The 57,671-nt window shown below is 43.2% G+C and carries 48 protein-coding genes and 2 riboswitches (1 of these 50 running past the window's edge); of the genes, 12 read left to right on the top strand and 36 right to left on the bottom strand.

Annotated features, from left to right (window positions below; all coding sequences use genetic code 11):
• On the top strand, positions 1 to 81 hold the final stretch of the coding sequence (locus tag HMPREF9625_RS00580) for an ECF transporter S component (protein WP_009535225.1). Its footprint begins 510 nt before the window's first position; only the last 81 of its 591 coding nucleotides appear in the window; the start codon falls outside the window, past its left edge; the stop codon is at positions 79 to 81.
• 9 nt (positions 82 to 90) lie between these two features.
• The gene (locus HMPREF9625_RS00575; RefSeq protein ID WP_009535226.1) at positions 91 to 861 is read left to right on the top strand and encodes a type III pantothenate kinase; all 771 of its coding nucleotides are present in this window, start codon (positions 91 to 93) and stop codon (positions 859 to 861) included.
• 77 nt (positions 862 to 938) lie between these two features.
• On the opposite strand, the gene HMPREF9625_RS00570 is transcribed toward HMPREF9625_RS00575, so the two are convergent.
• From HMPREF9625_RS00570 to HMPREF9625_RS00540, 7 genes are all read right to left on the bottom strand, one after another.
• On the bottom strand, positions 939 to 3,239 hold the full coding sequence (locus HMPREF9625_RS00570; protein ID WP_009535227.1) for an ABC transporter permease: 2,301 nt from the start codon (positions 3,237 to 3,239) through the stop codon (positions 939 to 941).
• Complete coding sequence (locus HMPREF9625_RS00565; RefSeq protein ID WP_009535228.1) at positions 3,240 to 3,869, bottom strand: ABC transporter ATP-binding protein; 630 nt, start codon at positions 3,867 to 3,869, stop codon at positions 3,240 to 3,242.
• Positions 3,870 to 5,678 (bottom strand): zinc ribbon domain-containing protein, encoded by a 1,809-nt coding sequence (locus HMPREF9625_RS00560; protein WP_009535229.1) that lies wholly within the window; start codon positions 5,676 to 5,678, stop codon positions 3,870 to 3,872. It lies immediately after the preceding gene.
• 157 nt (positions 5,679 to 5,835) lie between these two features.
• On the bottom strand, positions 5,836 to 7,392 hold the full coding sequence (cls, locus tag HMPREF9625_RS00555) for a cardiolipin synthase (RefSeq protein ID WP_009538344.1): 1,557 nt from the start codon (positions 7,390 to 7,392) through the stop codon (positions 5,836 to 5,838).
• Positions 7,393 to 7,474: 82 nt separating this feature from the next.
• Positions 7,475 to 8,860, bottom strand: coding sequence for a 6-phosphofructokinase (locus HMPREF9625_RS00550; RefSeq protein WP_009535231.1), 1,386 nt, complete (start codon positions 8,858 to 8,860; stop codon positions 7,475 to 7,477).
• Between the two features lie 55 nt (positions 8,861 to 8,915).
• On the bottom strand, positions 8,916 to 9,473 hold the full coding sequence (locus HMPREF9625_RS00545) for an RNHCP domain-containing protein (protein ID WP_009535232.1): 558 nt from the start codon (positions 9,471 to 9,473) through the stop codon (positions 8,916 to 8,918).
• A 90-nt stretch (positions 9,474 to 9,563) separates the two neighbouring features.
• Positions 9,564 to 10,742 carry a M20 metallopeptidase family protein gene (locus tag HMPREF9625_RS00540; RefSeq protein WP_009538320.1) on the bottom strand — a complete coding sequence of 393 codons (1,179 nt, stop codon included), beginning with the start codon at positions 10,740 to 10,742 and terminating at the stop codon, positions 9,564 to 9,566.
• Positions 10,743 to 11,192: 450 nt separating this feature from the next.
• On the opposite strand from HMPREF9625_RS00540, the gene HMPREF9625_RS00535 reads away from it, so the two are divergent.
• The 4 genes from HMPREF9625_RS00535 to HMPREF9625_RS00520 all read left to right on the top strand — a co-directional run bounded on the left by HMPREF9625_RS00535 (position 11,193) and on the right by HMPREF9625_RS00520 (position 15,317).
• Positions 11,193 to 12,041, top strand: a complete 849-nt coding sequence (locus HMPREF9625_RS00535; protein ID WP_009535234.1) for a TylF/MycF/NovP-related O-methyltransferase — start codon at positions 11,193 to 11,195, stop codon at positions 12,039 to 12,041.
• Positions 12,042 to 12,180: 139 nt separating this feature from the next.
• On the top strand, positions 12,181 to 12,879 hold the full coding sequence (locus HMPREF9625_RS00530) for an RluA family pseudouridine synthase (RefSeq protein ID WP_009535235.1): 699 nt from the start codon (positions 12,181 to 12,183) through the stop codon (positions 12,877 to 12,879).
• Between the two features lie 102 nt (positions 12,880 to 12,981).
• Entirely contained in the window at positions 12,982 to 13,899 is a 918-nt protein-coding gene (locus tag HMPREF9625_RS00525; protein ID WP_009535236.1) for a class I SAM-dependent methyltransferase, read from the top strand.
• A gap of 200 nt (positions 13,900 to 14,099) precedes the next feature.
• Complete coding sequence (locus HMPREF9625_RS00520) at positions 14,100 to 15,317, top strand: ribonuclease H2 subunit C (protein WP_009535237.1); 1,218 nt, start codon at positions 14,100 to 14,102, stop codon at positions 15,315 to 15,317.
• 326 nt (positions 15,318 to 15,643) lie between these two features.
• Here HMPREF9625_RS00520 and HMPREF9625_RS00515 read toward each other — a convergent pair whose 3' ends face one another.
• Positions 15,644 to 18,592 carry a leucine-rich repeat domain-containing protein gene (locus tag HMPREF9625_RS00515; protein ID WP_009535238.1) on the bottom strand — a complete coding sequence of 983 codons (2,949 nt, stop codon included), beginning with the start codon at positions 18,590 to 18,592 and terminating at the stop codon, positions 15,644 to 15,646.
• A gap of 206 nt (positions 18,593 to 18,798) precedes the next feature.
• A riboswitch (TPP riboswitch) is annotated at positions 18,799 to 18,893 on the top strand.
• A gap of 34 nt (positions 18,894 to 18,927) precedes the next feature.
• Between HMPREF9625_RS00515 and HMPREF9625_RS00510 the strand changes: the two genes are divergently transcribed.
• Positions 18,928 to 19,488 (top strand): energy-coupled thiamine transporter ThiT, encoded by a 561-nt coding sequence (locus HMPREF9625_RS00510; RefSeq protein ID WP_009535239.1) that lies wholly within the window; start codon positions 18,928 to 18,930, stop codon positions 19,486 to 19,488.
• A gap of 105 nt (positions 19,489 to 19,593) precedes the next feature.
• Here the strand turns inward: HMPREF9625_RS00510 and HMPREF9625_RS00505 are convergent, their stop codons facing one another.
• The 9 genes from HMPREF9625_RS00505 to HMPREF9625_RS00465 form a co-directional block, all read right to left on the bottom strand.
• A complete protein-coding gene (locus HMPREF9625_RS00505; RefSeq protein WP_009535240.1) occupies positions 19,594 to 20,748 on the bottom strand; it encodes an acyltransferase family protein in 1,155 nt (384 codons plus the stop codon).
• A gap of 1 nt (position 20,749) precedes the next feature.
• Complete coding sequence (locus tag HMPREF9625_RS00500; protein WP_009535241.1) at positions 20,750 to 21,973, bottom strand: ribose-phosphate pyrophosphokinase; 1,224 nt, start codon at positions 21,971 to 21,973, stop codon at positions 20,750 to 20,752.
• 163 nt (positions 21,974 to 22,136) lie between these two features.
• Positions 22,137 to 23,093 carry an ATP-binding protein gene (locus HMPREF9625_RS00495; protein WP_009535242.1) on the bottom strand — a complete coding sequence of 319 codons (957 nt, stop codon included), beginning with the start codon at positions 23,091 to 23,093 and terminating at the stop codon, positions 22,137 to 22,139.
• Positions 23,084 to 23,914: a DnaD domain-containing protein gene (locus HMPREF9625_RS00490; RefSeq protein WP_009535243.1), complete on the bottom strand. Its 831-nt coding sequence runs from the start codon at positions 23,912 to 23,914 to the stop codon at positions 23,084 to 23,086. Before HMPREF9625_RS00490 ends, HMPREF9625_RS00495 begins: the two co-directional genes overlap by 10 nt.
• Positions 23,915 to 24,442: 528 nt before the next feature.
• Positions 24,443 to 25,840, bottom strand: coding sequence for a UDP-N-acetylmuramate--L-alanine ligase (murC, locus tag HMPREF9625_RS00485; protein WP_009535244.1), 1,398 nt, complete (start codon positions 25,838 to 25,840; stop codon positions 24,443 to 24,445).
• An 80-nt stretch (positions 25,841 to 25,920) separates the two neighbouring features.
• Entirely contained in the window at positions 25,921 to 26,421 is a 501-nt protein-coding gene (locus tag HMPREF9625_RS00480) for a QueT transporter family protein (protein WP_009535245.1), read from the bottom strand.
• Between the two features lie 478 nt (positions 26,422 to 26,899).
• On the bottom strand, positions 26,900 to 28,123 hold the full coding sequence (locus HMPREF9625_RS00475; RefSeq protein WP_009535246.1) for a dicarboxylate/amino acid:cation symporter: 1,224 nt from the start codon (positions 28,121 to 28,123) through the stop codon (positions 26,900 to 26,902).
• Between the two features lie 144 nt (positions 28,124 to 28,267).
• Positions 28,268 to 29,566 carry an L-cysteine desulfidase family protein gene (locus HMPREF9625_RS00470; protein ID WP_009535247.1) on the bottom strand — a complete coding sequence of 433 codons (1,299 nt, stop codon included), beginning with the start codon at positions 29,564 to 29,566 and terminating at the stop codon, positions 28,268 to 28,270.
• 191 nt (positions 29,567 to 29,757) lie between these two features.
• Positions 29,758 to 30,516 carry a GntR family transcriptional regulator gene (locus HMPREF9625_RS00465; protein ID WP_009535248.1) on the bottom strand — a complete coding sequence of 253 codons (759 nt, stop codon included), beginning with the start codon at positions 30,514 to 30,516 and terminating at the stop codon, positions 29,758 to 29,760.
• 95 nt (positions 30,517 to 30,611) lie between these two features.
• On the opposite strand from HMPREF9625_RS00465, the gene HMPREF9625_RS00460 reads away from it, so the two are divergent.
• Complete coding sequence (locus tag HMPREF9625_RS00460; protein ID WP_009535249.1) at positions 30,612 to 31,118, top strand: GNAT family N-acetyltransferase; 507 nt, start codon at positions 30,612 to 30,614, stop codon at positions 31,116 to 31,118.
• A gap of 33 nt (positions 31,119 to 31,151) precedes the next feature.
• On the opposite strand, the gene HMPREF9625_RS00455 is transcribed toward HMPREF9625_RS00460, so the two are convergent.
• On the bottom strand, positions 31,152 to 31,796 hold the full coding sequence (locus tag HMPREF9625_RS00455; protein WP_009535250.1) for a DUF1836 domain-containing protein: 645 nt from the start codon (positions 31,794 to 31,796) through the stop codon (positions 31,152 to 31,154).
• A 212-nt stretch (positions 31,797 to 32,008) separates the two neighbouring features.
• On the opposite strand from HMPREF9625_RS00455, the gene HMPREF9625_RS00450 reads away from it, so the two are divergent.
• From HMPREF9625_RS00450 to dtd, 3 genes are all read left to right on the top strand, one after another.
• The gene (locus HMPREF9625_RS00450; RefSeq protein ID WP_009535251.1) at positions 32,009 to 34,360 is read left to right on the top strand and encodes an ATP-dependent helicase; all 2,352 of its coding nucleotides are present in this window, start codon (positions 32,009 to 32,011) and stop codon (positions 34,358 to 34,360) included.
• A 144-nt stretch (positions 34,361 to 34,504) separates the two neighbouring features.
• Positions 34,505 to 34,681, top strand: a complete 177-nt coding sequence (locus HMPREF9625_RS11025; RefSeq protein ID WP_009535252.1) for a DUF4250 domain-containing protein — start codon at positions 34,505 to 34,507, stop codon at positions 34,679 to 34,681.
• A gap of 166 nt (positions 34,682 to 34,847) precedes the next feature.
• Complete coding sequence (gene dtd / locus HMPREF9625_RS00445; RefSeq protein WP_009535253.1) at positions 34,848 to 35,294, top strand: D-aminoacyl-tRNA deacylase; 447 nt, start codon at positions 34,848 to 34,850, stop codon at positions 35,292 to 35,294.
• 184 nt (positions 35,295 to 35,478) lie between these two features.
• Here dtd and HMPREF9625_RS00440 read toward each other — a convergent pair whose 3' ends face one another.
• The 18 genes from HMPREF9625_RS00440 to HMPREF9625_RS00355 all read right to left on the bottom strand — a co-directional run bounded on the left by HMPREF9625_RS00440 (position 35,479) and on the right by HMPREF9625_RS00355 (position 56,127).
• On the bottom strand, positions 35,479 to 36,336 hold the full coding sequence (locus HMPREF9625_RS00440) for a hypothetical protein (protein ID WP_009535254.1): 858 nt from the start codon (positions 36,334 to 36,336) through the stop codon (positions 35,479 to 35,481).
• A gap of 219 nt (positions 36,337 to 36,555) precedes the next feature.
• On the bottom strand, positions 36,556 to 37,818 hold the full coding sequence (locus tag HMPREF9625_RS00435) for a replication-associated recombination protein A (RefSeq protein WP_009535256.1): 1,263 nt from the start codon (positions 37,816 to 37,818) through the stop codon (positions 36,556 to 36,558).
• 114 nt (positions 37,819 to 37,932) lie between these two features.
• Positions 37,933 to 38,319, bottom strand: a complete 387-nt coding sequence (locus HMPREF9625_RS00430) for a VOC family protein (RefSeq protein WP_009535257.1) — start codon at positions 38,317 to 38,319, stop codon at positions 37,933 to 37,935.
• Between the two features lie 355 nt (positions 38,320 to 38,674).
• Positions 38,675 to 39,586: a TDT family transporter gene (locus HMPREF9625_RS00425; protein WP_009535258.1), complete on the bottom strand. Its 912-nt coding sequence runs from the start codon at positions 39,584 to 39,586 to the stop codon at positions 38,675 to 38,677.
• A 15-nt stretch (positions 39,587 to 39,601) separates the two neighbouring features.
• The gene (locus tag HMPREF9625_RS00420; RefSeq protein ID WP_195891282.1) at positions 39,602 to 40,159 is read right to left on the bottom strand and encodes a C-GCAxxG-C-C family protein; all 558 of its coding nucleotides are present in this window, start codon (positions 40,157 to 40,159) and stop codon (positions 39,602 to 39,604) included.
• A 531-nt stretch (positions 40,160 to 40,690) separates the two neighbouring features.
• Positions 40,691 to 43,246: a Cna B-type domain-containing protein gene (locus HMPREF9625_RS00415; RefSeq protein WP_009535260.1), complete on the bottom strand. Its 2,556-nt coding sequence runs from the start codon at positions 43,244 to 43,246 to the stop codon at positions 40,691 to 40,693.
• Between the two features lie 259 nt (positions 43,247 to 43,505).
• On the bottom strand, positions 43,506 to 46,097 hold the full coding sequence (gene clpB / locus HMPREF9625_RS00410) for an ATP-dependent chaperone ClpB (RefSeq protein ID WP_009535261.1): 2,592 nt from the start codon (positions 46,095 to 46,097) through the stop codon (positions 43,506 to 43,508).
• Between the two features lie 131 nt (positions 46,098 to 46,228).
• Complete coding sequence (locus HMPREF9625_RS00405) at positions 46,229 to 46,636, bottom strand: putative toxin-antitoxin system toxin component, PIN family (RefSeq protein WP_009535262.1); 408 nt, start codon at positions 46,634 to 46,636, stop codon at positions 46,229 to 46,231.
• Position 46,637: 1 nt separating this feature from the next.
• Positions 46,638 to 46,943: an AbrB/MazE/SpoVT family DNA-binding domain-containing protein gene (locus HMPREF9625_RS00400; protein WP_330361188.1), complete on the bottom strand. Its 306-nt coding sequence runs from the start codon at positions 46,941 to 46,943 to the stop codon at positions 46,638 to 46,640.
• A 151-nt stretch (positions 46,944 to 47,094) separates the two neighbouring features.
• Positions 47,095 to 48,366, bottom strand: a complete 1,272-nt coding sequence (locus HMPREF9625_RS00395; protein WP_009535264.1) for a cysteine desulfurase family protein — start codon at positions 48,364 to 48,366, stop codon at positions 47,095 to 47,097.
• A gap of 73 nt (positions 48,367 to 48,439) precedes the next feature.
• A complete protein-coding gene (moaC, locus tag HMPREF9625_RS00390) occupies positions 48,440 to 48,946 on the bottom strand; it encodes a cyclic pyranopterin monophosphate synthase MoaC (protein WP_009535265.1) in 507 nt (168 codons plus the stop codon).
• Positions 48,947 to 48,986: 40 nt separating this feature from the next.
• Positions 48,987 to 50,042: a sulfate/molybdate ABC transporter ATP-binding protein gene (locus HMPREF9625_RS00385; RefSeq protein ID WP_009535266.1), complete on the bottom strand. Its 1,056-nt coding sequence runs from the start codon at positions 50,040 to 50,042 to the stop codon at positions 48,987 to 48,989.
• 176 nt (positions 50,043 to 50,218) lie between these two features.
• On the bottom strand, positions 50,219 to 50,905 hold the full coding sequence (gene modB, locus HMPREF9625_RS00380) for a molybdate ABC transporter permease subunit (protein WP_009538322.1): 687 nt from the start codon (positions 50,903 to 50,905) through the stop codon (positions 50,219 to 50,221).
• A gap of 146 nt (positions 50,906 to 51,051) precedes the next feature.
• Positions 51,052 to 51,975, bottom strand: coding sequence for a molybdate ABC transporter substrate-binding protein (gene modA / locus HMPREF9625_RS00375; protein WP_009535268.1), 924 nt, complete (start codon positions 51,973 to 51,975; stop codon positions 51,052 to 51,054).
• 10 nt (positions 51,976 to 51,985) lie between these two features.
• Positions 51,986 to 52,912, bottom strand: coding sequence for a molybdopterin adenylyltransferase (mog, locus tag HMPREF9625_RS00370; protein WP_009535269.1), 927 nt, complete (start codon positions 52,910 to 52,912; stop codon positions 51,986 to 51,988).
• 105 nt (positions 52,913 to 53,017) lie between these two features.
• Positions 53,018 to 54,004 (bottom strand): GTP 3',8-cyclase MoaA, encoded by a 987-nt coding sequence (gene moaA, locus HMPREF9625_RS00365; protein WP_009535270.1) that lies wholly within the window; start codon positions 54,002 to 54,004, stop codon positions 53,018 to 53,020.
• Positions 54,005 to 54,046: 42 nt separating this feature from the next.
• Entirely contained in the window at positions 54,047 to 55,051 is a 1,005-nt protein-coding gene (locus HMPREF9625_RS00360; protein WP_009535271.1) for an XdhC family protein, read from the bottom strand.
• A gap of 101 nt (positions 55,052 to 55,152) precedes the next feature.
• Positions 55,153 to 56,127, bottom strand: coding sequence for a molybdopterin-binding protein (locus HMPREF9625_RS00355; RefSeq protein WP_009535272.1), 975 nt, complete (start codon positions 56,125 to 56,127; stop codon positions 55,153 to 55,155).
• Positions 56,128 to 56,633: 506 nt separating this feature from the next.
• Positions 56,634 to 56,751: riboswitch (FMN riboswitch) on the top strand.
• Between the two features lie 211 nt (positions 56,752 to 56,962).
• On the opposite strand from HMPREF9625_RS00355, the gene HMPREF9625_RS00350 reads away from it, so the two are divergent.
• Complete coding sequence (locus HMPREF9625_RS00350) at positions 56,963 to 57,607, top strand: ECF transporter S component (RefSeq protein WP_009535273.1); 645 nt, start codon at positions 56,963 to 56,965, stop codon at positions 57,605 to 57,607.
• Positions 57,608 to 57,671: the final 64 nt, after the last annotated feature.

Here is a 57,671-nt window from a genome sequence, read left to right as displayed (position 1 = left end):
CTTAATCTCTTGCTTGTCCCTGTTATTCTACGCATTCTTGCAGGAGTTCGATTCACAAAGGATGAAATTGAAAATATATAGGAGGGAAGAATGATTCTAGCCATTGATTGCGGAAATACCCATACAGACTTCGGCTGTATACAGGAAGATGGAGAGATTGTGCAAATTTTCTGTATGGAAAGTAATCGAAAGAAAACGAGTCATGAATATGCGGCAGATATCGACGAAATATGCACTCTTTTAGGAATACATGTTACTGACTTCAAGGGTGCAATCATCTCTTCCGTTGTTCCCGAGCTCACCGGTTCCTTTCGAGAGGCGGCAAAGATTCTGCATATTGAAGACTGCCTTATCGTCAATAAAGAAAATGTTTCTTCCCTTTCTTTTTCCTCATCCTCCTCAGAGGAAGTCGGACCGGACCTGATTGTTTCCGCTGTAGGTGCCAAGAAGCTCTATCCGCTTCCGGCAATCATCATCGATATGGGAACTGCGACAACGCTTACCGTAGTGGATAAAGAAGGAGTCTTTACGGGAGGTGTCATTCTCCCCGGTGTAGGAATCTCTATGAACGCTCTGGCAAAAGAGACCTCCCTACTTCCTTCCATTGATGTAGCACCGGCAAGAAAGCTCATTTCCTTAAATACCGTGGATGCGATGCGTTCAGGCATCATTTACGGTACTGCAGGATCCTTGGACGGCATCATAGAACATTTCCTGCAGGAATTAAAGGAAGACGCGAGTCTCATCGCCACGGGCGGACTCTCGCACCTCATCTGTCCCTACTGCAAGCACAAAATCATCGTGGATGAGAATCTCCTCTTAAAGGGCTTATGGGAAATCTGGAAGGATTCCAGAGACTAAAAAAGAGGCGAAGAAACTAAAGTAAACAGTTTTACAAAGTTAAATTAAGTAGTTTCATGGAGCTTAATCAAGCAGTTTCATGGAAGCACACAAAGTATTCCAAGAACGAGTAAGATTCCCGGTGCAAAAATATCTCCTTCCGTCCCCTTTAAAAAAAGTCCTATAGGAGAGAACCAAGGAAGGTACTGTAGCCATCCGCTTAGGGCGGAAAAATCCATAAATGCCCCGCCAATCAGGCTGAAAAAGAGTCCAAGGTTTAAGCTGAGACCCGTTTCCGCCCCTTCTCCAAGGAATCTTGTCGATAGAAGACGAGAAAAACCGAAGAGAAAAAGTGTGTAGGAAAAGACGGACAGCATTGCATATAGACTAAAAGAGAGCTTAAGGGCAATATAAAAGCAAAGACTGATAAAGAGGAAGAACAGGAAATATCCCCCAAGATAGCGTAGTTTTCCGCGCCTTATACTGTTTATCCTGCTACTCACCCTCTTCTCTTCACTCTCCCCCATTACTGCAGCAAGGGAAAAGAGGAAGAAATATAAAAGAAACGCATAGATTGCCTCTCTTTTGGGAGAAAACAGCTCTTCTTTTGAGCGTCCATTTTTCTGCTCTACGATATAGAGAGGTGTTTTTCTTTTGTAGTTGACTTCATTTTCTTTGAGAATTCGTTCTTCTTCCGGACTAAGCTCTTTTCCTAAAAGAGAGGAGAGGTAAGTCCCGGCAGTTCTTTCTATCTTTTCCCCGGCAACAAGGGCTGCCACAATCTCTCGAACAGCCATTTCCGAAAGAGAAGAGCTGCTGCTCTCATAAAGCAAGAGTCCCTTTCCCTCCCTATCATCACTGTATCCCTCAAGGATACTGAGAACCCCTTCTTTATCCCCATACAAAAGCTTCTCCGCTTTTTCCTCTCCGGAAATCACCGTGATTTGAATACTCTTTTCCTCTTCCAGATCTCGGAGCAGCTCCTTACTCCATTCTCCCTGATCTTGATTCACAAGATAAATTTGTAAGCGTTCTTCCTGCTTATCCTCCGCATATTTTCCAAGAAGGAGGCAAAAGGCAAGAAAAAGCACGAATCCGGCCGTTCTCCCTATCAGAGTAAAGCCTCTCCATAGCGGAAAGGGAAGATATCGCATAATAAGGCTCTCGCTACGACTTTGCAAATATGCACTCCCAGCCAAGGAAGTCTTTTTCTCTTTTTGTCCGAGGGAATTCTTCTTATCGAAGAGTTTTTCGAGTAATAGAAGCATAACTCCGATACATGCCGGAACAGATAGCGGGTACGCAAAAGAAAGCAAAGCCTTTCCTCGATATCCCCTCCTTAGGCCTTCCAAGATTAGTGCCGTAATACTGACAGGAGAAAATTGTGCAATAGAAAATGGAATTTTCCCTGCGCTAAACAGTCTTCCGCTGAACAAGAGGATTAAGAAAATCACGCAAATACTTAAATTTTTTCCGAGTCTCTCATCCCGAATCACTGTGAATATTCCCCAAAAGAAGAAATAAAAGCTAAGTAAGGAAAACAAGTAATAAATCGAAAACCAAAGAAGACTCTCCGAAGAAAGAGAGAGCGTCCCATGCAAAAGCAATAAAGAAAGGGCCAAAAAAACCAGAGACAGGAAGAGTAAAACAAGGAATTTAGAGAGATAAAATCCCTTTCCTCTCATCTGACGAAACCGTGCAACAATTCCCTTTTTTTCTTCTTCCGGAACTGCGGAAATCACGGATAAACTCACAAAAGAAAGAAAGAGGAAAAGCAATGCGGAAAAAATGCGCATAAGAAGTGCAAGCTCCAAATTGGCTTTTATCTCCTCATCCTGAAAGATGAGTTGTCTCTTTAAAACGGCTGAAAGAAGCCTTTCCGAGGCCTTCTCATAAAGGACTTCCTCTTGCTTTGCGGAAAGTGTTTCTCCATAAGCCGTATGGAAAACAGCAAGACTCGTCTCCTGCTCCTTTTCCATGATTTGCATGACAGAAGTAAAAACTGACTCCAAAATAGCCGCTTCCGTCGGACGCTTCTCATTGAGAATGAGTTCTACCGGTTCTCCTTGAAATCGATAAGCAGTATAAAAAAAGTCTTTGGGAATCCGTAGAATTCCTACACTTCCCTTCTCCAGTTCTGCAGAAATCTCTTCCCTGCTGATTTTATGAACCTCTGAAAAAAGTTCTACCTCTTCCATTTGACGAATGAGTGTCTTGGACATCAGTGTTTCATCTTCATCAATTATGGAAACGGGAAAGGACAGTATCTGTCCGGAGCCCCCCTGAAAAAAGGCAAGAAACAAAGGAAGCAGAAGTAATGGAAAAAGAAGGGAAAATAGTCCCCCTTTTCTGAAAAATAAGCTGAAGTCCTTTTTTAAGGCTGCAAAAAAGCCATTCATTTACACAATCCTTCCCTCTTCCAAGTACACTATTCGGTCAGCCATTTCTTCCAGCTCTCCTCTTCCATGACTAATCAGCAGCATCGCTGTACCCTGCGCCTTCATTTTTCGAAGTAAAGCAAGAATTTTATCATAAGACTCGTTATCACAGCCTACTGTTGGCTCATCTAAAAGAAGGATATCCGGTCTTCTCATTAAGGCGGATGCCAAGTGTACTCGCCTCTTCATCCCCCCTGAAAGTGCAGAAACACGTTCTCTTTCTTTATCCTCCAAGCCGAGCTCCTTTAAAAGCCAGTGTGCTCTTGTAAAAATCACTTTGGCAGGAAGTCCCAGTATTTTCCCGTAAAAATATAAATTTTCCAAGGCGGAAAGGCTTTCATAAAGAGACAAATCCTGCGGAAGATAGGACAGATTTTTCTTGATCTCCTTCGGAATCAAAACCTCTCCCTTATCATAGGGCAATATCCCTGCAATAGCCTTTAAAAGCGTACTTTTCCCTGCACCGTTCTCTCCTCGTATCCCCAGTATTTCTCCCTTATGCAAAGAAAGGGAGAGCCCTTTCAATACTGCTCTCCCTCCTCTTTTGTAGTGAAATCCCAGGTCATTAACCGTGCAAATCCACTCTTCCATCTATTCTGTTACCCCCAAAAGATTCATATAGATGCGTTGGAAACCTTGTGCAAATTTCTCTCCAAGCTCATAGAAATCATCTTCAGAGTAATTGCTGACATCCACTACCTCACCCTTAGGCAGGGTAATATCCGCTTTATCGGAGGTATTCAGGTTCAGCTTAACTCCACTAAGTCCCATGGAATACGCTTCCAGTCCGCTAAGAACAAGCTCATGGTCACTACTGTTCTTTTCACCGTCTTTTACCGTCAGAATTGCCTGTCCGCCCATTCCTGTCGGATCTTTTACAGTATAGGTTCCGTAAGGCATCAGGATAGACTTCTTTCCTGTTTCAATAGCATACTCTAAACCGGTAATATTGAAGATTCCATTTCCTCCGGAAATACTTCCATTTAAAGTTTTACCCTTTAAAGCATACTCGTTCTTCAGATAGAAAGTTTCTCCCTCTCCACCCTTTAAATTCAGCTGCTCGATAGTCTTATCTCCGTCTTTTGCTATTTCTAAGCTGCAAACATATTGATTGCTGCTAATCTTGATTTGACGGAGCTTCTTTCCCTCTACAGCAATGATCCAAGTAAAGTTCGCGTCTTCAATTTCCTGTCCACTATCTTCCGCAGCCTCTCTGATTTTCTGTGCAAACTCTTGCAACTGCTCTTTTGCAGGAAGTGAGCTTCCCAGTCCCATTGCATCATTTATCTGACTTCCATAGTTTCCCTGTTCAAGCAGCTCTTCCAAGTCTTTGTCTTTCTCCACCGTGTCTGCAAGCTTCTCCAGAAAAGCCTTTACCTCTTCTGCCTTCGGAGTAAAGGTATAAACTTCTCCCTTGAATTTCTGTCCGAGTCCGTCCAAGCTTACTTCCTGCTTTTCCACCTTAAGATTGTCCTTTGTGATGAGTGTAGCATAGAGCGCACCATACTTTTTAAGGAGCTTTTCTAAAGTCTTTTGATTCTCTTTCGTCTTCTTTAAGTCAGGAGCTTCTTCTACTTCTTCCCCTGTCAGATTTTTAATAACAGTCTTATAGTCTCCCTTATAAAAATGCTCGTCAATCGCAGGAAGGGCAAAGCCGACTACTCCATCCATATATTCTGCATAGGCATCCAGGATGTCACTTCCCATAAGCTGCATCCCCATGCTCATCTGCATACTTCCCTTATCCGGATCTGTCTTTGCTTTCAAGGTCAAAGAAGAATCCTCAAGATATTTATTGATTTCCTCTCTTCCGTCGACTTCTCCGGTCAAAACCATGGTCATTTCTTTGGTTTCCTGATTGATAAAGCCCAGTTCTTCCATGGACTTAATCTTTCCGTTAAAGTATTCGGACTGGTATTTTAAAAATCGGTCTTCCGCACTGGAACCCAAACCGCTGAAAAGCAGGTTCTTTCCAAAGGCAAAGATACCGACAAGCAGAAGAACAACCGCTGCCACGATTCCGATAAAAACCTTGGGAACACCGCCTTTTCCCGTCTTCTCTTCAACTGTATATCTTGCAAAATCAGCCGTGTTTTTTACCGGCTCCTCAGCCCTTTCCTCTTTAGCCACTTCAGTAACTTCAACAGTTTTGGCAGCTTCAACAGTTTTGGCAGCTTCTGCAGTTTTGGCAGCTTCTGCAGTTTTGGCAGTTTCGGTAGCTTCTGCAGTTTTGGCAGTTTCGGTAGCTTCTGCAGTTTTGGCAGTTTCAGTAGCTTCAGGAGCCGCAGGAGCTTCAGGAGCAGTAGCAATGTTTAAAGCGTTATCCAGTTTTTCTCCGCAATTCGTACAGAACAAATCCTGTTCCTGTGCTTCCTGACCGCAATTAGGACATATTTTCATGATTCCCCCCTATCTTGTCGATAATTTGTTTTTTCTTAGCTATATTAACATAGCATAATCCGTATTTCTTTTCAATTTTATGAATAATTTAATGATGAGAAAGCAAAGAAAAATGGAAGATTAGTCTTTCCACGTCTTCTACTAAAACTCAGGCCTTTTATAGTAGAGGCGCAATAAAGCGTAAAAATCCCTGCATAACTCTCTTTAAAATACTTCTTTTCCTACCCCAATCCGCTGCAATTTCCGTTGAAGTTCGAAAAACCTCATAAAAATCGTCCGCGATATCAGCAATACAAGGGCTTTCATAAATCAACACCCCATTTTCAAAATGATGGTACAAAGAGCGATAATCAAAGTTAATGGTTCCCACTGCTGCCAATCGATGATCAACAAGAACCTGCTTCGAGTGAATAAAGCCCGGGGTATATTCATAGATACGAACCCCCGCCCGAAGAAGCTGGGCATAGTAAGAACGACTCACGGCAAAAATCATTTTCTTATCCGGAATTCCCGGTAAGACAATCCGTACATCCACTCCACATTTTGCCGCATTACAAAGTGCCCTGCTCATTTCATCCGTAATAATCAAGTAAGGCGTCGTAATGAAGATAGACTCTTTAGCAGAGTGAATCATATTTAAATAGACATCTTCTCCAAGAGGAAGATCATCTATCGGAGTATCTCCATACGGCGCACAATAGCCTTCTTCGCTAAACTTCTCCCAATATCTTGGAAGGTAGTTATAGAGCCCCCTTACCGGACTGTCATCCATAGCGTGCCACATTTCCAAAAAAAGCAGCGTCAATGTTCCCACACCTTCTCCGCGAAGTCGGATTCCCGTATCCTTCCAATATCCATAAGGAGAACGGATATTGAAGTATTCATCTGCAAGATTATAGCCTCCCGTAAAACCAATCTGTCCATCCACTACCGTAATTTTTCGATGGTCTCGATTATTCATAAACAGATTGACAACAGGAACAATAGGATTGAAAATCCTGCAACGGATTCCCCCTTCTTCCAATTCTCTTAAAAAGCGAGGATTGATGAACCCAATTGACCCGACATCATCATAAAAAAGCCTGATTTCCACACCTTCCTTTGCTTTTTCCAAAAGAACCGCCTTTATCTCTCTGAAGGACTCCCTGTCCTCTATGGCATGGTATTCCATGAAAATAAATTTTCGGGCTCCGCGAAGTGCTTCCATCTGCGCTTCAAATCCAAGACTTGCTTCCTTATAGAAAACCACTTCCGTATTTCTATACACAGGAAATCCTGCCAGATTCTCCAGCATGGAAAACTGGTTCCCGATTCGGGGATTTTCCTTTTTTAAATGCTTCAAAACCGTATGGCTGTCATCCAGGTAAGGAAAAAGCATACTGTCGGCTACATCAAAGCGTTTCTTCATCGTGCGGGAAAAATTGGAGCCGTAGACCAAAGCATAAAGAATCCAACCCAGAATCGGCATCGCCATAATGAATACTACCCAAGTCAGTTTAATGGAGGCATTTGTGTGTTTTCCGATGATATAAAATATAGCCAGTACAGATAAAATCCGAAGGCCTGTCGCAATAAAAATATAATTCTCCGTCAGCCGAACAATCACAAGGTAAAACCAAAAAATCTGTAATAAGACAGCAAATACCACAAACAGTAATCTTCCCACACTGTTTTTCTGGTCTTCTCTATGAACTGCCTTGGTTTTTTTTGGCATATATACGCCCTCCTATAATCAATCGACCCTTACCTTATACTATAGCAATATAAAATTAAGCCTATGAGAGATATTAAGCTCTTTAAAACAGCCGGATGTATGCCGGAAGTCCGTCTATATACTCTGCACTGCACTCTCCCCGGATTAAAGGGCGAAGGTAATCCAAGCACTCTCCCTCCAAGCTATGTCCATTTTCGGAAATCCACTCTTTAGGCAGTTTTTTCTCCTTGTTGGCAACGAACGACAAAGGTACGGAAAGAAAGTTCACCTTATATTCCCCTCTCATTCCATTTATCCGCTCCAAACTCACCATTTTTCCGCTTTCTCCGGAAAGAGCAAGTTCAACCGCCTTCTTTCCTAAGGAAAAGGCCTCCAATACGTCCGTCTTGGAAAGGCAGTGGCTTGCACAGCGTTGCAGTAAATTAAACTCAATTGCACGGGTTTTAATGTTCTTTTCTTTTATAACAGTGTATTTTCCTTCTTCCGAATCGGCTGCCTCCTGCAAAAAGCCTTCCAATACCGCTCCGGTACCTCCGGCTATAGTATGACCGAAGGCGTCCTTTTCCCCTTCTTCTTTCTCATAAGAATAAAGAAAACGACCTTCTTCGTCCTTTACCCCTTCGGAAACCGCCACCATGATTTGGGGATGTTTCTCCAGCATTTCATTTACATCTTGCAAGAACTTCTCTTTTGAAAATGTATTTTCCTCCACATAAATCAAGTAAGGAATACTGCCTCGTTCTTCGGAAAGAGCAGCTGCCGCTGTAAGCCAACCAGCATTTCTTCCCATCATTTCTACAATCATGACATAATTCTTATCGTAAGCCATGCATTCCTGTTCCAGTTCCAAAAGACAGGAGCTGATATATTTTATCGAAGACGCATAGCCCGGGCAGTGATCTATACCGTATAAATCATTGTCGATGGTCTTCGGAACCCCGATAACACGGATATCTTCCCCCTTATTTTGAAAATAAAGAGAAAGCTTCCAAGCCGTATCCATGGAATCATTTCCGCCGATGTAAAGAAAGTAGCCTATATTCCATTTTTTAAAAATATGAAATATTGTATCAAAATCTCCGGGATCTTCCTCGGGATTCTGTAATTTTCTCCTGCAAGACCCCAGAGCCGAGGCCGGAGTTGTGGCGAGTCGAGAAAAAAATGCAAGAGATTGCATACGGTCCGGAGTCATCTCCGCATCTCTTTCTTCTTGGCAGATTTCCTCCGCAAGCGGAGATAAGTTGGTTATATCCATACTTTCCACCGGGAAGATACTTCTCTTTTTCTCTAAAACAGTATCCCTAAGGTTTATGAAATCCTCCCGAAATACACCTTCTACGCCATACTTTGCGCCATATACTTCTCCAATTTCCTCCCGTTCCAAAGCTTCCTTAATCACTCCGGAAAGACTTGCATTAATTACCGCTGTCGGCCCCCCCGACTGTGCCACCAATAAATTCTTCTTCATGTTTTCACTTTCTATCTTTTTTTCTTCAGCACTACATGCCTACCATCACTCTTACTTACTCTTTTAAATACTGCTCCAAATATCCCAAGGGGAAAGGAGGCGATGCCAAAGGCTTCACCGCAAGGCTGGTAAGAAGAATCGGATTGTCATCTGCCAAGGCCCGATTCAGATTTAACTTCCCGCAAAGCTTACATTGATGAAGTATACTCCAGTCTCCATCCTCTCTGGAAACAACGGCAATGGGTTCCATTTTTCCGTGACAGGCAGCTTTCCGGTCTCCCGCCGTCTCATCTACATGAAGACTGTAAAGGCAGTAGGGACAGTGGTTTCTATGATTTGAACCTGCGCCTTCCGGATGAATCTCCTTTCCGCAATGCGCACATACAAAGCTTTCCAAACAAGCCTCTGTACGGTAGTCCGCTTGATTCATCTCACTTCTACTGCGATTCGCATTTTCTCTATTCGTATCTTCTCTATGTGCATCTTCCTTTTTTCGCTGTTCTTGTTTCTTCCCTGCTTGCCACGTCTTTTCCGATGTAAGTTGTTCAAGTTTTTCGACTTGCAATACAGGTCTTTTTGCCTTCTTTTTTACCGACATATCTCCGTTTTTCATCTTCAGTTCTTCCCTTTTTATCCGTCAGTGCTCAAGTAAAAATATTTGACTTTGTATTATATCATATATTTTTTGCAAATAGCAGAGAGCCTATCGCCCTAAAAATTTCTCCGCAATTGCCACAAAACTTGCACTTCCTTTCCAAAGAACATCCTCATCCACATCAAATTTTGCATGATGATGCGGTTTGTCCGTTCCCTTTTTCGGATTTGCGGAGCTTAAGAAGAGAAAAGCGCCTGGAATCTTTTGTAAATAGAGCGAAAAATCCTCTCCTATCATACTGGGGCTTTCCCGATACAACACTATTTCTTCTTTAAAAATATCTTGTATCGCATCTTTGGCAAACTCGGTCATTTCTTTGTCGTTAATAAGGGGCGGAGCTCCCCAGTCCATGGTATAGTCCACGCTGCCTCCAAAGGCTTCTGCGGTACATTTTGCCACTTCCCCGATACGCTTAGCAAGCTTCTGTCTTACTTCTTCTTTTAAAGCACGGGTTGTCCCCTCTATATGAACCGTGGAGGGAATCGCATTGTATAATTCCCCTCCTCTTATCAGTCCCATCGTAAGAACAGCCGCATCCGTCCCGGCAATTTCTCTTGCATTGATAGTCTGCAATGCAAGAATGATATGGGCTGCTATATTAATCGGATCTACTCCCTTTTCAGGCGTAGAAGCATGGCAGCCATTTCCCTTTACTTCTAAAATAAAACGATCATAGGAAGCCATTACTGCTCCGGGAATACAGGCCATCGTTCCACTTGGGATACTTTTATCTAAAATACTTCCGATATGCATCCCGAAAATGGCATCTACCCCCTTTAATGCCCCTTCCTCTATCAGAATAGCCGCCCCCTTCGCAAGCTCTTCCGCCGTTTGAAAAAGAAAACGAATTTCTCCGGAGAGCTCCTCTTTATGAGGATAAAGTATCTGCAAGGCAGCTAAAAGCATGGCTGTATGGGCGTCATGTCCGCAGGCATGCATACAAGAATTATGCAGCGAAGCAAAAGAAAGACCGGTTTCTTCTTGGATAGGAAGAGCATCCATATCCGCTCGAAAAGCAAGTGTTTTTCCCGGACGGGCACATTTCATCGTTGCTACAATACTGCTGTCCTTTTCCGAAAGTATGTATGGGACTCCTATTTCTTCCAATTTTCGGATTACATAAGCGCGCGTCTTCGGTAGATAGAATCCCAATTCCGGAATCTGATGCAGTTCCCTTCGCATCTCCACAATATCGGATTCTATCTCTTTACACTTTTCCCATAGCATATTTTTCTCCTTTACAAACGAAATCAAGCTAGAGCTTTTCTCAGTCATTCTCTTTTCCTATTCTAGCAAAATAAAGTCCTATTTTGCCAGTCTTAAACGGATAATTATGAAGCAAAGGGTGAAGCTTGAAAAGCAATAAACGGAAAACAGGAGACGGAATATAAAATAAAATAATTCATTGTATAATGCGTACACTTTGCACTAATTAAAATTATAATTTGTGTCGAGAATAACTCGTGTCAGATACATTGTTATCTTTTATTCATTATTCCATTTTTAGAAGACGAAAGGAAAATAAGGGAAACGAAATGCCTCACACTTCAAACGCGATGATCTTTAAGAATAAAAACTGAGGTTTCCGATGCATATTGAATTCAAATCTACAAAATTCAAAATCAAAAAATATTTCTTATCAACAATGATGGATAAGTACGAAAAGGAGGAACTCATATGAAGGCGCTAATTTATGGAGCGGGTCTTTCAGGAAGGCAGGTTTACAAGAACATAAAAGATGAGGTTCAGGTAATCGGGTTTTTGGATGGAGATCCGGACAAAAAGGGACATGTAATCGCCGACGGTCTACCCTGCTATGGAGGAGCGGAAAGTCTTTCAGACATGGAATTTGATCGAATTTATATTGCTTCTCGATTTTGGAAAGATATCAAAAAAATTCTGACGGATAATGGCGTTTCAGAAGATCGCATCCGAGTGGATATCCCGCTGGACACAGTTTCCGATGTTCGAAATACCTGGCTGTATTCTTATGCGAAAGCATATAAGAACACGAAGCTTTCCGTAGCGGAAGGGGGTGTATTCAGGGGGGATTTCGCCAAATACATCAATAAGGTTTTTCCGGATTCCAAGCTATATTTATTTGATACCTTCGAAGGCTTTGACCATAGGGATGTTGAATATGAATCCAATAATTATAAATTCGGTTTAAATGACAATGAATTCTCGGATACATCATTGGATGTGGTTATGGAAAAAATGGAGCATCCAAAGAATATCATTATAAAAAAAGGATTCTTTCCGGAGACTGCAGCAGATGTTGATGACCGGTTTTGTTTCGTACACTTGGACTTCGATTTGTATGTTCCGATACTGGAGGGACTACGGTTCTTTTATCCCAAAATGGTCGAGGGGAGTGTAATCCTGATTCATGACTATTACAATATCGGCTTACCGGGAGTAAAGGACGCTATAGAGGATTACGAAAAAGAAATAGGCAGAACCCTGTATAAAATGCCAATCGGAGAAGATCAAAGCATTGCCATTATAAAGGATAGTCGTTCTTAAAGAATAAGATGGAATAATGCTTCTATTCGCTTGACAAGAATTCCTTTACTGCATATTGTCATCCATATATTAGAAAAGTCGTGTGCATGGTAAAACAGTAAAATGGATGCTCCATCGCAAGACGTATGAAGGAAAAAATATGGATTATACAGCTAAAGATTATATTATTTCGGAAAACAAGGACTTCGCTCTAGTGAATAAACCGGTAGGCATGGATTCAGAACATGCAATGGGAGACGGATTCTTTCCCATTCATCGCCTTGACAAGGTCGCAAGCGGACTTCTTCTTTATGCAAAAAATCCGATTAGTGCAAAAAAGCTTTCCGAAGCACTTCAAGAGGGCAAGATTAAAAAGAAATATCATATTATTGTCGAAAGCACTTGCAATACCTCCAAAGAAGAGGATGAAACTCTGTCCGTCAGAACAAACAACACAATGGATAGAGGCTCTTCCAAAGCTAAGCGGCTTCCGAAAAGAGGCCGTTTCACCGATTATCTTTATAAAGATGCAAAAAAGCAGAAGATGTTTCCTGTCAAAAAACTCCGCAGGGGGGTAAAAGAGGCTGTCCTCCATTATCAAGTACTACAAGAGAAAGACGGTCTTGCTCTTTTGGATGTCGAACTCGAAACCGGACGTTTTCACCAGATTCGTGCACAGTTCTCAGCCCACGGCTTTCCCCTCTTCGGAGACGGAAAATACGGTTCCCGTCAAAAGGGAAATGTAGCTCTACATTGCTATACCCTCTCCTTTCCTAACCCGGAAGGTGGAGAAGAATTGCATTTTCAAGTGGAAGACAGGGATGAAGAGCCCTGGAGAAATTTTTATGAGAAGCCTTAAAATAACTTGTTTTTCTCTAGCAAAAATGCTAGGATAAACCAGCAAAAAAGATTTTAAAAGCACCCGAAAAGCGGGTGTTTTTTTACGATTGGGAGGGCTTTCATGTTCGTTGCAAAAAACTGGATAGACTATGAGGTCATTGACTGCTCGAAGGGCGAAAAACTCGAGAGGTGGGGAAAGTATATCCTTTGCCGTCCGGATCCTCAGGTCATCTGGCAGAGCGAAAAGAAAAATCCCTTCTGGAAGAAGCTGAACGGCCATTATCACCGCTCCAAGGCAGGCGGTGGAGACTGGGAGTTTTTCTCCCTTCCGAAGCAGTGGCAGATTTCCTATCCCTTAGGGGAAAACGGAGAAGACAGTCTGAACTTTCATCTAAAGCCCTTTGCCTTTAAGCACACCGGTATATTCCCGGAGCAGGCTGTAAACTGGGAATGGTTTTACCGCCTCATTAAGAAAGAAAAGGAAAGAAGAGAAAAGAGCGGAGACAAAACACCGATTAAAGTTTTAAATCTCTTTGCCTATACCGGAGGCGCCACCCTTGCCGCAGCAAAGGCCGGCGCAGAGCTTACCCATGTGGACGCATCGAAGGGCATGGTTTCTTGGGCAAAAGAAAATGCGGAAGGCTCCGGACTTGCCGACTCTCCCATTCGTTATCTTGTGGACGACTGTGTGAAGTTTGTCGAAAGAGAAATCCGAAGAGGCAATCTTTATGACGGCATCATCATGGACCCCCCTTCTTATGGTAGGGGACCGAAGGGGGAAATCTGGAAAATTGAAGACAGCATCTACCCCTTCCTAAAGCTTAGTGAGAAAATTCTGAAAAAGGATTCCCTCTTCTTCCTTTTAAACTCCTACACAACCGGCCTGCAGGCAGGAGTTATGCAGTATATGCTGGAAGAGCTCATCGGAAAGGGCAGAAACGGAAAGGTTTCTTCCGATGAAATCGGGCTCCCCGTATCGGAAAACGGTCTGGTGCTTCCCTGCGGTTGTGCGGCCAGGTGGGAAAAAGCCGAATCGTAAGGCATTTGGCACTCTTTGTCAGAAAAACTTTATTGTATTTCTTTATAAGAGAGGATAGTATTACTGATAAGAGTTTAAAGGGAGAGGTGGCTTTTCTTTTAAAGCCATTTTCTTATGTATAAAAGCAATTTTTTAAAAAGAGAGAAACTCTTTCCCTCTTTTATCAAGATAAAACACCAGTAAAGCTTATGGAGGAAGAAATGTATAGGGGATTCAAAGTTTTTTTATTAAGCCTAAGCGCCACAGCCTTATTTTCCGGCGCAGCATTTGCTGCGGGCTGGAGTACAAATGAGCAGGGTCAACAGGTTTATCAAAATGATAATGGTTCAGTGGCTACCAATACCTGGATTAAGATTACGCAAAACGGAAAGACCGAATGGTACTACGCTACCGCAAATGGAAGCTTAAGACAGGACGGCTGGCAAAAAATCGGAGACAGCTACTATTATTTTGACGGAAACGGGTTGATGCAAACCGGCTGGGTACAGGAGGATCGCTACTACTGTGATCCCTCCTCCGGAAAGATGCTCAGCGGATGGAAGCTCCTTCCCCTCCCCGAGGGAGTAACTGCCGAGGAAGGCAGGAAGAGTTCCAACAACAATTACTGGTTCTATTTCAACCAAAGTACCGGAGAAAAATTATATGCCAAGGACGGTCGTGTTACCGTAAAAACCATTGATGATGCATCCTATGGTTTTGATGAAAACGGAATCATGGTAACCGGATGGGCAAAAACAGCAGATGGAAGTCCGGAAATTTCCGGCTACAGCTATTTCGCCGAAAAAACCGAAGGAAAGTTCAAGATGGGACAGCGTCTTTCCGGAACGTGGTACGCAACAGTCGGTCCGGAAGGGGACGGCAATCTTGCAACAGGCAACGTGGAATGGTTCTATCTAAAAAACAACGGCCATCCTGCTGCAGGAAACAATGGAGTCTATGAAGTGCAGCGTGTCGGAGACAAGCGGTATCTCTTCAATGAAAAGGGTAACCCGGTATATGGCATTCAAAAAGGCAAAACTGCAGCAAATGCTCCGGAAGCATATTATTACTGCGGAAAAAATAAGGCCGACAGCTCCGTAAAGACAGGAAAGATGAATTTAGTCGATGGAGACGGAGAAAACATCACTTGTTTTTTTGATAATAGTGGAAAGGGTGCAACCGGCATCAAGCAGGACTATGTCTACTTTAACGGTCGCCTGCAAAAGGCGGATAAGGGCTCTCACTATCAGAAGATTACTCTTCCCGGACAGAACAGAAGCTATGTAATCAATGAGGCCGGTAGGGTAATGAAGTCCAAGACGAAGTATAGAGATGCAGACGGAAATAAATGGTCCGTAAACGCAAGCGGTGTCATTACTTTGGATGAGGGCTTGGATACGGTAGAGCTTCTCTCCCCCACCGTGACAGATATTGATTAAAAAATCCGCCTTAGATTAATACCTAATAAATACAATGTACTTTATACGCGGTACTCATTGTGGAAAAACAGGGGCTGTAAAAAATCAAAATAATAAAGGGATTCTTTGCAATATAGATCTGAATGCGGGGGTAGTCTGAGCCCGTCGGTACTTGCGAAAAACAAGAGAAACGCAGTTTTTCGCTTAGTATCCGTTACGAGGCGAAGCTAGCGAGAGCGTGCCCCAAGTTCAGACCTATATTGCTTAGAAAATTATTTTGATTTTTTATAGCCCCTGTTTACATACAGTTTATTCTTCAAGCCAAAATTGTGACAACTCTTTCCTCTTTATCCCGCTTTCTTTTTTTGAGTATCCCAGGAACCGTCTTCTTTCAAAGTATAACCGTCTACTACCGTATTGAAGAGCATTTTACCGTTATTAATCCCCGCTTCTGTACTGAAGTAATACCATTTTCCATTGATCAGTCTCCAGCCGGTCAGCATCTTACCGTTATTGATCCCCTCCTCGGTACTCAAATAATACCATCTTCCGTTGATCAGCTGCCATCCGGTCAGCATCTTACCGTTGTTGGCACCCTCTTCCTTGCTAAGATAGTACCAAGTTCCGTTCAACAATTTCCATCCGGTACTCATCTTTCCGCTGTTTTCATTCTCACCGCCTTCCAGATAGTACCAAGTATTATTTCGGAAAATCCAGCCTGTAGACATATAGCCCTCTTTATTAAAGAAATACCAGCTCTTATTAATCAGTTTCCACTCGTTCTTTGGATAAGAGCCATCTTCGTTCTGTATCCACCAGCCTTTGGAATCCTTTTTCCACTTGACCTTTTTTGCAGAACTGTTAACTGTATTCGGGACATTGTCTCTCCAGTAATTTCTATAGGAACTACCGCCGGCCCCTCCTTTCTTTCCTGTCCATACGGTACTGCCCTCTTCCGAATCATCCAAGTCAAACTTGGTGAATAAGGGGTTTGCATATCGCTCGCTCAACTTCACGGCAGAGTGGTTTACTATGGTATTGATCCCGTCTCTTCCCATCTCTTCCTTAAAGAAAGCATGAAGTCCAATCTTTTTTACAGAAGCGGGAATACGGATATTTCCGATATGATTTCCACTGAATGCCTCTTCTTCTATCTCTTCCAAACCATTCGGAAGTATAAGCTCTCCATCATGTAAAACATCGGAAAAAGCATAGGCATCAATCTTCTTTAGATGGCTTGGGAAAATAATCTTTCCTTTGATGTTTAAATTTGAAAATGCACCCACTCCGATTTCCTTTACCGTGTCCGGGATTTTTAAATCTCCTTCCAGCTTAGTAGCACTCCCATAGGAAATTCCGTTAAATGCATAACTTCCTATTTTACTAATACCATCTTGTAAAACAAGCTTTATACTTTTAGGCTCTTCTCCCAGTGCAAAGAACAGTTTATCCCACTCTCTATACCCGTTCACAGCATTATAATCCTTTATTGCACCATTTCCGCCAATAGTCAGCTTATATTTTGAGATTTGACCGGAAGAAGCTGTGCCGGATTTTACCACCGACCAGTTCAATTTGCCATCTGTATCGGGAAGCCGATTGTCCGTTCCTACCTTTATCGTTTGCTTAAAAATTCCCACTTTCTTGGGTGGATCCCCACCCGCTCTTTCTACCAAGAGGATGTAGCAATAATAGGTTTTGTTATCCAACCAATTTATATTTGAAACATCCGTATAATAGGAAGCTTTCCAATTATCCTCTCCGGTTCTCCATCCCGCAAGGTTCATGCTGTCCTTGTAGGCAGTACTAAAGTCAGATTCTTTTACCGCTTTATTCGCATCCTGTGTTCTAAAGAAATAACACTCTGCAATGCTTTTAGAAGAAACACCGGAGATATTGACCTCCAGGAAGCTTTTTTGGATACTCGGTACTTGATATAAACGTATCGAATTAATTTGTACTCCTCGCTTCTTCTGCTCCTCCTTTTTCTTGGCCGTTTGCTTCACCGTAGTGAAACTATGGTTATAATGCAGCTTTCCGGTATCCTCTAAATAAATCGAAGATCGATTAATAATGGTATTATGCGTTGCATCCGTACCTTCTTTGTAAAATGCTTGGCTTCCAATCTCCACTACAGAAGCCGGAATAATCAGATTCTTTAATTTATTACTCTGAATAAAAGCAAAATCGGAAATCTCCTTCAGCGTAGAGGGGAGAGTTACATCCTCTAAATTCTCCATATAGCCAAATGGAGCCCTTCTGATTCCCAAACCTTCCACGCCTTCTGCAATAATGACCGTCTTTATTTTATCCCTATAGGCAAACCACGGCGCTCGCTCTCTATCGTCTCCATATCCATATCCACTGATTGTCAGCGTCATGTTTTTTCCTTCTCCACTGAGGCTGTACTTCATATTTTGACCGAGTCTTCCTCCGGAAAAGGGACTCTGTACAATGACCGTATACTGCTTAACTTGTTCCACCTCACTTCCTGATACAATCACTTTATTTTTAATCGTTAAAGTAGCTTTCCCCTCTTTTAAAGCTTTAATGCGAACATCCTTCGTATCAGGATCTATATGAACCCGAACAATATCTTCATGATCGGAACTGACTTCGATGCCCTCAACAAAACGATTTCCTTCACTCAGAAACTCATTGAGATTCTTGTCCTCTCCTTCCTCCATACCAAGAGATCCCGTCTCCATATCATCCTCGCTTCTATCTATTACACTAAGCACGAAGAGAGAGAAATGGTCTGTTTTAACTTCCAGTTTTTTCTCTTTTTCTTTTACTTTCACATCACTCAGTTTCTCCGGCTCCGCATCCGGCTCATCTAAGTGGAATACGGCGAGTTCCTTGCCTTTTGCAAGAATATTCAATCTTTCGAAACTGACCTTGACATCCCCTTTTTCATTATCGGGTTGTAGTTCTTCTCCCTCTGCGTCCAGAACCGAAATATCAAAAATAAAGCTTTCCAGAAGCTCTGCATCTTCTTCCTTTAGCTTTTCCTCAACCTTTTCCTCAACCTTTTTCTTATCCACCTTTTGACTGAGTTTTTTTACTTTCAATTTGGCCTTTTTCGGAAATACCCCAGCATCTGCTTTTACACTGACAAGAATTCCGTCTACCGTCTTCTTTCCATAAAAAGGAACATCTTGTTCTTCCTCTTCGGATGCAACAATCGTATTCTCTTCCTCTCTGCTTTTGCCCATTGCTCTTGTAAGGTTTCCTGTCGAAAATACGGATAGCAACATAAGCGTGGACAGGGCAAGAGCACATGTCTTCCTAAACATTCTTTTCTCCTTTCAGATTCTTTTCAACTACACTTTTCACAGACCCCGGATTGTACTCCGGCATACTTATTTCATCGGCATAATTTTTAGTTTTTTTAATATGTGATTTTTATCGTATGTATTTAGAACAATTTTATGGTTTGGGGATAAAAATAAATCAGTCTTAAGAAGAATATTGACGAAAAAGGGCTTTCGCTATACTATAAATGGGTCGCTAGGGGCGCTGTATGCTGAGAGGTGAAAACCGACCCTTTAACCTGACCCGGATAATGCCGGCGTAGGGAAGCTATACGATTTGCCCCTCCATGCCGTTTTGGCGTACAGGAGGTTTTTTTATGAGAAAAAGTACAGAAAAATTAGCATTTTCAGGCGTATGTATCGCTCTGTCCATGGTACTGGGAATGGTAAAATTGTTTTCCTTACCTATGGGAGGCTCCGTGACTGCCTGTTCCATGCTCTTTGCCACTCTGCCGGGCTTCTTCTTCGGAACCGGCTATGGCTTGCTTTCAGGCTTTGCTTACGGCCTAATCAGCTTCTTTTTAAAGCCGGAATTCTATAGTCCCGCACAATTTGTTGTCGATTATATTTTCGCCTTTTCCGCACTGGGTATCTCCGGGTTTTTCAGCAACAAGAAGAACGGCTTATACATCGGCTATCTTGCCGCCTGCCTTGGCCGTTTTATCTTTGCCTTCTTATCCGGTCTGCTTTTCTTCGCAGCTTATGCACCGGAGGGCATGAGTCCTGTGTGGTATTCCTTTGCCTATAATATCAGCTACATCGGTATAGAAGCTGCAATTACTATTGCCGTACTGTTCTTACCGGTAGTATATCGAACCATCTATCGCTTAAAAGGAAAGTTCAGACAAAATGAAGAAGTAAATCTGATTCACTCATAAAATGATTTGTAGAAACCATGTTCATTCAGAATCAGAGCGAACAATTTTCAAATGTCAGCCCTGATTTCGGCTAAGGTCCATTAATGATAAATGGAGGAAGGGGAGTTATCCTCTTCCTCCATTTATTGTTTTCCATAAGTTCGGAGAGATTCTCTTTATCAGCACACCCGTAAAATAGGCCAAAGCAAGGCAATAGACAGGACTCAAGAGATAAAAGAAAGCTTTCAGTCCATTGGATACTCCATCATAAAATGATATAGGAAGCACGTTCCGTAGAAGCCCCTGCAAAGTACTCTGCAAGATGAACCAAAGTCGAAGAAAAAGGTAATGTACTGCATAAATATAGAAATTCATCTCCTGTAAAGCTTCAAAAAAGTAAGCCAAGCCCTTATTTCCTTTACACAATAAGGCCGGTTTGTCTCCTCTTAGCCAAAAAATACAAAAGAAGAACATGGCCATACTAAGTCGATAAAGAACCGTTAAGGATAAAAGAAAAGCTATATTTTCTCCAAAAAGAACATAGCCGTAGCAAAACAAAGAAAAGCAGAAAAGCAGGCAAGGTAGTATGAAGCGCTTTAGATATGTATTCCTTGTTCTTCTCTCTCGGAGAAATATATTGCTTTCACCTTCTTCATTGAGAAAAATGGAAAATGCCGCTCCAAAACTGTAGTAAAACCCCGCATCTTCATTTAAATAAGGAATATCCAATCGAAAATACACTAAGATTAAAAACAGAAAGGGAAAAATAAAGGCTATTCTTCCCTGCTTTTTTCTCCCCCTTCCCAAAAGTGTTGAAACTGCAATGAAAGGGAAGCAGAAAGTCAAAAGAAGAAGCTGATAAAAATACCAAAAGACCGGATTAAAGCGATAAAAAAGAATGCCTTGAAAAAGATTCTCCGGATTGCATTCCGCCTTTTGAAAAAACATATACAGTAGGGTCATTCCCATATTCCATAGGAGGTAGGGAATTAGATAACTCTTCATTCGCTCTTTGAGTTTCCTTCCCCAGTCTTTCATACTGTTTAAATTCCGATAAAACAAAAAGCCACTCAGGAAGAAGAATCCCGGAACCGCCACCTGTCCTAAAAATTCAGAAAAGAAAAACTCCAGTTTCAATAAATTGGAGCTATCAAAAAAGGCCGTCTTTCGGACAGCCTGTAATTCAGGCACAGTAAAATGAGTACTGTGCACAAATATAACTAATATAGAAAGAAAAAAACTATATGCCGATAAAAATGCAATCTGACTGTTCTTTTTCATTTTACATATCATCAAGTTCTATCGTAAACTGCTCTGTTTCCGAAGCTCTGTGCTTCTTATACTCCGCCACACGTGCATTGATTCTTCCTACCGGATCCAGTATGGAAGAAATAGAAATATCATGGTTCATATTGTCAATCAGAAGCGCAATGTACTTTGACATATCTACATTGATATACCACTCCCTCTTCAAAAGCTCTTCCGGCTGATAAATCAGGTTTGTAGTTAAAACGCCCGATAAAATTCCCGCTGCATAAGCCTCATCAAACTTATTTAAGCCGTTTGTGAAGAGACCGAAAGTGCAGCATGCATAAACCCTCTTTGCTTTTCTGTCCTTCAATGCCTTTGCCGTATCAATCAGAGACTCTCCGGAAGAAATCATATCGTCAATAATGATAACATCCTTGCCCTCCACATCGGAACCCAGGAATTCATGGGCAACAATCGGATTTCTACCATTTACAACCTGCGTATAATCTCTTCTCTTATAGAACATACCCATATCTATACCAAGGACGTTCGCAAAATAAATGGCACGGTTCATACCTCCCTCATCAGGAGAAATTATCATCATATGATCCTTATCTATATCCAAATCCCGCACATTCAGAAGAAGTGCCTTGACAAACTGATACGTACAAGAAACATTATCAAACGAATCTCTGGGAATGGCATTCATCACTCTTGGGTCATGTGCATCAAAGGTCAGGAAATTCTCCACGCCCATCTCATGCAACTCCTGTAACATAATAGCGCAATCCAAAGACTCTCTTCCGGAACGCTTATGCTGTCTGGATTCATACATAAACGGCATAATGACATTGATTCGCTTCGCTTTTCCGGTCGTAGCCGCAATAAGCCTCTTTAAATCTGCATAGTGGTCATCCGGAGACATGTGGTTTATATTTCCAAAGATGGAATAAGTCATGGAATAATTCATCACATCTACCATAAAGTAAATGTCTACACCGCGAACAGTCTCTAAAATCTCCCCCTTTGCTTCTCCCGTTCCAAAGCGGGAAATTCTTGTAGGAACAATAAAATCCGATTTCTGATAGCCGGAGAACGCAATGGTCTCCTTGTGCTCACTTTCTCTCTTGGTTCTCCATGACACAAGATATTCATTGACCTTCTTTCCAAGCGGTTCAATGGACTTTAAAGGCATAAGAGCCAAAGGTCCTACAGGAATACGCTCAATAAACTGTGAAGTTCTGGAATCCGACATGATTTTCCCTCCCTAAATAAACAGGCAACTAAACACTATACAGCTGAAAAATTTTTACTATGTCCTTTTTCTTAAAAATCTCGAATCGGGCTAGCACCCTCTAAAAATACAAGAAATACCTGCAAATGTCTATTCTCTTTTCTCTTTTTAAGAAACTTTCTTTTTAACCGAGCCTCTGGTCTCTTCCGTATAAAGGAATAATTTCATAATCCGACATCATACGGGAAACCACTCTGTCAGAATAAAGTTCACGCAGATCCTTGAAGTTCAGATTGGTAGAAATAATCATTGTCTTTCTGGATAAAATCCGCTGATTTAATAAATTGAAAAAACGGGAAGCCGTAAAAGAATTGGAGAATTCCGTTCCCAAATCATCCAGAAGCAAAACATCGGCCTCCGTAATATACTCGTCCTCCATTCCCTCACGCATCAGCTTGGAAAAATACTGGAATAAACCGTCTGCAGTAAAATACAGCACGCTTACCCCCCTCTCCAAAAGAGCTTTCGCAATGCAGTGAAGAAAAAAGGTTTTTCCTGTCCCCGTTCCTCCCGTGAAAATGAAGTTCCCCTTATTCTCCGGATAATTCGTTGCATAAGCATAGAAATAATCTCGAATTTCTTTCATATACTCCCGCACCGTTTTATTTCCCGTTTGACTAAGACGTTCCAAGTTATCAAAGCGCTCCAGCTGAAAGCGGGAAAAATTCTCCCGCTCCAAAATCTCACCCATCTTGGACTGCTTATAAAGGAGTTCTCCTTGGAGTTTCATGAAGCACTGGCACTTTCGCCCCTCATAGACTCCGGTATCTTTACAAAGAGAACAGGTATAATGAGGTTCCAAATCAAACAGAGCATACCCCATCCTCTTTAAAGCTTCTTCCTTCCTGTCCCGAATCTTACGAATAGACGGACGAAGCGCCGCAATGGCTCCGGAGTCTCCCTCCTGCGCCTTTACAATAGCTGAAAGAGAAAGTCTGCGTAGCTCTTCGTCCAAAGCGGCATAGCCGGGTACATTATCCAACACTTCCTTTTCCTTTTCCAGAGCTTCCCTTTCCGCGGAAAATCTCCTGTCGGAAAGAATCTCCTGAATCTCATGGAATTGAACTGCACTTAATGCCATTCTTTATTGCCTCCCTGTTGCAAAATTTTTAATGCCTTCTGCTTTGCCAAGGAATCGTAATCTACTTCGCCCTGCGTAAAATTAAGGAAACGATTTGTCTTTTTCTCCGCATCTGTTCCTTGCTTTCCCTGACCTGCCTTCTGCCTCTTCATGCCCTTCGTTAATTCAAAATCCTTAATCAACTCCTGTGCCTGTTTCACTGTAGTGATGCCTTGCTCGCTCCAGTCCAAAGCCACTCTCTCTATATAGCGAGGACTGGTCTTTTGTATGCTGGCACAATAATCCAATAAAAACTCTATCAATTCCGAATCCATGGCCAGGTACTCCACCATATACTCAAACTTCTGCACATGGCTGCGCGTTACCCCGCCGGGCAATAAATGCTTTGCCACAAAGAGGATACCCTCAAACTCCTCTTCATCAATTTCCCGCTTCTTTTCCCCGGAAAGAAGGATGTCATCTTGATTTTTGGCACTAAAAAAAGAAGCCTTCATAAGATTCTGTTCCCTCTTCATTTCCAAGTTTGCTTCAGACAGTCTGGCTGCCTCCTCATTCCTGATTTCTTCCTCTACTACTCCTGTAGTTCCTTCCTTGAAGATTCCTTTCTTTTCCCAATAAGAAATGGCCCTTGTGATATCACGGTCGGTCAGATTCAGGGAATCAGCAACGGAATGAACCTTCATATTCTCTTTACAATGGCGAAGCAGATAAAGATATACGCGTACGTAATCTCCATTGGCTTCCGCTAAAAGCTCATCAATAAATGCATTGGGAACACAGGTAATGTCTGCCTGTATGCCCTCCTTAAACTGTATGTCCATGCCTTCCCTTTCCCTGTAAACTCCCTCTAGGAATTTGCTCGTTCAGCATCATAGCACAGGCAAAAAAACTCTTCAATGGTACTGCTCCACAAGTTTATCCACAGAACTTATCCACAACGATGTGGATAATGTGGGTTTCTTTTTCAAAATAATATGAAGTCCCGTATTTACAGGGGTTTTCACAATAATGGAGCCTGTGGAATCTTTGATTTATCCACATTTCATAGGTGGATTTCCAAAATATACAACAATATAAAAATTATTTTTTTCGACTTTTATTTTTTACTCTTATCATTAATCCGCTTTAAACTTTTTTATCCGTTAAGTAAGCTGTTTCAAACTGCAATTCCTCCCATTAGAACTATGCAGATAGAGCTTAGATGAAACAAGATTGCATATGCTTTTAGTACAATACTCGTTGTAAATAAAAATAGTATACTGCGCAAGCGATACACATTCAGAATAAAAAAAGCTGCTGACAGCACATGGCTGCCAACAGCATCATTTCAGTACAATATACAGCACTGCCTATTCTTTTTTTGCGCCTGGAATCTGTAATAAATGTTCTCCTACTTCCACAATATCGCCTGCCCCCATAGTAATGAGGAGATCTCCCTCTTGCAAGTGGGAAAGAATGAACTCCTCTATAGAGGGAAAGTCCGGAATATAATATACATTTGTATTCTGTGAAAGCATCAGTTTCCGAAGGTCATCCGAAGTCACTCCTACGGTATTCTTTTCTCTTGCCGCATAAATATCCGCCAGGATAATTTCATCCGCCTGTGATAAAGCCCCGGCAAAATCATCCATTAGAGCCAAAGTACGAGAGTATGTATGAGGTTGAAAGGCTACCCAGAGCTTTTTATGCGGATATTTTTTTGCGGTAGCAATAGTTGCCGCAATCTCCTGCGGGTGGTGGGCATAGTCATCAATAATGGTAAAACCGTTGACCTCTCCCTTTAACTGAAAACGTCGGTCTGTACCCGAAAACTCCATAAGTCCCTTCTTAATTGTCTCAAAAGGAATTCCGATGGCTCTTGCAACCGCAATAGCGGAAAGGGAATTATAGATATTATGCTCTCCTGTTACCCCCAAAGTCACCCGGCCTCTATCTTCTCCATTTTCAAAAAGAGTAAAACTTGGACGAGCAAAGTGGTCATAGGAAATGAAATTGGCCGTATAATCCGCATCTTGATGTCCAAAGGTAATAATCTTTCGTCCGGGCAGATCCTCCAGGAAAAACTCGGCATGCGGAATATCCTTATTAAAAATCAAGATTCCGTTCTCCGGGAGCTTTTCAATGAACTTTCTAAAGGAGGCGCGTATGTCATTAATATCCTTAAAGAAATCCAGATGGTCTTCTTCAACGTTCAGCACCACTTCAATGGTAGGAAAAAAAGACAAAAAAGAATTGGTATATTCGCAGGCTTCCGCTAGGAAAACATCAGATTTTCCTACTCTTAGGTTTCCGCCGATATCCTTCATCATACCGCCCACGGTAATGGTCGGATCCATCTGCGCTTCCATCAGAATCTCACCAATCATAGAAGTCGTCGTCGTTTTTCCGTGCGTACCCGAAACATTGATAGCCTCTTTATAATTCTTCATGATTCTGCCAAGAAGCTCTGCACGGCTCATCATAGGAATGTTCTGTCTTTTTACTTCCTGAAACTCCGGATTATCCTCTGAAATAGCTGCAGTATAAACACAAAGTTCAATCCCCGGAACTATATTTTCGCTTTTTTGCGGAAACTGAACGGAAATACCGAGAGACTCCAAGTGCTCTGTTAAGGGGGAGGCCTTCATGTCGGATCCGGACACCTTAAAGCCTCGGTCATGCAGAATTTCCGCAAGCCCGCTCATGGATATCCCTCCTATACCGATAAAATGCACCCACACAGGATGATCAAAATGAATATCGTACATAAATCCTCCTAAAACCCCTGTTATCCTAAATCCTTACTACAGAACACCGCCTTGAACATCGCGTTCTCCATAAAATGGTTCTACGCTACGTTCTGCCGGAAAATGCTGTCTTTCCGACTTTCTAAAGCCAAAAGCAAAATATTGCCCAAAACGCCTACAGCTAAAATTTCTCCAGCTCCTACCGTCGCAAATAAGAAATAGTATGCATCCGTTACGCCGTAAGCATACTGTAAGACAAATGGGATAATGATGGCATTTGCCAGAATCGGCGGAACACAGACAAGCCATTTGCTTACATTTCTCAACTGATAACTGCCAATCGCCGCAATCAAGGTTGCAAAAGTTCCGAAAACTACATCCGGCATTGCCGCCCCCGAAAAAAAGTTCCCCAGTAAGCAGCCAAGTGCGATTCCCGGAACAGCGGACAAGCTGAAAAAAGGAAGGATACAAAGGGCTTCCGCAATACGGAACTGGATTGCCCCGAAACTGATGGGCTTAAACAGAAGTACAAGCGCCACATACACAGCCGCAATCAACGCGACTTCCGTCATCATCTTTGTTCTTTTGTCTTGAAAATGCATTTTTTCTCCTTTAGTTTTGTTTTAAGTGTGGAAGGTCTCGAACACACTGATGGAAAGCAGGAAAGCTTGGAATTATCTATTCTTTTCGTTTAAATTGAATTCGCTCCCACTCCCGCTTCATTAACTAACAGAGTGTAGCATAAAAGATAAGAAGAAACAAGATTGTGTGCATTTCGTTGTAGCACAATGTGTGGGTTTCGCTGTAGTACAATATACACTTTTCACTGTAGTACAAATATGTGTATTTCGCTGTACTACATTATGCGTTTCATTATACTATTCTCGGAAAGCAAGACAGCTCTCCTTATATAATAAAACATGTCCTATAAGAAAAAACATGAACTATGTAACAAAAAAAGCGTAGCAGATTTAATTCTACTACGCTTAAGGGTGCTAACTTTTGTGAACCGGAGAACGTTTCGACCTCCGATATTTTCGACTGCAGAAAACGTTTTCCGTCTTAGAAATACATCCAAGCCTATAGTACCGCCTCCAGCTTTTGCTCTTGAATACCGTGCTTTTCCGCATAGCCGGTAAGAATCAGAGTCAGCGCACCGTCTCCTGTTACATTGCATGCTGTACCGAAGGAATCCTGCAAAGCAAAGATGGTAAGCATTAAAGCTGTTCCTGTACCGTCAAAGCCAAGCACACCGGTAATGAGTCCCAGAGATGCCATAACGGTTCCGCCCGGAACACCCGGGGCTCCGATTGCAAATACACCTAAGAGCAGGCAGAACAGAATCATCTTCTCGATAGAAGGAAACTCTCCATAGAGCATCTTGGATACTGCCATAACAAAGAAAGTTTCCGTCATAACGGAACCGCAAAGATGGATATTTGCAAAAAGAGGAATACCGAAGTCAACCATATCGTTACGGAGTGTCGGTACAGACTTTTTTGCACATTCCAGCGCCACGGAAAGAGTTGCCGCAGAAGACATCGTTCCTACCGCTGTCATATAAGCAGGCGGATAGTTCTTTATAATATTCATCGGATTCTTTCCGGAATATATGCCGGCAAGACTATAAAGCAAAGTCATCCAAATATAGTGGCCAACCATAACGATGATAATAATAATCAGGAAAATCGGGAGCTGCTTTGTAATGGTTCCTTCATAAGCCAAGGTACAGAATGTGGTTCCGATAAGAATCGGAAGTGCCGGAATAACAAAGCGTGTCACGATAGAAAGCACGATTTGCTGGAACTCTTCTAAAACGCCGGTAATTAATTTGGACTTATTCCATGCTGCAGAAAGACCTACTAAAACCGAGAAGAAGAGAGCCGACATAACAGGCATAATCTGCGGGATGGTAAGCTCAAAAACAACCTCGGGCAGCTCCTTTAGTCCGTCTACATCCGGGTTGATATTCAAGTGCGGTAAAATACCGTATCCTGCTACGGTTGCAAAAAATGCAGCTCCGATAGAAGAAACATAAGCCAGAATAAGGGCAACAATCAACATCCGGGAAGCATTGTTCCCGAGTCTTGTAATAGAAGGGGCAATAAAACCGATGATGATGAGCGGAACGCAGAAACTGATGAACTGTGCCACAATAAACTTCACAGTCACAACAATATTTAAGAGTGCCTGTCCGAAAGCCGACTGATCCATCGAGCTCAATGCCAGACCACAGGCAATACCCAAAGCCAATGCAACAAGTAGCTTAAACGGCAAACTGTGTATAAAACCTTGCTTTTCCATATATCCTCCTCCAAAATGATATACTTCGGGTAGGAAGAAATCTTCATTTTTCACAAAGCAAACAAGCTTCCTATCCCATGTTGTAGAAATAGTATAGCAAAAATAATGATTTTGTGTATAGTTCTTATGCGTTTCCTCCTGTTTTTACAGGCAAGAATCCACATCCACCTGGTCCGTCATAACATTTAATATTTCTCGGTCTGTAGAAAGCATGCCGACCTTTCCGATATAGCCGATGTTCTTAATCGTATTCTCAATATCCTCGTCAACAATTCCCTCTCCGCCATTAAAGCCTTGATCCTTCATACTCATAGAGTGTGCCAGAATTGCCGCATGTACTGAAGAAGCAATCTTTGCGGCACAGCTGGGTTTTGCTCCGTCACATACGATGCCGCCTACATTTCCAAGAGTATTGCTGATGGTTTTACCAATCTTATGATAGTCTCCGCCGCACATATAGGTAATTCCCGCACCGGCACCGCAGGATGCACTTACTGCACCGCAGAAGGCGGAAAGCGCTCCGATATAGTGTTTGATATACACCGATACCAAATTACTTACGATCAAGGAACGATATAACTTCTCCTTGGAAACCTCTAAGGACTTTGCATATTCCACAACCGGCATACTTACGGTAATACCCTGATTTCCCGAACCGGAATTAATCACAACAGGAAGGGGACATCCGCTCATTCTGGCATCGGATCCGGCAGCGGCTCTTGCACAGGCACAAGACTTTACATCATGTCCCCATGTCTCTAAAATGGTCTTTCCCACTCTGGCCCCCCATGCATTGTCCAATCCCTCTTGAGAAATCGCCATATTCATATCAATCTGCCTCTGTAATGTCGGAGCGACTTCGTCCAAATTCACCGTATCTGCATATTCAATAATCCCCTTAAGAGACATCAAGCTTCGGTCTCCGCCGGTGGAAAGCACATCCTGCTTATCTTCTCCGCCTTCCTTATATAGCACTTCTCCGTCCTTTTCCATAAGAACAATATTGGAGTGCTGATCTGCAATATCCAAGCGAACCTTATGATTCTCTCCGCTAACCTCAACACGAATATAAAGCTTTGGTACATCTTCTTCGAAGCCCACTTTACAGAAACCGGTATTAACCAAAGATTTACACTTTTCTCTATCCGCATCTGTTACGGTACTCAAAACCTCCAGCTTCTTATCTGCGTCCCCTCCAAGAACACCAAGAATAGCAGCGACCTGCATTCCCTTCTGTCCACCGGAATTCGGAACGGTAACCGCTTTTACATTTTTGATAATATTTCCCGAACAGCACAAGTCTATGTGCTTGACCTCTTCAGATAACAGTTTTCTCGCCGATGCCGCTGCATACGCAATCGCAATCGGCTCCGTACAGCCCATAGCCGGTACCAGTTCATGCTCTAAAATCTCTGTATAATTCTTTATTAATCTCTCTTCCATACTATTTCTCTCCTTTATAACGACCGAAATTAGGCTCTTTAGCTAATCATATCAGTAATGCTATCAATAGTCACTATACCAATATTCTGAAAATATCTTTTATTTTTTGTGCATTTTTAAAAAAGAGTACCAATGCGTATATTGGCACTCTTTTCTTAACTCGATATCGAAAAGCTCATCTGATCCATTTTTTACTTGGGAAAATGCAAATTATTTCGATATCCGCTGTACTCCCCGAAATCCTTCAAGTCTTCTTCCAAGAACTTGACCGCCTGTTCCACATCTCCCTTATGTAACGCGGAAACAATATCCACATGATGCGCCGTATCCATCGAAAAAAGAATTTCCTTTTCCTTCTTCCAATAATACTGTGAATATGCCCTCTTTAAACGCCCCATACAATTTTCCAGCTGTTCCACAATAAAATGATTGTGACTTATAGAAATTAGGCGAAGATGAAACTCCGTATTATGTTTCCAATGTGTCATGGCATCCGTTTCGTTATCATTGCAGGCACTGTTAATCGCTTCTAGCTCTTGGAAATCCTGCTCCGTCATTTCGTTTCCGCACTCTCTCAGCACCCCTCGTTCCAAAATAAAACGAAAGGCCAGCATATCGTAAATATCATCCTTACTGTAGCGCACTACCTCATAGCCGTAACGCGGGATATTTTTCAGCACACCGTCTGCACACAGCGCCATAAGAGCCTCTCGAACAGGAGACTTACTGCAATGGTGCTTCTCCACTAGAGCTTTCTCGTTTAGGATATCTCCCGAACCTATATTTCCCTGAAAGATATCCTCCAATATTGCCTGATATACTTGATCTTTAAGACTTTTTTCCATTTCACTCCCCTGATTATCCCTTGCTCCATTCTCTCTTCTATGACAAAGAACAGAATCTTCTTCTCTATATTTCACCATTCCTTTTCCAAAGCATAAAGATACCATAAGGCCTCTTAACTTGTATACTCTTTTCCCTCGACTCGCTTTTTCTCTTGTTCTCTGCTATGCTGTATATATCATATTATACAGAAAGGAAATTTATGAATATTTATGATCGCTACATCTTTCGAACCGCTACCGTTGCAGACACGAAGGAACTGGCGGATATAGAAAAAATTTGTTTCCCGGAAAACGAATTGTGCTCTTATGAGAATATGAAAGACCGTGTAGACCATGCGGCAGAAGACTTTTTGATTGCCTATGACCAGGTCAATCGAAAAATCGCCGGTTATTTAAGCGGAATTCATTCCAGCTCGGAAGCATTTTTGGATGCTTTCTTTACCAATGCTTCTTTACAGGAAGACAATGCCAAAAATTGTTATCTCTTGAGTCTGGAGGTTCGTCCGGAATATCGAGGAAGAGGAATTGCCTCCCAACTTATGAATCGCTACCAGGACAAAGAAAAGGCGCGCGGCACGGAAAGGATTTATCTCACCTGCCATGAACATCTGATTCCTTTTTATGAGGCATTTGGCTACGAGCACATCGGCCCTTCCCCTTCTACATGGGGAGGAGAGCCCTGGGAAGATATGGTTTTTTATCTCTAAAAAACAGGGAAAGGGAAGTATCGTTTCTTTTCCCTAGTTTTTCTTTCTTTTTCCTGCAGTTTTCTCTTTTTTCTCCTGCTTTCCGGCCATATCATCTACAATTTTTTCCATAAGTTGCTTTTTTAGATAAACATCAAAGGCCAAAAGACTTAAGTAAAAGAAATTTCTAAGCTCTTCTCGTTCTTCTTCAGAGAGCTCTTGGAAACTTGGATCCTTTTCGGAGAAGGAACTCTGTGCCTTTTCGTAACGCGCTTTTACATCCTCCATCACATTCTGCATTTCCACATTTGCATAGGAGAATATCTCTTCATAAATATCCTTTAATTGCGGTTTTTTTCTGCTGTTAAAATAGTTTTCATTGAGCGGACGAAGAATCGTTGCAATATCGGAAAGACTTAACATACTTTTGTAATAGTAAATAAAAAGTAGAATCAGCATATGATTCTTGCTGTATCGCTTTCCTGCAGGGGGCGGCAGAATCTTATTTTTGGCATAATTATTAATCATGGTCTTGGTCAATGCCTTATCCTCTGCATACCGTCTCATAGGAGCAAGATGCTCCTCCATAAAACCGGTCACCTGATCCATATAAAGATCCAAGGAGGGAAGCTGAGATGCATGAACATGATGTAGATTTTTCAAATATTCGATTAATTCATTCAGTAATTTTTCGTCCATAGAAAAAAGTATAGCATAGAATTTTTTTCCTTTACAGCCGAAAATTTTAGATTTTCCTTCTCTTTCAGAGGCAATCCTCGATTTTCTATTCACTGAAAAAATGGTACAATAGTGAGCCGACTATAGGAAAGCATAGAATCTTTTAATCTTATGAAACAGCTGCACTTTCATTCCTATTTTCCCTATACTCCATCCACTTTCAAGGAGGTCCCATGGACTTAAATGCAATTTTAAATAAAGAACAAGTAGAAGCTGTGCAAAGAACGGAAGGCCCTCTTTTGGTCCTTGCCGGTGCAGGATCGGGAAAAACCCGCGTCTTAACACATAGAATCGCTTATCTGATACAAGAAAAGGGGGTTTTCCCCTCCCATATTTTGGCGATAACCTTCACCAATAAAGCCGCAGCCGAAATGCGGGAGAGGGTGGAAAAGCTCCTTCCGGGAGAAGGAAACAGCGTGTGGGTCTCCACCTTCCACAGTATGTGTCTCCGCATTCTCCGTAGAGAAATCGAACATCTGGGATATGATCGGGATTTTTCCATTTATGATACGGACGACCAGAGAACCCTGATGCGACAAATTTTAAAAGAGCTGAAAATCGACAGTAAAACGCTTCGGGAGCGAGCGGTTCTCTCTCAGATATCGCAAACAAAGAACCGAGGCGGAAACGCGGAGGACTACCTTTCCGAATCGGACGGAGATTATCTTAGCAAACTCATTTACCAATGTTTCAAGCGTTATGAGGAGAAGCTGAAAGAAAATAATGCTCTGGACTTTGATGATCTTTTGTTAAAAACCTTGGAGCTTTTTGAGCGCTTTCCCGAGGTCCTTTTACAGTATCAGGAGCGTTTTCGCTATATTCTTGTGGACGAGTATCAGGACACCAATGATGTGCAGTTTCGTCTGATTTACTCGCTTGCCAAGAAGTATAGCAATATCTGTGTGGTGGGAGATGACGATCAGAGTATTTACCGTTTTAGGGGCGCAAATCTTGAAAATATTCTGTCCTTTGAAGCGGAATTTCCGGGATGCCACACGATCAAGCTGGAGCAAAATTATCGTTCCACCTCGCCGATTCTGCATCTTGCGAACACGGTCATTCAGGAAAATACGCGCAGAAAGGCAAAAAAACTCTGGACGAAAAAAACGGAGGGGAAGGAAATCCTCTTTCAGGAATATGAAACTGCAGAGGAAGAAGCAAGAGAAGTCATCCGGCATATCCGAGGCGAAAACCGCTTCTATAAAGACTTCGCAATCCTCTACCGTACGAACGCCCAGTCCCGTCTCTTTGAGGAGCAGTGCATTGCATGGAACATTCCTTATCAGATTGTGGGTGGAGTGAACTTCTATCAGCGAAGAGAAATTAAGGATCTCCTCGCCTATATGAAGATTATGGTGAACCCAAAGGACGATGTCGCCTTCGAACGAATCATCAATGTACCGAAGCGCGGAATCGGAAATGCCAGCATAGAAAAACTTCGGCAGTATGGACTTCAGATCGGCGGATTCTCTCTTATAGAAACAGTCCCCTTTGCCAAGGCGGCCGGCCTCTCCGGAAAAGCTCTCTCGGAAATCGATAAATTCAGTCAAATGATAGAAAGCTGGAAGCAAGAAGAACTCGGAAAGCTTATCGAGCGAATCCTTGACGAAACAGGCTATGAGACGGAGCTTCTTTCGGAAGGAGCCATCGAAGCCGAAAGCCGTATGGAAAACATCCGAGAGCTGGAAGGAAAGCTTCTTTCCTATATTCAGGAAAATGGAGAAGAAGCGAGTCTTGCCGCCTTCCTAGAAGAAGTCTCCCTCCTTTCCGACCTCGATAGAAGTGACCTTACAGAAGATAAAATCACGCTCATGACTCTGCACGGGGCAAAGGGCTTGGAATTTCCGGTCGTATTTTTGGTGGGCCTTAGTGACGGACTCTTCCCAAGCGCACTAAGCCTTGGAGACGACGAAGAAATCGAGGAAGAAAGACGACTTTGCTATGTCGGAATTACCCGTGCGGAGGAAGAACTCTACCTAAGCTCCGCGAAAAATCGAATGGTGAATGGACAAACACAGTATTTTAAAATCAGTCGCTTCTTTGAGGATATTCCCAACGAACTTTTGAAAAAGAATCTGCTCTACCGGCCGAAACGCTCCGAGGAAGAGCTTTTCTTGGAAAATAGCGGAAAATCCTACTATAACAGTTATTTAAAAAATGCCGAAAGTTCCATTTCGTCTTACCTCGGAAGGAGTGGAGAAGGCGGCTACGGAGCAAAAGGCTACAGCGGAGGCTCTTACGAAAGACAAGAAAGAGGCTTCGGAAAAGGTCAAAGCGCAGATGCCCCGAAATACGGTAGCCTGGACACACTAAAGCAGTCCGGTCTCCTCCAAAAAGGCTTTTCTTCCCTCGGAAAGACGAAGCCCGCCTATCAGGAAGGCGATCGGGTAAAGCACACAAAGTTTGGAGAAGGAAGCGTTTTGAAAATCGAAGAAGATGTAAAGGACTATTTGGTAACCGTACTGTTCGACAGTGCAGGGCAGAAAAAAATGATGGCAGGCTTTGCAAAGCTCGAAAAGCTATGATGCATAAAACTTTGATGAATAAAGCTTTGATGCATCACAAGTATTGTGTGTAAGTTTTATACCTCCTTCCCCATCTACTTACATTTAGAAAGGAAATAGGAAAAACAGGAAAGGAAATAGGAAAAACAAGAAAGGAAATAAGAAATGAACATCCCAAAAGACCCAATGATTTTACTGAGCTTTGTAAACACGAAGCTTCGGGACGAATACAGTACTTTAGAAGAGTTTTGCAAGGGGCACGATCTGGATGTCGAGTCCCTGAAAAAGAAGCTGGAAGAAATCGGCTTTGAGTACAATGCAGAGCTGAAACAATTCGAATAAAGCATAAGTTAAATAAAGCAAATGTTCAGCAGAACAAAACAATTGAAAGAGCAAAAGTAGTTTATTGCTTTTGCTTTTGCACTATACTGTCACCGGTAAACAAGATGTCTCAGGCTTCGCCTGCGCCACTTGTTAAGAATTAAAGTAAAATAGTAAGGAGAAAATGATGCGTTGTTTAGTACAAAGAGTGCTTTCCGCCTCGGTTTCCGTAGAAGGAAAGACAATAGGCAGTATAGAAAAGGGCTATCTTGTCCTTCTTGGCGTAAAAAATACGGATACGGAAGCAGTTGCCGATAAAATGTTGAAAAAAATTTTGGATGCCCGTCTCTTTGAAGACGAAAACGGAAAAACGAATCTTTCCATACGGGATATTTCCGGCTCACTCCTTATCGTCAGTCAGTTTACCCTCTATGCAGACACCAAAAAAGGGAATCGTCCCAGCTTTATCCAAGCCGGTGACCCCGCGCACGCAAATGCTCTCTACGAATATTTTCTGAAGAAGGCCGAAGAAGCGGGAATTCACACCGAGCACGGAGAATTCGGTGCGGACATGAAAGTAAGCCTTATAAATGACGGGCCGTTTACCATTATGTATGACAGTGATGCTATGTAACATACTATATAAAATACTACCTAAGATACTACTATGTAAGGACTACATTATTATCCGATTCTGCATAAGACCGAATTCGACGGGCATCGCTCACAGGACATGCGATACTCGTTAAAAATAAGAATCTGCTTAGTAAAACAAAGAGAGCAATGGGCATCCAAACCCATTGCTCTCTTAAGTATACTTATTCTACAACCTTAATTCCTTCCGCAAGGGAAACTCTGGCCTTTAACGAGGTACTGTAACTTACTTCTACAGTCTTCCCCTTATTCGATTCGACTTCTTGCGTCAATGCATCATTTCCATCCGTAGTAAAACGGAAGCTGTGACTATCATCGGACTTCAAAGTAAATACATCTCCGTCAATACTCTCAATCGTACCTTTTACCTTCAGGTGATCTGCATCTTCTCCTTCTAAAGCATCCTCTGTAATAGTGTAGAATGCTACGGGATTATTACTTAGCTCTCCAAGGTAATATACGCTGATTTCTCCGCCTACCTTTAATCCGCCTTGTGTTAAATCGATTTCAAAGCTCGGTCTTTGGAAGGTAACGGTGTCCCCGTACTTCTTCCCCTCTGTATCCTCACCGTCCAGTGCGGCTTCACGGAAATCCGGAATCTCTTTTACAGTGATACTGCTGTCATTGATTGCGGTAATCTCTCCGTATAAGTTTTGCTCGTCATTGAAATCTTCTGTAGTAAACTCATACGGTACGGAAACGGTAACGGATTTAACCGTCATGCCATCCTGTGGCTCTGTTCCTTCATAGCTGATTTCTACTTCATCTCCCGGCATAAGTTCCCAAGTCTTATCTAAAGTAGCACCATTTACATCAAAAGTAAGAACTTTACCATCTCCTGTCTCTACACTCAGTTTTCCATTATCCAGCTTCTGCACGGTGGCGCTTAAACTGTTCTCCGATAAAGCCTCGGAGCTGGGTTCTTCCTGTGCCGTCTGACTGCTCTTTGTATCCGTTTTCTTCCCACAAGCAGCGGCAAAAAGCATAAGTCCAAAAATAGCAATCCATAGTGTTTTTTTCATATAAATCCCTCCTCACTTCATTGCTACTTATACTAGCATGAAGTGTATAAAAAAAATTGTGCCTTTTTCTGTATAATTTCTTAAAGAATACCACATATTTTGATTCTTAACGAGTCTATTCCGTAAATCCTGCGTAGTCTTGTCCGGACTTTTCCGCCCTATTGGAAAATGAGAAACAATCTTTCTTCCATCCCAATAACTTCTCTTTCCCGTTAGCCATTAGTCTTCCTCATAAAAACGATAATCCTTTATTTCGTCCGGCAAATACTGCTGCTCTACGAAGTGCCCCAGATAGTCATGAGGATATTTATAGCCTACGCCTCTTCCGAGCTGTTCATGCCCGCTGTAATGCGCGTCTCTAAGATAAGAAGGAATCTCCAAATTCCCCTTCTTTCTGACTACATCACTTGCCGCAAAAATCGCCTTCACCGCGGCATTGGACTTCTTTGCCGTCGCAATATAGCATGCCGCCTGAGTAAGAATAATCTGTGCCTCCGGCATGCCTACCCGCTCCACCGCAAGGGAAGCGTTCACGGCAAGAATAAGTGCCTGCGGGTCGGCATTTCCCACATCCTCCGAAGCGCAAATCATTATTCTTCTTGCGATAAAACGAATGTCCTCTCCGGACTCAAGCATCTTCGCAAGATAATACACCGTAGCATCGGGGTCACTTCCCCGCATGGACTTAATAAAGGCGGAAATCGTGTCGTAATGCTCCGAACTGTCATCATAGCGAAGAATCTTCTTTTGCATACATTCGCCGATATTTTCTTTACCAAGGCGAATAACACCGTCAGAATCGGGATTCGTACTGAGAACGGCAAGCTCCAGTGTATTTAAAAGCACTCTGGCATCGCCCGATGCATTTTCCAGTAAAAATTCCTTCCCTTCCTCCGAAAGGCTAGTCCGAAAACTCCCGAGCCCCCTCTTCTTATCCGACAATGCCTCATCCGTAAGACGCGACAAAGCCTCTTTAGATAAGGGTTTTAGTTCAAAGAGGCGGGAGCGGGAAAGCAAGGCGGAATTCACCTCAAAATAAGGATTCTCGGTTGTCGCCCCAATGAGAATCACGGTTCCGTCTTCCACATAGGGAAGCAAATAATCCTGTTGTGCCTTATTAAAGCGATGAATCTCGTCTACAAAGAGTATGGTTTTTCTGCCGTAGCCTCCCAGATTCTCCTTTGCACGGCTCACCGCTTCTTCCATATCCTTTTTTCCGGCGGTAGTCGCATTGATTTGGATGAATTCCGCCTTCGTATGGTTGGCAATGAGCTTCGCAAGAGAGGTTTTTCCCGTTCCCGGCGGACCGAAAAAAAGGAGAGATTGCAGCTGGTCTGCACGAATTAAGCGGGAAAGCAATTTATTTTCCCCGATAATATGCTCCTGACCGACAAACTCTTCCAGCGTTCCGGGACGCATCCGAACTGCCAAAGGCGCCATTTTCTCTTGATTTTTCTCTGCCTGATAGCTAAATAAATCCATCTCTCCCCTTCACATTTCTATTCAGAAGCCGTATAACCGCGCTCTCCCCTTCTGCTCTCTGTCCTTCTACTCTTTATGCTTCTACCCTCTATCTATCTTCTCTCTGTCCTTCTTCTACTGCCAGGTAATAGGCTTCGTTCTGTCCGGAATGATTTCAATCCAGTAGCCGTCCGGATCTTCAATAAAATAAATGCCCATACCGTGATTTTCAAAACAGATACAGCCCATCTTTTCGTGAAGTGCATGGGCTGCCCCGATATCCTCCGTTCGAAGCGCGAGGTGATACTCCTGCTCCCCGAGATCATAGGGCTCTTTTCTATCCTTCATATAGGTCAGTTCCAGACGGAAGTCCGTAGAATCATCTCCCAAAAACACGATAATAAAGTCATCCCGTTCATTTCTGCTAAGCTCATGCAAATTCAAAGCTTCTGCATAAAACTTCATACTTCTTTCCAAATCCAGTACATTAAAGTTAAAGTGGTTAAATGAGAATGGGCTCATTGTTTCTCCTTTCCTTTTCCGGTGCCCCTGTGGGACATTTTCTTTCTCTATGATAATGCTTTTTCCCGCATTCAGCAATGCCCGCAGAAAAGACCGCAGAGTGTCCGCGGAGTGCTCTGTGCCTTCATGAGCTTCGTCTTATTTGATTTCTCGGAATAACACGAATAGCAGCACTGACACCGTAAGCAATGATTTCACAGAAAAAAAAAGAGAGGAGTGTACCGACTCCCAAAAGTTAGACGAAAAATCTAACGATTGGAGGTCGGTACACTCATCCATCCGAGCGCTTTTTTCTTTAGGGTATTTTTACTCCCTTTTTAATCTTAGCAGTTGGTGCCGGAAAAGCGCCGTTCTCCTACTTCTCCGCAAGGATAAATTGGAAATACCGTAAGCAGGCATAAATCGTAAATACTGCTGCAATAATCGTCTCCACTAAAACCACGGGCTGTAAAAAAGCAACATTCATGCCCATCTTTGTCAGTACCGCAAAGCACTGCTTCGTCGCAATGGCGGAAATTACAAAGGGGAAGGTGAAAGCCGCATAGCTCGGGTAGAAGGGGAAGCGCAGGAACTGTATGCTCTTAAAGAGGGCAAACAGGTAAATCACGGAAGTCGCCACCAGTAAGAACAGGACAAAGCTCTTATTCTTCTCCGGAAAAGCCTGAATATAGCCTGCCGTGCAGAGCGCCATCGGTGCCGCATAAATCATCATCAGCGGCTTTGCAGGATCCGGCACCGGAAGCTTCACATAGCGCTTTGTAACAACACAAAGCAGAATCAGTAAAGCGACAAAACCAAAATAAAAGGCAGCCTGCCCGTAAGCGAAGGTCTTATATGCCGGTGTGGTCAGGGATGCCACAACAATCCCGACATAAACGATATACCATACGGTATGCACATTTTTCTCTTCGAAATGAAGGATATAAGTCTTCGTAAAGTAGAGAATCAACACAATGTGGATTGCATTCGCAAAAACCCAAAGCGGGAAAGAAATTCCCGGAATAAAGGGCTTCACATATACGGAAAACAGCATGAGCGCCATGGGAAAGGTTGCAAAAACGCCCGCCCCGATGGGGGTAGAAAGTTCTTCCTTTACCGCATTCGGGAAAAGAATGAGCTTCAGGAGAAGGAGAATTAGAATCACAAAGGCAACACAGCCAAAAAGCAAACGGATACCTTCTCCATAACTTTGTAACAAATTACCAAGTGCCGCCATACCGAGCATCACGCCCGAGAAGGCAAAGGGGATTTTTTTTATTTTTTCCATGCTAATGACAGCTCCTTATACTGCTTTTACTTCGTGTACAGGGGGAAGGAAGGGTGCTTCCAAGCCTTGAATCGGCTCCGCATCTACATTCTTAACGCCCAGCTCTCGGCAAAGAATCTCGGCAACCTTTCCTGCGCAAAGTCCGGTAAAGGCGATACACTGCTTTTTGTGCTCTCCTTCCGCCATTTCAAAGCCTCTGGTAAGAACACGACAGCAAGCGGCATGCTTTGCATTTGCCTCTCTAAACCAGTCATGAAGTTCCTTGGAAAGTGCCATAAGAGCATTCACTTTCGGATCCTTCGGGCCGTCCGGTGTCGTTCTTCCGAAGAACATACCAAGGGCAAGGATTCCTCCGTTTAGTGCGCCGCACATACAGCCGGAACGACCTGCTCCGATAGACATACCGGAAGACATCGCAATAACGGACTCGGGTACATCCGCCTGGAAAGCATCGCGAATAGCTTTCATCACTGCCTCACAGCAGAAAAATCCGCCGGCATAAAGCTCTTCCGCATTCTTTAAAACGGCATGAGGGCTCACCTCTTTTGCGTGATATGTAATAATAGACTCCATCATAAGTGCTCCTTTCGTACTTTCTTATTTCCTGACCAAATAAGAAAATTGATAAATATAAAACGACCAACGTTCCCCATTATATCGGTTATCTTAAAATCATTCCAATTGATGATTCTTATGATTTGCTTCATTTATTAATCTTCTCTATTAAACTTAAAATGTTATAAGTTTTTTGTTCTCTAAAAAAGAATAGAATTTCATCCTTTGATTTAAAAAGAAAGTCTTTCATTCCTACTTTTCCTTATTTTTATGCAGCAAAAAGCCCGGCGTTTCCGTCGGGCTTTCTGCTGTATAGAGTAGTAAGGGTCGATTAAACCTGTTCGCCAATTTTAAGTCCGAATCTTCCAATTCGGTCAAGAGTATTCTACCCCATTAATCTATTTAGGTCAAGATATTTTATGAATTAATTTGGCACTTTGCATATTTTTTTAATAAAAATCTTTTGCAATTTGCATATTTTGCATAAATTCTATTTATACTATCTATTCCCTACTTCTGATAACATAAAAGAACCTGTCTCTTTTGTGCTTAGCCCTTCCTCTTTTTAAGGAAAAAATTCTTCCCAAAAAGACTTGCGGAAAAGGAGATTAAGCTAAGTGCAAAAAGAACTCCATAAAGCTTCATGGCTGCTTTATCTTCCGTCTTTGTAGCAGCTCTTCCCTTTACAGCAGGTCTGCTCTCTCCGAGAACTTCACCCTTTCTTTCCGGATTATCTTCCATAGGACGACTCGCACCAAGAACCTTACCCGGCTCATCCGGTGTAGAGGGAGGAGGTGTTCCCGGATCCTTGGGTGTATTACCGGAAGGCGTTTTGGGGGTATTTCCGCCACCCCCCGGATTGTTCGGTGTATTTCCGCCACCGCCCGGATTGTTCGGCTTTTCCTTTGTATTTACGAAGACGTTCTTGTAGCCGTTATTCTCTTCATCGGCTCTACTTGCTGTATAACCGGATAAATTCTCCTCTGTTACCGTGTATTTGATTTCCTTTCCGGCATCATCATACTTCGGCATATCAAAGGTATACTGCCATCCATTTTGTGCCGTTAAGTAGGCGGAAGAAACACGCACACTGCCCGCATAGAGCTGCACGGTTAAGCCAAGCGGATGTTCTCCGCTTCCTTTCCAGATTTTCGTCACAGGGATAGCCACACGGTCTCCGGTATAGTTTGTGATGGTAAATCCCGTATCTTGCGTTCCGGAAATAGCAGGCTTGTAGTCCTGAAGATTCTCCTCGGCAACAGTGTATGTAATCTGCGCGCCGGAAGCATCCTTCTTTGGGAGATTGGAGAAGGACGCCTTCCATCCATTCTCTTCAGAGAGTTCCTGTACCTTATTGGTCTTTTCTCCATTTTCTACAAGATAAACCTTTACCTTGTTCGGCTTCTGTACAGTAGAATTACCCTGAATCCACTTTTTATCCACCAATACACTTCTAGTTTCCGGCTTCGCTTCATTCGCTTTTTTATTAACAAAGAACTTAGTTACCGTAGCATTTCCCGCAGCAGATCTCTTTAACTCTTCTTTATCAATCTGCTGTTCCTGTTCGTCCAAAACATAGCCTGTAGGTGCCTTGATTTCCTTAATTACATAGTCTGCCAAAACGGCATTTTCTAATGTGGCAATACCGTCTGCATTTGTGACTACAGTTTTCTTAACCTTTGTTCTTTTATTTTCAATGGTAAACTCCGCACCGGAAAGAGCTTGTCTTTCTTCATTTCTCTTCTCAATGCGAAGTGTGAAACCTGTACCGTTTAAATTACCTCCGGAATACTGTACAGGAACTTCTCTTTCATGTGTCCCCATACTGATGCTGTCCCCTGTGATAGAAGCATCATTACGATACACCGTACCGTCTTGAGGAACTTCGTTGACTTCCACATAATACTGTAGCTCGAAGCCTTCTTCAACGTTCAAGTCCCCTACTCTATAATCAAAGGCTCTTTTTCCATCTTTATACTTCAGCGGAACTCTGTCTCCTCTTGCAGGAAGGGCATTATTGTCAACATCTTGCAGCGCCCACTTTGGACCGCGGTTTGCCCCATCATCTGTTGCAGGATGAAATACATAATCCTCATCGCGATAACCGGATCTCCATACGCCTCTTACCAGTGTAGGATAAAAGCGATCCGCATCAGACGCATTTTTCCAGTTCATGGAATGATCGGGGTCACTCGGATCCACATAGCTGAAAACATCACTGATTAATTTATCATGGATCTCTATATTGGTGAACTTTTCAGAAACTGTTCCTACTTTCGTAAGCCTTCTTCCGTTTACCTGAATAAAAAAGTGAACTAAATAATGAATTGTTCCTTCTTTATCCTCATATTGTTCAATAGAGCCGCCATAATTTTTCCAGAAGTTGGGCTCCTCGTCCAGTCCTATCCCCTGATAATTCAGTTGAATGGAAAAAGTACGTCCGTTGAATGGAATATTAATCGGCACTTGTTTCGCTGTATCCCCTTCAGACTGATTAACACGAACAAGAAAGGTGAATTCTCCATCGGCTCCGCTATAGTTCTCTGCATTCTCTGTGAATATAATTTTCAACTGCTTTGTCGTACTGTCATAATGCGCATTGGCCATAACCTGACCGGCATCATTTTTAATTTCCGTATCTTCACTTACGGCTGCCAGACTGCCCGGAAGCTGAACAACGGCATAGTCCCCATTATTTACCGTCTTTCCGCTTACTGCGAGCTTAATCTTCAACGCAAAATCGGTGTTGGCATAAATCTTTGTGTTTTCATCGATTGGATTACCATTCAGTGTCATCCTAATATTCTGAATCACATCCGATCTTTCAACCCCTGTCCCCACGAGGCTTGCTGCTCTCGCCATAGTCAAAATATCTGTCGAATCTGCGGAGTTAGATAAGGAAGCCTCCTCCAAATCGTTCTCCGTATCCTCCGGATTTACACCTGTAATCTCTGTTCTGTTACCCTCTTCCTCTACCGCGGAAGAAGATAAGGAAATACTGCTTTCCGGTGTGGGGGAGACATTTTCCGCATTGACAACAGAAAATCCCTGCCAAAAAATGACGACAGAAAGCAACAATGCCAGCAAGTTTCGTTTTGCTTTCATTCTTTTTCTTCTCCTTTTTCTGAATCTGCATCTACATCTACATTTACAAGGCGTTATTCTAACATAAATATTTTTATTTAAAAACATAAATTTTAACCGGGAATAGAATTTTTTTACTCTCCTTTTCTAATACTTCCTTTAATCAGAGAGCTTTCTCAATTCCGTTCCCGGTTAATTTTAACGATTTTTAGATGCATTGCTTTTTAGAATCCGGAAGAATGCGCCTTTCAAGGATTCATAAAGTACTTTCAAGAGTGGGTTATAAAGACTTCACTTCCGCCTTCAATTCTCCGTTTTCCAGTACAATTTCGATTTTATCGCCTTCTTTTACCTTGTCTTCCAAGATGCACTTTGCGGCAAGGGTTTCCACATGCTTTTGCATATAACGCTTTAAGGGTCTTGCTCCAAAGCCCGGCTCATACGCATTTTCCAAAATGAAATCCAGGGCCTCTTTCGCAATCTCAATGTGCAGTCTCTTATCCTGCAAACGCTTATTGATGTCCTTTAAAACAAGATCAGCAATTCGCTCCATATCCTTCTGCACAAGCGGCTTAAAGAGGATAATCTCGTCCAGACGGTTCAGGAACTCCGGTCTAAAGTGCGCATGCAAGGCATCCGTAACCTCTTTCCGCACCTCTTCCGGAATCGTACCGTCTTCTTTGATGCCGTCCAGAAGACTCTGTGCCCCGATATTCGAGGTCAGGATAATAATCGTGTTCTTAAAGTCTATGGTTCTACCCTGAGAGTCCGTAATTCGCCCGTCATCCAGCACCTGTAAGAGAATGTTGAAAACATCGGGATGGGCTTTCTCGATTTCATCAAAAAGCACTACGGCATAGGGCTTTCTTCTTACCGCTTCCGTAAGCTGTCCGCCCTCTTCATAGCCTACATAGCCGGGAGCCGCACCGATAAGACGGGATACGGAATATTTCTCCATGTACTCCGACATATCGATTCTGACCATGGCATTTTCATCATCGAAAAGGTTCTGCGCAAGGGACTTCGCAAGCTCGGTCTTTCCCACACCGGTAGGTCCTAAGAAGAGGAAGGAGCCGATCGGCTTCGTAGGATCCTTTATACCCGCCTTCGAACGAAGAATGGCTTCGCAAACCTTCTCTACCGCTTCTTCCTGCCCGATGAGTCTCTTGTGGATTTCCTCGTCAAGGTGCAATACCTTCGAACGCTCGGATTCATTCAGCTTTGTTACGGGAATGCCTGTCCAACGGCTGATGATTCTCGCAATTTCTTCCTCCGTGACCTTATCATGCACAAGCGTACTGTTTTCTTCCTTTTGCGCCAGCGCTTCCGCCTCTTCCAGTTCCTTTTCCACCTGCGGCAAATCCTGATACTGCAACTTGGAAGCCTTCTCGTACTCTCCCTTTTGCATTGCAATATTGATTTCCGCCTGCAAATCGTTCTTCTTTTCTCTTAAAGTCTGCAGCTTGGAAACGGCATTTTTCTCATTTTCCCACTGCGCCTTTTGGACATTAAACTTATCGCGAAGTTCGGAAAGCTCTTTTTGCAGTGTTGTAAGTCTTTCCTTCGAAAGCTGGTCGTCCTCTTTTTTCAGCGCAAGCTCTTCAATCTGAAGCTGCATAATCTTTCTCTGCTGCTCGTCCATTTCTTCCGGCATGGAATCCATTTCCGTCTTGATCATGGCACAGGCCTCGTCCACAAGGTCTATTGCTTTATCCGGCAGGAAACGGTCGGAAATGTAACGGTCGGAAAGCGTCGCCGCCGCAACGAGTGCGGTATCCGTGATTTTTACGCCGTGGAAGACTTCATAGCGCTCCTTGATACCTCTTAAGATGGAAATGGTATCTTCCACCGTCGGCTCGTCCACCATAACCGGCTGGAAACGACGTTCAAGAGCGGCGTCCTTTTCAATGTATTTTCTATATTCATCGAGGGTTGTTGCACCGATACAGTGCAGCTCGCCTCTGGCAAGAAGCGGCTTCAAAAGGTTTCCGGCGTCCATGGAACCCTCGGTTTTTCCCGCGCCGACGATATTGTGGATTTCATCGATAAAGAGGATAATCTCGCCTTCGGACTTTGTGACGTCATCCAGAACTGCCTTCAGTCTTTCTTCAAACTCTCCTCTATACTTTGCACCGGCAATGAGAGAGCCCATATCGAGCGCAAAGATTTTCTTATTTTTCAAAGATTCGGGTACATCACCCTTCGCAATTCGCTGTGCAAGTCCCTCTACCGCTGCCGTCTTTCCGACACCGGGTTCTCCGATTAAACAGGGGTTATTCTTCTGCTTTCGGGAGAGGATTCGGATAATGTTTCGGATTTCTTCATCTCTTCCGATAATGGGATCGAACTTCTGCTGACTTGCTCTTTCGACCATTTCATAGCCGTATTTATTTAAGGCGTCATAAGTGCCTTCCGGGTTGTCCGTCATAACTTTCTGATTTCCCCGGACGGAGGAGAGCGCAGAAAGGAACTTCTCCTTTGTGATACCGAACTCTTTAAACAGCTCCCGAATCGTCTTGTCCCCGTCCTTTAGGAGTGCGAGAAAAATATGCTCCACGGACACATATTCATCGCCCATAGCTTTCGCATGGTCTTCCGCATTCATGACAATCTTATTCGCATCCTGCGAAAAGTACTGCTGGCCTCCGGAAACCTTGGGGAGCGCATTGATTCTCTCTTCCACCGCCCTAGTAAAGCTATCCGGCGAAATGCCCATTTTCTGTAGAAGCTTCGCAATCAGGCTGTCCTCCACTTCGAGAAGGCTTAAGAGCAAATGCACCTGCTCCAGTGCCTGATTCCCGTGATCCATCGCAATCTTCTGGCTGTTGTTGATACTTTCTACCGACTTTTGTGTAAAACGATTTATATTCATACTCACTACCTCACTTTTTCACTAAGATAATCCTATTATAAACGTATTGTTAGCACTGTCAAGTAATGAGTGCTAATTTGTTGTGAAAAGTGTGTGAAAAAAACACGAATGTTTTGGGGCATAAGACGTACTTAGATTTGTGTTTTTTCCAAATACTCCGTCATGGTCATCATTTTAGGTTTTTTAATATCCTTTAATGCCAGAAAGTCTTTATCTCCTGTCAAAAATATGTCTATATCGCTTTCTATCGCCGTCACCAATATGGGGAAGTCTTTCTCATCCCTTATTTCCGGATATTTCTCTTTTTCCAGATTTCTTTTTACTTGTACCAGGTCAAAAGGTAGGCTGTGAAAAAAATCTTTTAGAGCAGGCTTTCTTGACGAAAACTTCCTTTCAATTACAAGACTTAACTCTTCTATAACATAATCACAAATCACTATTTCATTCTGCTCCGTGATTCTTTTAATTAAGTTTCTGGTTTGATTAGAGGGAAAGAAAATCACGGATATCAAAATGTTGGTATCCAGCATGATTCTCATTTTATTTTCTCCTTCGTTCCTCTCTTATCTCCTGAGCGAAGCTTTGTAAATCTTCCTCCTTATAATACCCGGCTTCCTCGGCTACTCCTCTGAATTCTTCTTCTACTCTTTTAAAGGCCAGCATTGCGGAATTCTCAAAGTAAAATCTTCCATTTTCTTCCATTATTACAAGTTTATCTCCGCTTTTTAGCTTAAGTTTGTTTCTGACCGATATCGGAATTGTAATTTGTCCTTTGCTCGAAATCTTTGCCACTTCCATATATGCTCCTTTCTCTATAACTTGCTCACATATTTTCTGCTTACTCATTCGCATGTCAAAGTATCTTGCTTACATTTTGCTTTGATTCTACATTTTATTATAGAGGCTTTTGGGGTTTTTTTCATTATTTTCTTTACTTTTCAGATTTTCTTTATATTTCATACTTTCTTTATATTCTTTACCTTTTTGTTTTACCCTTTTAACCCCTCAATTTCTCCACTGCCTCTCTGATCGCTTCAACCGTATATTCCAATTCTTCCTCCGTTAGTGTCTCTTCGAGGCTTAAGCGCAGTCCGAAGTATGCTTCTTCATGACTCTTTCCGATTGCAAGAAGTACATGGCTCGGCTCTAAAGAACCGCTTGCACAGGCAGATCCGCTGCTCGCACAGATTCCTTTTTGATCAAGTAAGAGCAGAACGCTCTCTCCCTCTACTCCGGGGAGGCAGATATGGACATTTCCGGGGAGACGATGATGAAGTGAGGAAAGGAAGGGGCTTTCAGGACGCTCTCCGATTCCCTCAGCTTCCGCTGGATTCACACCGCTGATTTTTGCCCCCGGGATTTCCTCCATAAGCCTTTTAAAAAATAAATTTCGCAACGATGCTTTCTTTCTTCCCCTCTCCTCCATCGAGGAAAAGGCTTCTTTTGCCGCCGCCGCAAAACCGACTATTCCGGGAACATTTTCCGTACCGGCACGAAGTCCCCTCTCCTGTGCCCCGCCGTGTAAAAAGGAGGGAAGCTTCAGACCTTTTCGGATATACAGGAGTCCCACTCCCTTCGGTCCGTGGATTTTATGACTGCTGGCAGAGAGAAGGTCTATCCGCATTTCCTCTATATCGAGCGGAATCTGCCCGAAAGCCTGCACTGCATCGGTATGGAAAATTGCACCGTACTCCTTCGCAAGTCTCCCGATTTCTTTTAGATTTTCTATCGTTCCGATTTCATTGTTTGCCGCCATAACGGAGACAAGGCAGTGGGAAGCCCCCTTTTTTACTTCTTCCCCGCTCTTCGAAGGGAAAGAACGCTCTTCTCTTTCTCTTAAAGAGCTTTCTTCCTGTAAAGCTCGTTCCAAGGCTTCTAAATCAAGGAATCCCTTTTGATCCACCGGAATCCGGCTTACTTTTACTCCCAAACTTTCGAAAAAGGCACAAGTTCGAAGCACGGCAGGGTGCTCTATGGCACTTGTGATAAGATGTGCACTCTTCTCCTTTTTTAACGCACTCTCCAGTGCCACAGAAGAAATCGCCCAATTGTCACTCTCCGTACCGCCACCGGTAAAATAGATTTCCCGGGGAGAAACGCGAAGAAGAGCCGCAATGCTTTGCCGGCTCTCCTCTACCGCCTTCCTTGCTTCTTGCCCGAATCGGTAGATGGAAGAAGGGTTTCCATAGTGAGTGGAAAAATAGGGCTCCATGGCATTTCTTGCCGACTCCGACAAGGCTGTTGTTGCCGCATTATCCAAATAAATCATTGTATCCTCCTTTTAGGGCGATTTTCCTGCTTGTCGCTCACGCTATCCCTTTTCTCTTAGCTATATTTTATCCTTACTCATAACGAAAATCTCCGCTTTTTCCTTCCTCATAAGAAAAATCTCCGCTTTTTCCGCCTTTTTTCTCCAGCAAATGCACCGCCTCAATATGCATGCGCTTATCAATAGCCTTACACATATCATAAATGCAAAGTAGAGCGATACTTGCTCCCGTGAGCGCTTCCATCTCCACCCCGGTTTTCCCCAGTGTTTTCATCGTGGAAATGACTTTGATTTCCCCCCGCTTCTCGTCTACACTAAACTCTATCTTTGCTCCGTGAAGCGGCAAAATATGGCAAAGCGGAATGAGATCCGAACAGCGTTTTGCCCCCATGATTCCCGCAACCTGCGCTACAGTAAAAACATCTCCCTTTTTGATTTTCTTCCCAAGAACCGCCTGCATGGCTTCTTCATTTAGGAAAATGCTTCCTACCGCGACGGCTACTCTCTCCGTGTCGTCCTTTTCGGAAACATCGACCATCCGGGCATTCCCCTTATCATCAAAATGCGTAAACTCTCCCATTTTTCTCCTCATCGTTTTTCAATAAATAGATTGTAAAACTCTATTCTTCTAAGAGTAGAAGCTTCTCCGTATCCACTTTCAGATACTTTGGTGTTCCGAGCTGCTCCCATTTTGCAAAAGACTCTCTCTGTTCCATGAAGACAATTCTTCCTCTTCCCTCTTTTGCCCGAAAATAAAAGTTCTTTTCAAAGGGATATTCCGCAATGCTCTCCAAGTGAACCGGAATACAGTTTGTGCCTATCTCTTCCTCGGAAAACACAGGGGTAAAATCATGAGCACGATAGCCCACGGAGGAAAGGCTGTCCGGGATTTCCCCATCAATTTGAAGCTCTATCCCCCAGTCGGAAGCAAAAATACGATTTTCTCCTCTTTTTTCGGCTTTGGAAATGTTTTTACAGCCTGTCAAAGCTGCTGCCGCTCTCTTCCCCGGATTTCGGAAGAGACTCTTCGTTTCTCCTTGGCAAAGGATTCTCCCCTTTTCCACAATCAAAAGTTCTTCGGAAAAGCGATAGAGCTCGTCTCTCGAATGGGAAACCATGATACAGCTTCCTTCGAAGTCCTCCAAATGTCGCATGAGTTCCTCCTGCATCCGGTCCCGAAGAGAAAAGTCCAGTGCGGAAAAAGGTTCGTCAAGCAGGATGATCTCCGGTTCTCCCACAAGAATCCTCGCAAGAGCCGCTCTCTGCTGCTGCCCGCCCGAAAGCTTCCCGGGAAGGCGTTTTTCCATGCCCTTTAGCTCCATTTTCTCTAAAATAGAGCTGATTTTCTCTTCTTTTTCCTCCTTGCTCCCCTTAAGAGCCACCGAAAGATTCTCCCAAACGCTCATATGCGGAAAAAGTGCGTAGGACTGAAAAAGATAGCCCACCTTCCTCTTTTGCGGCGGAAGATTCAGTTTTCTTTCCTTGGAAAATACACAGTTCTCGCCGATGTATATCTCCCCCTCATCGGGCTTAAGAATTCCGGCAATTGCCTTTAGACACATGGACTTTCCTGCCCCGGATTCTCCGAGAATCCCGAGCCTCTTTGCTTCCGTCTGAAACTGCATATCCAGAGAAAAGCTTCCCATATTCTTTTTAATCGAAACCCTGCATGCCATTTTATCTCTTTAATCCTTTATACGACTTGCTTCCAAGCTTTCCACTTCAACTATATCTGATTGCTTAGATGCATCATTCTGTATCAGATAACTGATTTTTTTATTCTACTTCCTATATTGTTTCCCTTATTTCTCTGTTTATTGTTTCCCTTATTTCTCTATTTATAAATTGATATCTAATGCCGGAAGCGCTTTTCTTCTGTCGCAAATTGATAGAGCGTTAAAATCCCGAAGGACAGAAGGAGAACCACCATGACCCAAAAGCCTGCGGTCGTATAGTCCTGGTCCTGCATGACGAGAGCGATTCTTTGGGAAATGGTCGCGGTCTTCCCCGGAATATTTCCCGCAAGCATGGAAGTCGCCCCGTATTCTCCAAGCGCTCTGGCAAAGCTTAACACCGTTCCCGAAAAGATACCGGGTGCGGAGAGCGGTACAACGATTTTCCAGAAAATGGAAAACTCGCTCATCCCGAGCGTACGCCCGGCATAAACCAAGTCCTTCGGAACGAGTGCGAAGGCAGACCTTGCATTTCGATACATAAGGGGTAAAGAAATCACGGTTGCCGCCACCACACAGCCCAAGAAAGACTGCACCACCTTGATACCGAAATGTTCAAAAAGGAAGATGCCGAAGGGTCTTCTCTTACTAAAAAGAAGGAGCAGGAAAAATCCTGCTACCGTCGGGGGAAGGACCATAGGAAGGGTAAGTAAGCCGTCAAGAAAATTGTCCCAAGGGGACGGGAGCTTCATCACCTTTCTGGCCAAAAATATCCCTAAAAAGAAACAAATTATGGTGGTGACCACTGCGGTTTTCAGAGAAATCCATAAGGGACTCCAGTCTAAGCTTTTTATCATTTCCATCATGGATTTCTCCTTTCGTCTCCGTAATTCTACTCCGGCTTCACTTGTAAATTGCTTTTTACTTGCTTCAAATCATCCCTCAGAACTCCGCTCCGCTTTCTCTTATTATTAGTAACTTTAGCATATCCTGCACTTTAGCTTATCCTGCATTATTCTACATTCGTATCAAAGTAATACTTCTGAAATGTCTCTTTCGCCGCATCGCTGCAAACAAAATCTATAAACTTCTTCGCTTCCGTAATTTCCGCTTCGCTTGCTTCATCATTGACTACCTGAGAAATCGGGTAGATGACATTTCCGGTTAAATCATAGGAAACCTTTTCGAGAATCTCCACATCCGTATCTTTCCCGTAGGTATCGGAATAGTAGGTTGTTCCCACTTCGGAAGAGCCTTCCACTACTGCGGCAAGTACCTTCGAAACATTGGACTGCTCGGAAATCTCTACACCGCCCAAAGCATCGGAAACTTCCTTTGTACTGATTTTGGAAAGGTCCTCTGCCTCAGGTAAAATGCCGAGACTCACCAGTGCTTTTCTGGTATATCTTCCTACCGGAACCGTACCGTCCGCAAGAGCAATGGACTTCGCATCCTTTAAGGTTTCCAGACCGGTAACCTTCGTACCGCTGTCTTTTCTTGTGATTACGCAAAGCTGGTTGTTTACTACATTCTTTCTTGTACCTTCAACGAGCTTTCCTTCCTCCTGCAAAGTATCCATCTGCTTCTGTGCTGCCGAAAAGAATACATCACAAGCATAGCCTTCCTGAATCTGTGTCAGGAGCTTTCCGGAAGAATCTGCCTGGAAAACAAGCTTTACGGAAGGATTGTCCTTCTCATACTGCGCTCCGAGCTCTTCCATTACATTTTTAAGAGAAGCCGCAATAAAGACCTGAACTTCCGTCTTTTCCCCTTCAGTGGCCTTTTCCGTTTCCTTTGCGCTCTCTGTCTCCGCTTTACTGCTCTCGGTCTCTACTACACTGCTCTCTGCTGCTGTCTCCTCTTTCTTTGCCCCACCGCAAGAGATAAGCATAGCGGAAAGCACTAAGGCAAGGCTTCCTACTACAAATTTTTTCATACTTTTCCTCCTAGTTTTCTTTTTCTGTCCCCCGTAAGATTCCTATGCCGTGAAAGAGCTCCGGAAAAAGAAATTCCAGATTCTCCTTGCAAGCCTTCGGGCTTCCGGGAAGATTGATAATTAAAGAATGTTTCCGTATCCCTGCGGTCTGGCGACTGAGCATCGCTTTTTTGGTAATCGTTAAGCTATACTGCCTTAAGGCTTCCGGAATGCCGGGTACTTCTCTATCGCACACGGCTTTGGTGGCTTCCGGAGTGCAGTCTCTTTCAGAAAATCCCGTGCCTCCGGTTGTGAAAATCAAAGATATCTCTCTTTGATCCGCTAAACGAATGAGGGCCTTTTCTAAAGCCTCTCTTCCATCCGGAAGAAGCAATCGCTCCTCTACTACTATCCCCTGATTCTCCAAAAAATCCTGAATGAGCGGTCCCGAAAGGTCCTCATATTCTCCGGAAGACGCTCTATCCGAAAGGGTAATGACCGCCGCCGTATAAGCTCTCTCCGGATCAGGCGGAAAAACTTCCACAAGATCTCCCTGCCGGATTGTTCCTCCCTTTATCACCCTGGAAAATACCCCTTCTCTTGGCATAATGCAATCTCCCATTCTGTGGTAAATAGCACAGTGGGTATGGCACTCTTTCCCAAGCTGAGTCAGCTCTAAAACCGCTTCTCCGACATGAATTTCACTTCCTACCGGGCATCGGGAAAGGTCAAAGCCTTCCACCACGAGGTTCTCTCCAAATGCACCGAACGCGACTTCCGCCCCTTTTTTCCGAAAGTCCTCTATCCTTTCAAGAGAAAGAAGGCTAACCTGCCTATGCCAATTTCCTGCATGCGCATCTCCCTCTATCCCAAACTGCGGGATGAGGACTGCTTCTTTCACTTCTTTTTTTTCTGTTCCTTTTTTTTTGCTTATGCATATCGCCAGTAGCTTTCCCATTTATCCTCCAAGCCTTTTCCCTGTTCGGCCTTACCTCTCTTTTTTGCCTTCTTTATTATCTTCGTTATTGCCTTCTTTATTGTCTATCGAAACCCTAACGCAAAGCTATCCACCGATTTTACCCATCGCTCTATGTTCCGTAACCTCGGAGAGCTTTTCAAAGGCATGGCTTTCCGGCTTTCCTAAAATACAGTTCCGCAGTGTTTTTTCCACTTCCGCTCTTTTCTCCTCTTCGGAAAATGCCGTATTGCGTAATATCCCCCTAAGTGCATATCCATTTCCATAGCAAAGGCAGGGCTTTAACTCTCCTTCGCTCGTTAAGCGGATTCGATTACAGCTTCCGCAAAACTTCCCGTGAAGCGCGGAAATAAAACCTACAGAACCGAGAAAGCCCGGGATTCGGTAATACTTCGCAGGACCGTTTCCGTGGACGGAAATATCCTCCGTAATGCCCGGATAAATCTCTCTGATTTTCTCTAAAATTTTTTCATTATAGTAGGGTTCAAAGTTTCTCCCGTAGCCGATTGGCATCATTTCTATGAAACGAATGTCAAGAGGACGCTCCTTTGCAAGTGCTAAAAGGGAAAAGAGCTCGTCCTCATTTTTGCCCTTTTGCATCACCGTGTTCAGCTTAACATGAAGCCCGGCGTCGCAAGCTCTGCGAATCCCTTCCAAAACCTTGGGAAGCACGGGAAGCCCGGTGATTTCTGCGAATCTTTCCTCCTTTAAGCTGTCGAGGCTCACATTTATCCCGTCAATTTCGGCGGAAAGAAGCTCCGGAAGCGCTTCCTTCAGTAAAATGCCGTTCGTGGTCAGCGTGACCTGTTCCACCTTATCAAGCTTTTTAAGCTCCTTAATAAAATCTAAGACCCCGTCCCGCACCAAGGGTTCTCCGCCTGTCACCTTAAATCGGCTGATTCCCAGCTTCGAAGCCTCTTCTGCAAGAAAAAGAAGTTCCGAAAAGGACAGGAGCTTCTCCACGGGAAGCACATTCTCCATGCCTTTAGGCATGCAGTAACGGCAGCGCAGATTGCAACGGTCCGTAACGGAAAGGCGCATATAATTAATTTGTCTTTGAAATTGATCCTTCATTCTTCCTCTTGCTTTTCTATTTCTTCCTGACTGAAAGTGGAGCTAAACTCTTTCCAAAAGCACATCCAGCTGTCCGCCGCAGACCATTCCCTCCTCCTCGGCGATACTGTCGTTAAGGTCTACATGGTAGAGGCAGGCAGGCTTCGCATTTTCCAAAAATAACTCTCTGCTCTTCTGAATCACTTCCGCTTCGGCACATCCCCCACCAATCGTGCCGATCAGCTGTCCCAATGAACCGATCAGCATCTTCGTCCCGGTTTCTCTCGGCGCGGATCCCCGTCTATTCACAATGGTTGCCAGCACATAGTCTTCACCGCTCAGCATCACGTCCAGCATTTCCTTCGTAAAGCTCTCCTGATGGAAATATTTATTCTTTTCCATCACGATTTCCGAAAGGATAGAGAGGCCGATTTCTACAGGGGTCTCCGCTCCTATGGCAAGACCGATAGGACTATGCAACTCTTCAAGGCTTTCCTCGCTTACTCCCTCTTCCAAAAGCTGCTTCTTAATAAATGCAACTCTTCTTCTTGATCCCATCATTCCGATATAGGCATGGGTTTTTTTTAGAATCTCTCTAAGGCAAATGAGGTCGTGCGTATGCCCTCGGGTAACGATCACAAAATAGCTGTCCTTATCCCCTTTAAGGGTAGAAAGGGCTGTTGCGAAGTCTTCACACTGCACCTGATCCGCACCCGCTTTCTCCGCGGCTTTCGCAAAAGAAGGCCTATCTTCGATGCAGAGCACCTGAAAACCGAGCATTTTCCCTAAGCGAATTACGGAAAGGGCAACATGTCCCGCTCCAAGCACAATGAGCTTTTTTTCACCGCCCATGGGATCTAAAAAAAACTGTCTTTCTCCTAAGGAAACCAAGCCCCTTTTTCCTTTACCAAAAGGAAGAAATTCACTACGAAATTCGGCAGCTCCTGCACATACTTCCCCGTCTATAAAAAGAACCTTTTTCCCGAGGTTCTCTTCATTTAAGGATGTGAGCAGAACATTTTCCCGAGAAGGGTCCAGTTCCGCGATATGCTGCCATATTTTTCTCATAGATAGATACTCCTTTTGTGCAATGCCTTTTTCTTCTTATTCCTACTTTAAACCGTTTCCCGTTCCCTTGCGGCGTATCAAATTTTCCCAAACAAGGCTTCCTACAGTAATCCGCCCTCTCCGAGAGCGTCAATCTCTTCTTTTGTCACGGGGTCATCCGCCATGATACGGGGCAGTATCAAATCAAATACGGTAATCGGGCAAAACATAACGCTGCCCGGAAGTCCCATAATGGGTACATTGTTCTTTCCGTAGGCCAGCATGAACATCGAGCCCGGAAGAACCGGTGCACCGTAGCTTACTACTCTTTCCGCAGACTTTCTGATGGCAAGAGGCGTTCTGTCATCAGGGTCTACCGACATACCGCCGGTGCAAAGAATGAGATCCGCTCCCTCCGAAAGAAACTTTTGGATGGCCGCCATTTCCATGTCCACGTCATCCGAACAAAGGCTCTGTCCTATGATTTCCACAGGAAAGGGCGAAAGCTTTTCCTTTACAACAGGGGTAAAGCCGTCCTCGATTCTTCCGTGATAAACCTCATTTCCCGTAGTCACGAAGGCCACCTTCTTTTTCTTATAAGGAAGTACGCGGAGAATACCGCCGTCCTTCGTGATACGCTCTGCCCTCTCCATTTTTTCTTTTTCGATGCAAAGCGGAATGATTCTGGTTCCGGCAAGCACTTCTCCCTTTTTCACGGGAGTATTGTTCTTCTTCGTTGCCATCATCATTTCCCCAAAGGAATTCAGCTGAAAGAGCTTTTTCGAATCGACCTTCAATACGCCGTCACAGTCCGAAATGAACTCAATCTTCCCCTCTTTGATCTCTCCGGGATGCATATTTTCGCCTTTTCCCATTCGGTATAGAATTTCGGCAGCTTCATTTTCATGCAAGATACCTGCATCTTCGTCCCAGATGTAAATGTGGTCCTTCCCTACCGAAAGAAGAACCGGTATATCCGCTTCCTCTATTCTATGCCCCTTACGAAAAATCGGACCTTTTTTGACTCCGGGAATAATCTGCGTTATATCCTGACAAAGGACTTGGCCAACCGCATCTATCGTCTTCATTTCTCTCATAGCTTCTCCTTCCCCGGCTTTTCTCTTTCCTTGTAAAAGCACGATATCTATTCTTGAACAATCTTTCTATATATTGGTTCTTCTATGCACTGATTTCTCTATGTACTGATTTTCTTATATACTTTTTTAATATCTAACAATTTTTTAGTATGCTTTAAAACTTCTATTTCCCCTAGTATAGTGATATTTAGTAGCAAGTGCAAGGAATACAAAATTTATATAATTTTTTGATTTTTTCCCGCTCATTCCATTCCATCTCAAAGCATTCAAAACCCGCTTGAAATCTTGCTTTTTATGTTTAAAAATATTTTATGTGTTTAACAAATAATTCTTTCTGATTTTTATATAGGCTTTCTCTATATATCCATAGTGATTTTTGTCCTTCTCTTTCTCTTTTATTATTTGTTTATTATTTATAAATCTTAAGACATTCTTTGTGCACATTGTATGTTTTAAGTGAATTTTTCTCCGCTTGCATTTTTTCAAGAAAGGAGTATTCTATATCTGTAGTTCTTCAGGGCGGGGTGCGATTCCCCACTGGCGGTACAGTCCGCGACCTGCGTTTGCAGCTGAGTCGGTGCAATTCCGACACCAACAGTATAGTCTGGATGAAAGAGGAGCGAGTTTAACGAGTTTTTCCGCCCTGTACAATTTGTACAGGGCTTTTTTCTTAAAATAAGTGACCGGAGCCGTACTCAGGTTAATTTATTTTTGAAAAGCAGGAGAGCTTCCTGTGTAACTCGTTTATAATCCTCGCTTTACACACTAAGAAGAAGGAATCTGTTTATTGTAAGAGAAAGCAAATGCTTTCCCTTCGAGAAAAGCGAGGTAAAAAATGAAAAATGGAAGTACAGAAACAAAAATCATCACAGTGGATAGTGCAGTAAAAGAAAGTGGCAGAGACCGTATAGGAAACATCGCCATCATTGGAATTCTCTCTGCAATCTCCTACATTCTGATGTGGTTAGAGGTTCCGGCACCACTTATGCCCCCCTTTATCAAGTTTGATTTTTCCGACTTTCCGGCGCTTCTTGCCGCCTTCGGTCTTGGACCGATTGCAGGAATACTGGTAGAGCTTATTAAGAATGTTCTTCATTCTTTCAGCTCCGGATCCTTTGCCGTAGGAGAGCTGTCCAACTTTATTCTTGGAGCGAGCTTCGTTGGTGTGGCAGGACTTGTTTATCAGAAAAAGAAAAACAAAAAGGGAGCCGTACTTGCTTCCCTTCTTGGCGCCATGACCATGGCCCTTATTTCCTACCCTTCCAACCTTTTTGTGGTATACCCCTTCTATTATAATTTTATGCCGAAAGAGACCGTTCTTTCCATGTATCAACTGATTCTTCCCTCTGTGGGAAGCATGGAAAAAGCGCTGCTTATCTTTAACTTGCCTTTTACTTTTATCAAAGGTATGTTGGATGTTCTGCTCTGCCTCTTTCTTTATAAAAGTGTTTCTCCCCTCTTGCATAAGTTTAAGCGATAATCTACATAGGGGGAAAAGATACATTCTCCTTAAGGTATTTCAAAATCATTTATAATATCCGTAT

It is taken from the genome of Oribacterium parvum ACB1, assembly GCF_000238055.2.
Classification (GTDB): Bacteria; Bacillota; Clostridia; order Lachnospirales; family Lachnospiraceae; genus Oribacterium; species Oribacterium parvum.
The sequence above is the reverse complement of the archived record's forward strand: the minus strand, read 5'-3'. Positions and strand labels throughout refer to the sequence as shown.

What these genes read in the sequence shown, in the direction of transcription:
- HMPREF9625_RS00575 (WP_009535226.1), top strand. Translation starts at nt 91, where the DNA reads ATGATTCTAGCCATTGATTGCGGAAATACCCATACAGACTTCGGCTGT.
- HMPREF9625_RS00570 (WP_009535227.1), bottom strand. Translation starts at nt 3,239, where the DNA reads ATGAATGGCTTTTTTGCAGCCTTAAAAAAGGACTTCAGCTTATTTTTC.
- HMPREF9625_RS00565 (WP_009535228.1), bottom strand. Translation starts at nt 3,869, where the DNA reads ATGGAAGAGTGGATTTGCACGGTTAATGACCTGGGATTTCACTACAAA.
- HMPREF9625_RS00560 (WP_009535229.1), bottom strand. Translation starts at nt 5,678, where the DNA reads ATGAAAATATGTCCTAATTGCGGTCAGGAAGCACAGGAACAGGATTTG.
- cls (WP_009538344.1), bottom strand. Translation starts at nt 7,392, where the DNA reads ATGCCAAAAAAAACCAAGGCAGTTCATAGAGAAGACCAGAAAAACAGT.
- HMPREF9625_RS00550 (WP_009535231.1), bottom strand. Translation starts at nt 8,860, where the DNA reads ATGAAGAAGAATTTATTGGTGGCACAGTCGGGGGGGCCGACAGCGGTA.
- HMPREF9625_RS00545 (WP_009535232.1), bottom strand. Translation starts at nt 9,473, where the DNA reads ATGAAAAACGGAGATATGTCGGTAAAAAAGAAGGCAAAAAGACCTGTA.
- HMPREF9625_RS00540 (WP_009538320.1), bottom strand. Translation starts at nt 10,742, where the DNA reads ATGCTATGGGAAAAGTGTAAAGAGATAGAATCCGATATTGTGGAGATG.
- HMPREF9625_RS00535 (WP_009535234.1), top strand. Translation starts at nt 11,193, where the DNA reads ATGAAGGCGCTAATTTATGGAGCGGGTCTTTCAGGAAGGCAGGTTTAC.
- HMPREF9625_RS00530 (WP_009535235.1), top strand. Translation starts at nt 12,181, where the DNA reads ATGGATTATACAGCTAAAGATTATATTATTTCGGAAAACAAGGACTTC.
- HMPREF9625_RS00525 (WP_009535236.1), top strand. Translation starts at nt 12,982, where the DNA reads ATGTTCGTTGCAAAAAACTGGATAGACTATGAGGTCATTGACTGCTCG.
- HMPREF9625_RS00520 (WP_009535237.1), top strand. Translation starts at nt 14,100, where the DNA reads ATGTATAGGGGATTCAAAGTTTTTTTATTAAGCCTAAGCGCCACAGCC.
- HMPREF9625_RS00515 (WP_009535238.1), bottom strand. Translation starts at nt 18,592, where the DNA reads ATGTTTAGGAAGACATGTGCTCTTGCCCTGTCCACGCTTATGTTGCTA.
- HMPREF9625_RS00510 (WP_009535239.1), top strand. Translation starts at nt 18,928, where the DNA reads ATGAGAAAAAGTACAGAAAAATTAGCATTTTCAGGCGTATGTATCGCT.
- HMPREF9625_RS00505 (WP_009535240.1), bottom strand. Translation starts at nt 20,748, where the DNA reads ATGAAAAAGAACAGTCAGATTGCATTTTTATCGGCATATAGTTTTTTT.
- HMPREF9625_RS00500 (WP_009535241.1), bottom strand. Translation starts at nt 21,973, where the DNA reads ATGTCGGATTCCAGAACTTCACAGTTTATTGAGCGTATTCCTGTAGGA.
- HMPREF9625_RS00495 (WP_009535242.1), bottom strand. Translation starts at nt 23,093, where the DNA reads ATGGCATTAAGTGCAGTTCAATTCCATGAGATTCAGGAGATTCTTTCC.
- HMPREF9625_RS00490 (WP_009535243.1), bottom strand. Translation starts at nt 23,914, where the DNA reads ATGGACATACAGTTTAAGGAGGGCATACAGGCAGACATTACCTGTGTT.
- murC (WP_009535244.1), bottom strand. Translation starts at nt 25,840, where the DNA reads ATGTACGATATTCATTTTGATCATCCTGTGTGGGTGCATTTTATCGGT.
- HMPREF9625_RS00480 (WP_009535245.1), bottom strand. Translation starts at nt 26,421, where the DNA reads ATGCATTTTCAAGACAAAAGAACAAAGATGATGACGGAAGTCGCGTTG.
- HMPREF9625_RS00475 (WP_009535246.1), bottom strand. Translation starts at nt 28,123, where the DNA reads ATGGAAAAGCAAGGTTTTATACACAGTTTGCCGTTTAAGCTACTTGTT.
- HMPREF9625_RS00470 (WP_009535247.1), bottom strand. Translation starts at nt 29,566, where the DNA reads ATGGAAGAGAGATTAATAAAGAATTATACAGAGATTTTAGAGCATGAA.
- HMPREF9625_RS00465 (WP_009535248.1), bottom strand. Translation starts at nt 30,516, where the DNA reads ATGGTATCTTTATGCTTTGGAAAAGGAATGGTGAAATATAGAGAAGAA.
- HMPREF9625_RS00460 (WP_009535249.1), top strand. Translation starts at nt 30,612, where the DNA reads ATGAATATTTATGATCGCTACATCTTTCGAACCGCTACCGTTGCAGAC.
- HMPREF9625_RS00455 (WP_009535250.1), bottom strand. Translation starts at nt 31,796, where the DNA reads ATGGACGAAAAATTACTGAATGAATTAATCGAATATTTGAAAAATCTA.
- HMPREF9625_RS00450 (WP_009535251.1), top strand. Translation starts at nt 32,009, where the DNA reads ATGGACTTAAATGCAATTTTAAATAAAGAACAAGTAGAAGCTGTGCAA.
- HMPREF9625_RS11025 (WP_009535252.1), top strand. Translation starts at nt 34,505, where the DNA reads ATGAACATCCCAAAAGACCCAATGATTTTACTGAGCTTTGTAAACACG.
- dtd (WP_009535253.1), top strand. Translation starts at nt 34,848, where the DNA reads ATGCGTTGTTTAGTACAAAGAGTGCTTTCCGCCTCGGTTTCCGTAGAA.
- HMPREF9625_RS00440 (WP_009535254.1), bottom strand. Translation starts at nt 36,336, where the DNA reads ATGAAAAAAACACTATGGATTGCTATTTTTGGACTTATGCTTTTTGCC.
- HMPREF9625_RS00435 (WP_009535256.1), bottom strand. Translation starts at nt 37,818, where the DNA reads ATGGATTTATTTAGCTATCAGGCAGAGAAAAATCAAGAGAAAATGGCG.
- HMPREF9625_RS00430 (WP_009535257.1), bottom strand. Translation starts at nt 38,319, where the DNA reads ATGAGCCCATTCTCATTTAACCACTTTAACTTTAATGTACTGGATTTG.
- HMPREF9625_RS00425 (WP_009535258.1), bottom strand. Translation starts at nt 39,586, where the DNA reads ATGGAAAAAATAAAAAAAATCCCCTTTGCCTTCTCGGGCGTGATGCTC.
- HMPREF9625_RS00420 (WP_195891282.1), bottom strand. Translation starts at nt 40,159, where the DNA reads ATGGAGTCTATTATTACATATCACGCAAAAGAGGTGAGCCCTCATGCC.
- HMPREF9625_RS00415 (WP_009535260.1), bottom strand. Translation starts at nt 43,246, where the DNA reads ATGAAAGCAAAACGAAACTTGCTGGCATTGTTGCTTTCTGTCGTCATT.
- clpB (WP_009535261.1), bottom strand. Translation starts at nt 46,097, where the DNA reads ATGAATATAAATCGTTTTACACAAAAGTCGGTAGAAAGTATCAACAAC.
- HMPREF9625_RS00405 (WP_009535262.1), bottom strand. Translation starts at nt 46,636, where the DNA reads ATGAGAATCATGCTGGATACCAACATTTTGATATCCGTGATTTTCTTT.
- HMPREF9625_RS00400 (WP_330361188.1), bottom strand. Translation starts at nt 46,943, where the DNA reads ATGAGTAAGCAGAAAATATGTGAGCAAGTTATAGAGAAAGGAGCATAT.
- HMPREF9625_RS00395 (WP_009535264.1), bottom strand. Translation starts at nt 48,366, where the DNA reads ATGATTTATTTGGATAATGCGGCAACAACAGCCTTGTCGGAGTCGGCA.
- moaC (WP_009535265.1), bottom strand. Translation starts at nt 48,946, where the DNA reads ATGGGAGAGTTTACGCATTTTGATGATAAGGGGAATGCCCGGATGGTC.
- HMPREF9625_RS00385 (WP_009535266.1), bottom strand. Translation starts at nt 50,042, where the DNA reads ATGGCATGCAGGGTTTCGATTAAAAAGAATATGGGAAGCTTTTCTCTG.
- modB (WP_009538322.1), bottom strand. Translation starts at nt 50,905, where the DNA reads ATGATGGAAATGATAAAAAGCTTAGACTGGAGTCCCTTATGGATTTCT.
- modA (WP_009535268.1), bottom strand. Translation starts at nt 51,975, where the DNA reads ATGAAAAAATTTGTAGTAGGAAGCCTTGCCTTAGTGCTTTCCGCTATG.
- mog (WP_009535269.1), bottom strand. Translation starts at nt 52,912, where the DNA reads ATGGGAAAGCTACTGGCGATATGCATAAGCAAAAAAAAAGGAACAGAA.
- moaA (WP_009535270.1), bottom strand. Translation starts at nt 54,004, where the DNA reads ATGAAGGATCAATTTCAAAGACAAATTAATTATATGCGCCTTTCCGTT.
- HMPREF9625_RS00360 (WP_009535271.1), bottom strand. Translation starts at nt 55,051, where the DNA reads ATGAGAAAAATATGGCAGCATATCGCGGAACTGGACCCTTCTCGGGAA.
- HMPREF9625_RS00355 (WP_009535272.1), bottom strand. Translation starts at nt 56,127, where the DNA reads ATGAGAGAAATGAAGACGATAGATGCGGTTGGCCAAGTCCTTTGTCAG.
- HMPREF9625_RS00350 (WP_009535273.1), top strand. Translation starts at nt 56,963, where the DNA reads ATGAAAAATGGAAGTACAGAAACAAAAATCATCACAGTGGATAGTGCA.